51 protein-coding genes, 2 tRNA genes and 1 pseudogene (1 of these 54 cut by a window edge) are annotated in these 57,013 nt (G+C 71.1%); 15 read left to right on the top strand and 39 right to left on the bottom strand.

From position 1 onward, the window contains the following. The 4 genes from IE195_RS18000 to IE195_RS17985 all read right to left on the bottom strand — a co-directional run. Nucleotides 1-659: the 5' portion of an energy-coupling factor transporter transmembrane component T family protein gene (locus IE195_RS18000; RefSeq protein WP_191272981.1), read on the bottom strand. 172 nt of this gene lie to the left of the window's left edge; the window shows 659 of its 831 coding nt (coding positions 1-659); its start codon is at nt 657-659; its stop codon lies beyond the left edge, outside the window. Further along, nucleotides 652-2,403: an ABC transporter ATP-binding protein gene (locus tag IE195_RS17995; RefSeq protein ID WP_191272980.1), complete on the bottom strand. Its 1,752-nt coding sequence runs from the start codon at nt 2,401-2,403 to the stop codon at nt 652-654. Before IE195_RS17995 ends, IE195_RS18000 begins: the two co-directional genes overlap by 8 nt. Then, nucleotides 2,400-3,356, bottom strand: a complete 957-nt coding sequence (locus IE195_RS17990; RefSeq protein ID WP_191272978.1) for a DUF8171 family membrane protein — start codon at nt 3,354-3,356, stop codon at nt 2,400-2,402. The genes IE195_RS17995 and IE195_RS17990 overlap by 4 nt, the downstream gene beginning before the upstream one ends. Nucleotides 3,357-3,443: 87 nt before the next feature. Continuing rightward, complete coding sequence (locus tag IE195_RS17985; RefSeq protein ID WP_191272976.1) at nt 3,444-5,150, bottom strand: HAD family hydrolase; 1,707 nt, start codon at nt 5,148-5,150, stop codon at nt 3,444-3,446. A 154-nt stretch (nt 5,151-5,304) separates the two neighbouring features. Between IE195_RS17985 and IE195_RS17980 the strand changes: the two genes are divergently transcribed. The 4 genes from IE195_RS17980 (at nt 5,305) to IE195_RS17965 (ending at nt 9,056) form a co-directional block, all read left to right on the top strand. Beyond that, nucleotides 5,305-6,336, top strand: coding sequence for a LacI family DNA-binding transcriptional regulator (locus IE195_RS17980; protein WP_229826282.1), 1,032 nt, complete (start codon nt 5,305-5,307; stop codon nt 6,334-6,336). Nucleotides 6,337-6,488: 152 nt separating this feature from the next. After that, on the top strand, nt 6,489-8,033 hold the full coding sequence (locus IE195_RS17975) for an endonuclease/exonuclease/phosphatase family protein (protein ID WP_191272974.1): 1,545 nt from the start codon (nt 6,489-6,491) through the stop codon (nt 8,031-8,033). A 78-nt stretch (nt 8,034-8,111) separates the two neighbouring features. Next, nucleotides 8,112-8,339, top strand: a complete 228-nt coding sequence (locus IE195_RS17970; protein WP_191272972.1) for a hypothetical protein — start codon at nt 8,112-8,114, stop codon at nt 8,337-8,339. 114 nt (nt 8,340-8,453) lie between these two features. Next, nucleotides 8,454-9,056, top strand: coding sequence for a DUF998 domain-containing protein (locus IE195_RS17965; RefSeq protein ID WP_191272970.1), 603 nt, complete (start codon nt 8,454-8,456; stop codon nt 9,054-9,056). Between the two features lie 300 nt (nt 9,057-9,356). On the opposite strand, the gene IE195_RS17960 is transcribed toward IE195_RS17965, so the two are convergent. After that, nucleotides 9,357-9,429: transfer RNA gene (locus IE195_RS17960), tRNA-Ala, on the bottom strand. A 168-nt stretch (nt 9,430-9,597) separates the two neighbouring features. Between IE195_RS17960 and IE195_RS17955 the strand changes: the two genes are divergently transcribed. Continuing rightward, nucleotides 9,598-9,918 (top strand): GroES family chaperonin, encoded by a 321-nt coding sequence (locus tag IE195_RS17955; RefSeq protein ID WP_505819740.1) that lies wholly within the window; start codon nt 9,598-9,600, stop codon nt 9,916-9,918. Between the two features lie 84 nt (nt 9,919-10,002). Here IE195_RS17955 and IE195_RS17950 read toward each other — a convergent pair whose 3' ends face one another. Then, the gene (locus IE195_RS17950; RefSeq protein ID WP_191272968.1) at nt 10,003-10,590 is read right to left on the bottom strand and encodes a TetR/AcrR family transcriptional regulator; all 588 of its coding nucleotides are present in this window, start codon (nt 10,588-10,590) and stop codon (nt 10,003-10,005) included. A gap of 159 nt (nt 10,591-10,749) precedes the next feature. Between IE195_RS17950 and IE195_RS17945 the strand changes: the two genes are divergently transcribed. Next, the gene (locus tag IE195_RS17945) at nt 10,750-12,531 is read left to right on the top strand and encodes an ABC transporter ATP-binding protein (protein WP_191273704.1); all 1,782 of its coding nucleotides are present in this window, start codon (nt 10,750-10,752) and stop codon (nt 12,529-12,531) included. Between the two features lie 25 nt (nt 12,532-12,556). On the opposite strand, the gene IE195_RS17940 is transcribed toward IE195_RS17945, so the two are convergent. Further along, nucleotides 12,557-14,326 (bottom strand): oleate hydratase, encoded by a 1,770-nt coding sequence (locus IE195_RS17940; protein WP_191272966.1) that lies wholly within the window; start codon nt 14,324-14,326, stop codon nt 12,557-12,559. A gap of 127 nt (nt 14,327-14,453) precedes the next feature. Beyond that, the gene (locus IE195_RS17935) at nt 14,454-15,446 is read right to left on the bottom strand and encodes a helix-turn-helix transcriptional regulator (RefSeq protein ID WP_191272964.1); all 993 of its coding nucleotides are present in this window, start codon (nt 15,444-15,446) and stop codon (nt 14,454-14,456) included. A gap of 62 nt (nt 15,447-15,508) precedes the next feature. Between IE195_RS17935 and IE195_RS17930 the strand changes: the two genes are divergently transcribed. After that, nucleotides 15,509-16,732, top strand: a complete 1,224-nt coding sequence (locus IE195_RS17930; RefSeq protein ID WP_191272962.1) for an epoxide hydrolase family protein — start codon at nt 15,509-15,511, stop codon at nt 16,730-16,732. A gap of 264 nt (nt 16,733-16,996) precedes the next feature. Here IE195_RS17930 and IE195_RS17925 read toward each other — a convergent pair. From IE195_RS17925 to nadD, 4 genes are all read right to left on the bottom strand, one after another. Further along, nucleotides 16,997-17,069: transfer RNA gene (locus IE195_RS17925), tRNA-Ala, on the bottom strand. Nucleotides 17,070-17,146: 77 nt separating this feature from the next. Next, nucleotides 17,147-17,770: a histidine phosphatase family protein gene (locus IE195_RS17920; RefSeq protein ID WP_191272960.1), complete on the bottom strand. Its 624-nt coding sequence runs from the start codon at nt 17,768-17,770 to the stop codon at nt 17,147-17,149. 45 nt (nt 17,771-17,815) lie between these two features. Then, nucleotides 17,816-18,214 carry a ribosome silencing factor gene (gene rsfS / locus IE195_RS17915; protein ID WP_191272958.1) on the bottom strand — a complete coding sequence of 133 codons (399 nt, stop codon included), beginning with the start codon at nt 18,212-18,214 and terminating at the stop codon, nt 17,816-17,818. Between the two features lie 70 nt (nt 18,215-18,284). Next, nucleotides 18,285-18,938, bottom strand: a complete 654-nt coding sequence (gene nadD / locus IE195_RS17910) for a nicotinate-nucleotide adenylyltransferase (protein WP_268249181.1) — start codon at nt 18,936-18,938, stop codon at nt 18,285-18,287. 253 nt (nt 18,939-19,191) lie between these two features. On the opposite strand from nadD, the gene IE195_RS17905 reads away from it, so the two are divergent. After that, nucleotides 19,192-20,283, top strand: coding sequence for a M48 family metallopeptidase (locus IE195_RS17905; protein WP_191272956.1), 1,092 nt, complete (start codon nt 19,192-19,194; stop codon nt 20,281-20,283). Nucleotides 20,284-20,416: 133 nt separating this feature from the next. Here the strand turns inward: IE195_RS17905 and IE195_RS17900 are convergent, their stop codons facing one another. The 5 genes from IE195_RS17900 to IE195_RS17880 all read right to left on the bottom strand — a co-directional run bounded on the left by IE195_RS17900 (nt 20,417) and on the right by IE195_RS17880 (nt 25,833). Beyond that, nucleotides 20,417-21,145 (bottom strand): alpha/beta hydrolase family protein, encoded by a 729-nt coding sequence (locus IE195_RS17900; protein ID WP_191272954.1) that lies wholly within the window; start codon nt 21,143-21,145, stop codon nt 20,417-20,419. A gap of 193 nt (nt 21,146-21,338) precedes the next feature. Further along, on the bottom strand, nt 21,339-22,103 hold the full coding sequence (locus IE195_RS17895; protein WP_191272952.1) for an SDR family NAD(P)-dependent oxidoreductase: 765 nt from the start codon (nt 22,101-22,103) through the stop codon (nt 21,339-21,341). Between the two features lie 210 nt (nt 22,104-22,313). Next, a complete protein-coding gene (locus tag IE195_RS17890; RefSeq protein ID WP_191272950.1) occupies nt 22,314-23,285 on the bottom strand; it encodes a hypothetical protein in 972 nt (323 codons plus the stop codon). 276 nt (nt 23,286-23,561) lie between these two features. Further along, complete coding sequence (locus IE195_RS17885; RefSeq protein WP_191272948.1) at nt 23,562-24,836, bottom strand: glutamate-5-semialdehyde dehydrogenase; 1,275 nt, start codon at nt 24,834-24,836, stop codon at nt 23,562-23,564. A gap of 169 nt (nt 24,837-25,005) precedes the next feature. Further along, nucleotides 25,006-25,833, bottom strand: coding sequence for a helix-turn-helix transcriptional regulator (locus IE195_RS17880; protein ID WP_191272946.1), 828 nt, complete (start codon nt 25,831-25,833; stop codon nt 25,006-25,008). A gap of 123 nt (nt 25,834-25,956) precedes the next feature. On the opposite strand from IE195_RS17880, the gene IE195_RS17875 reads away from it, so the two are divergent. Continuing rightward, nucleotides 25,957-27,012: an aldo/keto reductase gene (locus IE195_RS17875; protein WP_191272944.1), complete on the top strand. Its 1,056-nt coding sequence runs from the start codon at nt 25,957-25,959 to the stop codon at nt 27,010-27,012. Here IE195_RS17875 and IE195_RS17870 read toward each other — a convergent pair. Then, nucleotides 26,997-27,452, bottom strand: a complete 456-nt coding sequence (locus IE195_RS17870) for a type II toxin-antitoxin system PemK/MazF family toxin (RefSeq protein ID WP_191272942.1) — start codon at nt 27,450-27,452, stop codon at nt 26,997-26,999. The two genes, IE195_RS17875 and IE195_RS17870, sit on opposite strands and share 16 nt — an antisense overlap. A 60-nt stretch (nt 27,453-27,512) precedes the next feature. Continuing rightward, nucleotides 27,513-28,097: a TetR/AcrR family transcriptional regulator gene (locus IE195_RS17865; protein ID WP_229826281.1), complete on the bottom strand. Its 585-nt coding sequence runs from the start codon at nt 28,095-28,097 to the stop codon at nt 27,513-27,515. Between the two features lie 40 nt (nt 28,098-28,137). Here IE195_RS17865 and IE195_RS17860 point away from each other — a divergent pair, with 40 nt between their 5' ends. From IE195_RS17860 to IE195_RS17845, 4 genes are read left to right on the top strand one after another with little or no spacing between them, the layout of a single operon-like run. Then, a complete protein-coding gene (locus IE195_RS17860) occupies nt 28,138-29,394 on the top strand; it encodes an acyl-CoA dehydrogenase family protein (RefSeq protein WP_191272940.1) in 1,257 nt (418 codons plus the stop codon). Then, nucleotides 29,391-30,227 carry an SDR family NAD(P)-dependent oxidoreductase gene (locus tag IE195_RS17855; RefSeq protein WP_191272938.1) on the top strand — a complete coding sequence of 279 codons (837 nt, stop codon included), beginning with the start codon at nt 29,391-29,393 and terminating at the stop codon, nt 30,225-30,227. The genes IE195_RS17860 and IE195_RS17855 overlap by 4 nt, the downstream gene beginning before the upstream one ends. Next, nucleotides 30,224-30,973, top strand: a complete 750-nt coding sequence (locus IE195_RS17850; RefSeq protein ID WP_191272936.1) for an SDR family oxidoreductase — start codon at nt 30,224-30,226, stop codon at nt 30,971-30,973. Before IE195_RS17855 ends, IE195_RS17850 begins: the two co-directional genes overlap by 4 nt. Then, complete coding sequence (locus tag IE195_RS17845; protein ID WP_191272934.1) at nt 30,970-32,079, top strand: phosphotransferase family protein; 1,110 nt, start codon at nt 30,970-30,972, stop codon at nt 32,077-32,079. The genes IE195_RS17850 and IE195_RS17845 overlap by 4 nt, the downstream gene beginning before the upstream one ends. Before the next feature lie 37 nt (nt 32,080-32,116). Here the strand turns inward: IE195_RS17845 and IE195_RS17840 are convergent, their stop codons facing one another. From IE195_RS17840 to IE195_RS17830, 3 genes and pseudogenes are all read right to left on the bottom strand, one after another. Then, nucleotides 32,117-33,001: an alpha/beta hydrolase fold domain-containing protein gene (locus IE195_RS17840; RefSeq protein ID WP_229826280.1), complete on the bottom strand. Its 885-nt coding sequence runs from the start codon at nt 32,999-33,001 to the stop codon at nt 32,117-32,119. Between the two features lie 91 nt (nt 33,002-33,092). After that, nucleotides 33,093-33,272 carry a DUF397 domain-containing protein gene (locus tag IE195_RS17835; protein WP_191272932.1) on the bottom strand — a complete coding sequence of 60 codons (180 nt, stop codon included), beginning with the start codon at nt 33,270-33,272 and terminating at the stop codon, nt 33,093-33,095. 2 nt (nt 33,273-33,274) lie between these two features. Next, nucleotides 33,275-33,889: pseudogene (locus IE195_RS17830) on the bottom strand (DUF5753 domain-containing protein); the annotation flags it as partial. A 17-nt stretch (nt 33,890-33,906) separates the two neighbouring features. Between IE195_RS17830 and IE195_RS17825 the strand changes: the two are divergent. Then, nucleotides 33,907-34,317 carry a DUF4276 family protein gene (locus IE195_RS17825; RefSeq protein ID WP_225942358.1) on the top strand — a complete coding sequence of 137 codons (411 nt, stop codon included), beginning with the start codon at nt 33,907-33,909 and terminating at the stop codon, nt 34,315-34,317. A gap of 9 nt (nt 34,318-34,326) precedes the next feature. On the opposite strand, the gene proB is transcribed toward IE195_RS17825, so the two are convergent. The 15 genes from proB to IE195_RS17750 form a co-directional block, all read right to left on the bottom strand. Further along, nucleotides 34,327-35,490 (bottom strand): glutamate 5-kinase, encoded by a 1,164-nt coding sequence (gene proB, locus IE195_RS17820; protein WP_191273696.1) that lies wholly within the window; start codon nt 35,488-35,490, stop codon nt 34,327-34,329. Nucleotides 35,491-35,589: 99 nt separating this feature from the next. Continuing rightward, entirely contained in the window at nt 35,590-36,954 is a 1,365-nt protein-coding gene (gene obgE, locus IE195_RS17815; RefSeq protein ID WP_191272928.1) for a GTPase ObgE, read from the bottom strand. A gap of 130 nt (nt 36,955-37,084) precedes the next feature. Continuing rightward, on the bottom strand, nt 37,085-37,345 hold the full coding sequence (gene rpmA / locus IE195_RS17810; protein WP_191272926.1) for a 50S ribosomal protein L27: 261 nt from the start codon (nt 37,343-37,345) through the stop codon (nt 37,085-37,087). 13 nt (nt 37,346-37,358) lie between these two features. Next, a complete protein-coding gene (gene rplU, locus IE195_RS17805) occupies nt 37,359-37,670 on the bottom strand; it encodes a 50S ribosomal protein L21 (RefSeq protein WP_191273694.1) in 312 nt (103 codons plus the stop codon). A gap of 279 nt (nt 37,671-37,949) precedes the next feature. Continuing rightward, complete coding sequence (locus IE195_RS17800; RefSeq protein WP_191272924.1) at nt 37,950-41,081, bottom strand: Rne/Rng family ribonuclease; 3,132 nt, start codon at nt 41,079-41,081, stop codon at nt 37,950-37,952. A gap of 158 nt (nt 41,082-41,239) precedes the next feature. Further along, nucleotides 41,240-42,022, bottom strand: a complete 783-nt coding sequence (locus IE195_RS17795) for a TIGR03936 family radical SAM-associated protein (RefSeq protein ID WP_229826279.1) — start codon at nt 42,020-42,022, stop codon at nt 41,240-41,242. A 681-nt stretch (nt 42,023-42,703) separates the two neighbouring features. Beyond that, a complete protein-coding gene (locus tag IE195_RS17790; protein ID WP_191272922.1) occupies nt 42,704-44,644 on the bottom strand; it encodes a TIGR03960 family B12-binding radical SAM protein in 1,941 nt (646 codons plus the stop codon). A gap of 211 nt (nt 44,645-44,855) precedes the next feature. After that, complete coding sequence (rodA, locus tag IE195_RS17785) at nt 44,856-46,040, bottom strand: rod shape-determining protein RodA (protein ID WP_191272920.1); 1,185 nt, start codon at nt 46,038-46,040, stop codon at nt 44,856-44,858. Then, a complete protein-coding gene (gene mrdA / locus IE195_RS17780; protein WP_191272918.1) occupies nt 46,040-48,172 on the bottom strand; it encodes a penicillin-binding protein 2 in 2,133 nt (710 codons plus the stop codon). The genes rodA and mrdA overlap by 1 nt, the downstream gene beginning before the upstream one ends. Nucleotides 48,173-48,175: 3 nt before the next feature. Then, nucleotides 48,176-48,736 carry a rod shape-determining protein MreD gene (mreD, locus tag IE195_RS17775; protein ID WP_191272916.1) on the bottom strand — a complete coding sequence of 187 codons (561 nt, stop codon included), beginning with the start codon at nt 48,734-48,736 and terminating at the stop codon, nt 48,176-48,178. Further along, nucleotides 48,733-49,632: a rod shape-determining protein MreC gene (gene mreC, locus IE195_RS17770; RefSeq protein WP_191272914.1), complete on the bottom strand. Its 900-nt coding sequence runs from the start codon at nt 49,630-49,632 to the stop codon at nt 48,733-48,735. The genes mreD and mreC overlap by 4 nt, the downstream gene beginning before the upstream one ends. 1 nt (nt 49,633) lies before the next feature. Continuing rightward, entirely contained in the window at nt 49,634-50,668 is a 1,035-nt protein-coding gene (locus tag IE195_RS17765) for a rod shape-determining protein (RefSeq protein WP_191272912.1), read from the bottom strand. 230 nt (nt 50,669-50,898) lie between these two features. Beyond that, entirely contained in the window at nt 50,899-51,303 is a 405-nt protein-coding gene (ndk, locus tag IE195_RS17760) for a nucleoside-diphosphate kinase (protein ID WP_191272910.1), read from the bottom strand. A gap of 236 nt (nt 51,304-51,539) precedes the next feature. Beyond that, nucleotides 51,540-51,962: a DUF4233 domain-containing protein gene (locus tag IE195_RS17755; RefSeq protein ID WP_191272908.1), complete on the bottom strand. Its 423-nt coding sequence runs from the start codon at nt 51,960-51,962 to the stop codon at nt 51,540-51,542. A gap of 35 nt (nt 51,963-51,997) precedes the next feature. After that, nucleotides 51,998-53,347 (bottom strand): bifunctional folylpolyglutamate synthase/dihydrofolate synthase, encoded by a 1,350-nt coding sequence (locus IE195_RS17750; RefSeq protein WP_191272906.1) that lies wholly within the window; start codon nt 53,345-53,347, stop codon nt 51,998-52,000. Nucleotides 53,348-53,458: 111 nt separating this feature from the next. Between IE195_RS17750 and IE195_RS17745 the strand changes: the two genes are divergently transcribed. Further along, entirely contained in the window at nt 53,459-54,718 is a 1,260-nt protein-coding gene (locus IE195_RS17745) for a folylpolyglutamate synthase family protein (RefSeq protein ID WP_191272904.1), read from the top strand. Between the two features lie 161 nt (nt 54,719-54,879). Here the strand turns inward: IE195_RS17745 and IE195_RS17740 are convergent, their stop codons facing one another. Then, on the bottom strand, nt 54,880-56,274 hold the full coding sequence (locus IE195_RS17740) for an LVIVD repeat-containing protein (RefSeq protein ID WP_191272902.1): 1,395 nt from the start codon (nt 56,272-56,274) through the stop codon (nt 54,880-54,882). A 138-nt stretch (nt 56,275-56,412) separates the two neighbouring features. Then, nucleotides 56,413-57,013 (bottom strand): LVIVD repeat-containing protein (locus IE195_RS26285; RefSeq protein WP_373295667.1); only part of this gene is annotated, 601 nt, incomplete at its 5' end.

Below are 57,013 nucleotides of genomic sequence, written 5' to 3'. Positions count from 1 at the left end.
AGGGCCTCGACGGTGGTGCGGGTGCGTTTGGCGGTGTTGAGCATGAGCGGGTAGAAGGCCTGGACCAGGGTTGTGGCGGTGCGGACGACCACGCGCCAGCCGAGGAACCCCTTGGCGGCCAGGGGCGCGGAGCGCAGACGGTGGCCGTCGACGACGGTGTGGAACTCCTCCATCAGGACGGGCAGCATCCGGTAGCCGTAGCTCACGCCGAAACTGAGCATGGCGGGGGCGTGCATGCTGAGAAGGCCGTCGGAGAGCTTCTCGGGGTCCAGGGACACGAAGGCCGCCATGCTGGCGAGGCTGATGGTGGCGAGCTTGAGGGTGAGGACGACCAGGGCGAGGACGGTACTCATGTCGCCGCCGAAGAGCCAGGCGGCGAACAGGACGTAGAGGCTCTCCAGGACGAACCCGATGACGAACAGGCCGAGGACGAGCGGGCCGACCCGGCTGAGGAAGACTGCGGCGGCGCAGACGGTGAACAGCGCGGCCAGCACGGTGATGTTGTGGGTGAACCAGGGCACGACCGCGAAGATCAGGTACCAGCCGATCACGAACCGCGGATCGCGGGCGGCCAGCAGCCCGCCCCGGGTGGCGTAGGCGGTACGGAGCAGTTCGAGCTTGACCCACTCCACGGAGATTCCGTCTCGTTCCTTACGCACGAATCCTCCCGGTGGTCTGGTGCCGGTCGAGCATCTCCCCGACGGACAGGGGCGGCGGGTTCAGTCCCAGGCTCAGTCCGAGGCGGGTGATCTGGGGTGCGACAAGGCCGACGGAGGCCATCAGCGCCTGGTCGGCGAAGAGCGCGGCGGGTGTCGTGTCGGCGATGATCCTCCCGTGGTCGAGGACGAGGACGCGGTGGGCCCACTCGGCGACCAGGTGCATGTCGTGGGTGGCGACCACGGTGCAGCGGATGGTGTCGGCGAGGGCGTCGAGCATGGCGATGACGGCGTCGCGGCTGGCGGTGTCCAGGCTCGAGGTGGGTTCGTCGAGCAGGAGCAGCGCTGGGCGCATGGCCAGACCGATGGCGAGGGTGGCCCGGCGCTGCTGGCCTCCGGAGAGGAGTCGGCCGTCGCGGTCGGCGAGACCGGTGAGGTCGACCCGGTCCAGGACGTCGGCGACCAGGGCGTCGGTGTCGGAACGGCCCCTGCCCCGGGGGAACATGGCGACGTCCTCGCGCACGTTGTCCTTGAGGAACATCTGTTCGGGGCGCTGGTAGAGGTAGCAGACCCGGTCGGCCAGGGCCGCCGGCCGCACCGTCCGGGTGTCGGTGCCGCCCACCCGGACGGTGCCCTCACGGGGCACCTTGAGTCCGGTGAACAGGCGCATCAGCGTGGACTTGCCCGCGCCGTTGCCACCCACGAGGGCGACGCGCTCTCCGTCGCGCAGGGTCAGGTCCAACTCGTGCAGGACGACGGCGAGGCCGCCGCCGACCTCCCGGTAACCGTGCCGGACCCCGACCATCTCGGCGACCGGTTCCCCCGAGGGCCGACGGGGTCCGGGAGAGTCCGCCGTTCCGGGCGGGGCGGCGGGCGGCAGGGGCCCGGGGCCACCGCCGGGGTCGGAGAAGTGCTCGCGCAGGTGCCCGGCGGCCTCCTCGACGGTGAGCGGGACCGGTGCCCACGGCGCCAGGCTCCGGGTGGCCCGGACGACCTGGGGCGCGGGGATACCGTGCCGTTCGAGTTCGGCGACGCGTTCCATCGCCTCCCGGGCCGGCAGGTGCCACACGGGCGCCCCGTCGGCCATCAGCACGACGGAGCGGGCGTGGCGGGCGACGTACTCGGCGTGGTGCTCGATGACGACGACCGTGGTCCCGAGCCGGGCGTTGAGGTCGGCGAGGGCCTCGTAGATCCCGTCCGCGTGGGCGGGGTCGAGTTCGGCCACGGGTTCGTCCACGACCACCACGTCGGGGCGCAGGGCCATGATCGCGGCGAGGGCGACCAGGTGCTGCTGGCCGCCGGACAGCTGCCAGGTGAACCGGTCGGCGAGATGGGTGACGCCGAGCAGTTCCAGGGCCTCCTCGGTGCGTTCGCGGTGGTCGGCCAGGCCGAAGTTGACCGGGGCGAAGGAGACCTCGTCCCGGGCGGTGGGGCGCACCAGCTGGTTGCCGAAATCCTGGTAGACGTATCCGACCAGGTGGGACAGGGCGCCCACGGACAGGTCGCGGGTGTCGTGTCCCATCACCCGGACGGCCCCGTCGAAGGTCCCCGACCAGTAGTGCGGGACCAGCCCGTTGAAGGTCTTGCACAGGGTGGTCTTGCCGGAGCCGTTGCCGCCTACCACGGCGGTGAAGTCGCCGCGTTCGATCCGAAGGTCCACCCCGGTGAGCGAGTCGCGGTCGGCACCCGGGTAGCGGAAGGAGAGCCCCGACACCTCGATCGCCGGGGTGTTGTCGATACCGGTCATCGCCGCTCCCCCGTGTTCTGCGCGTCCGGGCCGTGCGACCCCTGCGCGGCCCGGGCCCGCCGCGAGGCGAGCACGAACCGGACGGCGACGGCCAGGGCGACGAGCACGATGAGCGCCGCCGACGCCCCGATCCACAGGAAGCGGTCGCCGTACTGCTCGATGAAGTCCGGCTCCCACACCCCGAAGTTGTCGAAGATCTCCGAGGTGAACGCGGCGATCATCGACACGAAGGAGAGGAAGAGGGCGAGCAGCATGAAGGCGGCGGTGCCGCGCTGGGCGAGCGGCATCGGGTGGCCGGGGTCGCGCGGCGCCAGGCCGAGGAGGGGCTCGATCTTGCCGTACAGGCGCGGGGCGAGGGCCATCGCGGGGAGGGCGCCGAAGAGGATTCCGCTGACCAGCAGGGCGACCACGAAGTCGATGCCCTCCAGCAGCAGGATGGACTGGGGCAGACCCGGAACGAACTCGGCGTCGTCCACGCCCACCGACACCTTGGCGATGTCGACGACGGCGGAGAGCATCTTGTCGACGATGACGACGACCGCGCCCGCCGCGAAGAGCTGGCGCGGACTGCGCGGGTCGCGGACCAGGCAGCCCGCGATGTACAGGCCCAGGAACATCTGGAGGTAGCCCTCCAGTTCACCGATGCCGGAGAAGTCGCCCATCAGCAGGTCGACGAAGACGACCTCGCCGAGCGGGGCGCCCAGGGCCGCGTAGAGCGGGTTGAACAGGGCGACCATGATGACCGGGACGAAGGCCAGGTAGGAGACCCCCACCTCGACCGGTCCGACCCGGACTTCGGGGATGACCTCGGTGACGATGTTCGCGAGGCCGAAGAGGGTCATCGACAGGACGAAGACCATGAGTTTCTGGGCGGAGCTGAGTTCGGGTGGGCCGGGGCGTCGGGGCGCGTCGGAGCGGGTGGGCGGGGTGGTGGGACGGGAGGACTCGGCCATGGGGGTGCCTTTCGCCGTAACGGGGGAGGGTGGGGTCGGTCGGGGAACGGTTGCGGGGAGCGGGCGGAGCCGGTGGGTCGGCCGGGTTCAGGTGCCGGAGGGCACGGGGGCTTCGGTCCACAGGCCGAGCAGTTCGCCCATCTCGTCGATGACGTGGGCGGGGCGCAGCTCGGCGGGGCCGTCCTGGGCGGAGCTGATCTGGTCGTCGGCGGCGGAACCGCCGCGGACGATCACCGGGACCCCGACCCCGGCGCGGCGGGCCGCGGCCGTGTCGCGCCAGGGTTTGTCACCGACGAACCAGCAGTCCGCGGCGGCTACGCCCAGGGCGGTGGTGGCGGCGCGGACCGTGGCGGGGTCGGGTTTGCGCAGCCCCAGTTCGTCGGAGTACACGTGCGCGCTGACCAGGTGCAGGATGCCGAAACGGTCGAGCTCCTCCCGGACGGCCCGTCCGCACACGGTGTTGGACACGATCCCGACGGGGATGCCGCGTTCGGCGCAGAACTCCAGAACCTCGCGCACCCCGGAGCGCATGACGGCGTGGCTCTTGGAGCGGGCGTACTCCAGGGTGAGTTCGGACGACTCGGCGAGCAGGAAGGAGCGGGCGCGGGAGGGCAGGTCGCGGCCGACCATGTCGGACCAGAACCGGCGCGGGGTGATCTCGGGGATCGGGCCGCCGGAGGGGTGGGCGGCCTTCCAGGAACGGTAGCGGTCGCGGCCGGCCAGGACGAGGGAGAGGACGGTGTCGGTGGTGGCCGCGTACCCGACGCGGTCCAGGCGGGCCGCCAGGCTCCGGGCGAAGTCGCGCTGGGCGTCGGGGGTGGCGGTGGAGTGCGCGATCACGCCGCCCTGGTCGAGGAGGAGCGCCCCGGGCACCCGTCGGGCGGCCGCGGGCCCCGGTTCTGCGGGGTCGCCGGAGAGCGGAGTGGCGGGCTCCACGGCCTCCGGTGCCTGCCGGGCGGCCTGCGCGGGCACGGCGCCCGGGGCGGCGGGGGCGTCGCCTCGGTGTGCGGGCTCGTCGGGGAGGCTGTGCAGCAGCGGGGTGACCAGGCCCTCGGGGGTGTCCAGGACCGCGTCGGCGTGCTCGCGTACGGGGTAGGGCGGGTGGTCGGTGTGGTGGTGGCGGGTGAGGACCACGGCGCCGGCACCGGCCCGGCGCCCGGCGACGACGTCCCGGTCCTGGGTGTCGCCCACGTACCAGCAGCGGGCGGGCACGGTGCCGAGCGCGCGGGCTGCGAGGGCGATCATCTCGGGGTGCGGCTTGCGAATACCGACCTCGTCGGAGTAGACCTGCACGCCGAACCGGTGCTCCAGCCCGGCCTCGTGGAGGATGCGGCGGTGGGAGCGCCCCGAGTGCGCGTTGGAGACGATGCCGACGCGCACGCCGAGGGTCTGCGCGGCGGCCAGGAGGTCGCGGACGCCGGGACGGACCTCGTGCTCGGAGATCAGCGGTGACATGTCGGCGAGGAGGTCCGCGGCGCTGCCGGCGAGGAGTTCCCGGGCGCGGTCGTCCAGGTCGGAGGCGAGGAAGTCCGTCCAGATGGTGCGGTGGTCGAGTTCGGCCGGGGCGCGGCGGCGGCCCGCGGCGTTCTTCCAGTCCTTCAGCGCGGCCAGGCCGGCGTCCAGGGAGCCGCGCAGCAGGGCCGGGTCGACGTGGTGGCCGGCGCGGGCCAGGAACTCGTGCAGGTGGCGGGCGGCGTCCGAGCGCCCCTCGGGTCGTTTGCGGGTCTGGAAGACGACGCCGCCGAAGTCCAGGAGGAGGGCGTCGGGGCGGTGCCGGAGCGGGTCCGTGTCCAAGGAGTGTCTCCTACCGGTGGGATCTGTGTTCACCAGTGACGTTAGAGACGGGCCCCGGACTCCGGGCGACCCCCGGGTGGACCTTCGGGAAACGCGTCTGGAACGTTCCAGATCCGGATGTGCCCCACTGCCCGGACCGGGCCAGAATGTACGTGTGACAAAAGGAGAGGAACGGCGCGCACCGCGCCCGACGATCGTGGACGTGGCGGCCGCCGCCGGGGTGTCCAAGTCCCTGGTGTCGTTGGCCCTGCGCGGCGAACACGGGGTGAGCGAGGCGACCAGCGCGCGGATCCTCGCCGCCGCCGAGCGGCTCGGCTACCGGTCCAACATGCTGGCGCGCGGGCTCGTGCAGGGCCGCACCATGCTGTTGGGGGTGCTCCTGACCGACCTGGCCAACCCGTACCACACCGAGGTCGTGTCGGGGGTGGAGGAATCGGCCGAGGAACGCGGGTTCACGGTGCTGCTGGCGCACGGGCGCCGGGACCGCTCCCGGCTGACCCGCCAGCTGGACGCCCTGCTCCAGTTGAACGTGGACGGGGTCGTGGTGGTCAGTTCCTGGCTGGAGCCGGAGGTACTGGCCGCCGCCGCGCGACGGGTTCCGGTGGTGATGGTGGGACGCCCGGAGGCCTTCGCACCGGGGGTGGACACCGTCGCCAACGACGACCGGGCCGGGGCCGAGGCGGCCGTGCGGCACCTGGCGGACCTGGGGCACGAACGGATCGCACACCTGGCGGGGACCGGGCGTCCGGCCTCGCGGGCCCGTGCGGCCGGGTACCGGGAGACCATGCGCGCCCTGGGCCTGGCCGGGCGGACGGCCGTGCACGGGGTCGGGGACCCCGTCCGGGGCCGGGACCGGGCCGCCGCCGCACTGCTCGGCGAGGGGCACACCGCGGTGTTCGCCGTCAACGACCTGGCCGCCCTGGCCGTGCTGGACCGGGCGCACGAGGCGGGACGGGCCGCCCCGGGAGGGGTTTCGGTGGTGGGCTACGACAACACGTCGCTGGCGGAGACCGTGCGGCCCCGGCTGACCAGCGTGGACCAGCCGCGCCTGGTGATGGGGCGGCTGGCCACCGGGCTGCTGCTGGAGCGGATGGGCGGGCGCACCGGGGAACGCCACGAGGTACTCACCCCGAGCCTGGTCGTCCGCGGCTCCACGGCCGCGCCGCCCCGCGGGACGACGGGTTGAGGAAGGGGCGCCTCGCGCGCCGGGTCCTCCGGACGCACCGGGCCTGTTCACCGCCCCTTAAACCGTGCTCCTCACAGGTTGGGGACGCCCGTTTCCGGGGTACCGGATGGTGGTTGACCATCCATCCCCCGTAACGAGAGGCCCTCCCCCGGATGCGTGTCCGTTTCCTGATCCCGACGGTCCTCACCGCCCTCCTGCTGGCGCTGGGCGCCCACCCCGTGTCCGCCGCCCCGCAGGGCACCCTGTCCCTGACCGACGGCGAGGAACTCACCTTCGCCTACTCCACACCCGACCCGCACCCCACCAACTGGGTCGGCCTGTACCGCGCCTCCGGGGGCGGCCCCGTGGACGAGGAGTACGTCGCCCCCTCCCTGGTCTGGGAGTACGCACCCGGGGCGGAGGGGACCGTGCGACTGTCCGCCGACTCCCTGGAGCCCGGCTCCTACACCGCCTTCTACCTGGCCCGGGACGGCTACGGGTGGCTGGCCGAGCCCATCGGGGTGGAACTGTTCTCGCAGGACCCGGTCTCCTTCCCGGTCCCGGAGGCCACCCTGCACAACGCCCGTCAGGGCCAGCCCTACGAGGCGAGACTGGGCGGCCTGGTCACGGGCGGCGGCCCGGGGACGGAGTTCGACAAGGTCGAGGGGGACGACTGGGTCCAGGTGTCCTCGGACGGCACCCTCTCGGGTACTCCGCGGTCCTCGGCCCAGCGTGAGACCCCGCCCGGGGTGTCCCGCCCCGACCACTCCTCGGCCCGGGTGACGGTCGAGGCCACCGGGGCCGACGGGTCCACCGCACGCCTGGACGTGACCGTCCCGGTACGCCGTTACGACCAGCCGCTCGTCGACGAGCTCGGCGTGATGAGCCTCAACACCTGGCACGGCGGCACCCAGGTCAACGGCCACCACGAGAAGCAGGTCCGGTTCCTGCTGGAGAGCGGGGCCGACGTCGTCGGCCTCCAGGAGACGCAGGGCGTGCACGCCGCCCGGCTGGCCGAGGCCCTGGGCTGGCACCACTGGCAGGGTTCCAACAGCCTCGGAGTGATCAGCCGTTACCCGATCGTGGAGGAGTACGGGCAGGTCAACGCCTCGGGCGGGGTGCGGATCGCGCTCGACGGCGAGGAGTCGCAGGTCAACCTGTGGAACGTGCACCTGGGCTACACCCCGTACGGGCCCTATGACTTCTGCTTCGACGGGATGGGGGTGGAGGAGGTCCTGGCACGGGAGGCCCAGTCGGGCCGTACCCCCCAGATCACCGACGCCCTCGACGCGATGTCCGACCAGCTGGACGCGGCCGGGGAGGTCCCGGTCCTGCTCCTGGGCGACTTCAACGCCCCCTCGCACCTGGACTGGACCGAGGAGACGCGGGAGAGGAACTGCGGGTACGCCGACGTGCCCTGGCCGACCTCGGTGCTGCCGACCGAGGCCGGGCTGACGGACTCCTACCGGGTGGCCCACCCCGACCCGGTGACCGCCCCGGGCACCACCTGGTCGCCCCTGTACCCGTTCCACGGGGGTTCGACCGGCCGTGAGGAGCCGCAGGACCGGATCGACTTCGTCTACCACGCGGGCGACCTCGGGGTCCTGGACTCGCAGGACCTGGTCGTCGGGGACCCGGCCCCGGCCCCGGGACACGAGGACAACGAGTGGACCACCGACCACGCGGCGGTGCTGACCTCCTACTCGCTCCCGTCCTGAGCCGTCGGCCCCCTCCGGGACCCGGAGGGGGCCGCAGCCCTCTCGTATCCTGGGCCTCCCGTACGGAGGGAGGCTGCCGTGAGCGCGTCCGAGGAGAACCCGCCGAACCCGCACGTCGCCGCCCTGTCGCGTTGGGAGGAGCACGGCGCGCCGTGGCGGGTGGTGGCGCGCACGGACACCGCGGTGACGGTGTCGATGCTCACCTGTGACGGCGGCACCGAGGTGGACCGGTTGACCTCCGACGACCCGGAACTGCTGGCCTTCGTCGACGGGCGGCCCGGCCCCGACCCGGAACGGTCGGACTGAGGGGCCCGGATAACGCCACGGCCCGTGATCCGGGACGGATCGGGGATTGCCGCGGTCGGCCCGACCGGCCTAGGGTCGTCGCATGCGGACAGCAGATGACGCGGAGTTCCCCCTGTGACGGCGCTGTTGTGGGCGGGCGCGGCCGGGGCCCTGCTGTTCAACGCCGTCTTCCTGGCGGACGGCCTCACCCGGCCCGGCTACGACCCGGTGCGGCAACCGGTCAGTGCCCTGGCGCTCGGCTCCCGCGGGTGGTTGCAGACCACGAACTTCATCGTGTGCGGGCTGCTGGTCACGGCGGGCGCGGGCGCCGTCCCCGCCGTGTTCGACAGCCTGTTGCTCGCCGGCGCGGTCGGGGCTCTCGGCCTCGCGCTGGTGGCGTCCGGGGGGTTCGCCATGGACCCGATGCGGGGCTACCCGCCCGGCACCCCGGACCGAGCCCCGGAGGAGCTGTCCCGTTCCCACCGGATCCACGACGCGGCCGGGGCGGTCGTCTTCACCCTGCTGCCCGGGACGGCGCTGGTCGCCGCGTTCGTACTGGCGGATCCGGCCTGGAAGTGGGCTTCGGGGATCGTCTGCGCGGCGGCCGCCGTGGGCGCCGGTGTCTTCGGGCAGGCCTGGGAGAACGACTCCCGGTACGCCGGTCTGGTGCAGCGCGCGACGATCCTTCTCGGCCTGGTCTGGCTCGGGGTGCTGTTCACGCACGGCGCCGTCCGGTGACGAACCGGACCGGTGAACGCGCCAGCAGGTGCGCACCAGGGCGGGGAGCGCCCCCTGGACAGCAGTCGGGCCCGCACGGAAGGTCGCGGAGCGACTGACCGTACGGGCCTGCTTGTGGCCCCTGGGCAAGCCGACTACAACCCACGAGGCGCAGCCTCGCGTCGTGAGAGAGGGCCTCACTCACCCCACCGATCTGCGCGACCTCAGCCGCAGGGGGCACCTCGGGGGTCTCCCCCGGGCAAAACGACGAACGACCCTGCCGAGCGGAGAAATCCGTCGTGCAGGGTCGTCCTGAGTCCGTGGAGCTATGGGGATTCGAACCCCAGACCTCCTCCATGCCATGGAGGCGCGCTACCAACTGCGCCATAGCCCCTGGTGGGCCGGGCGGTTTCCCCGCTCGGCACGTGAATACTCTACAGGAAGTCAAGGCTGGGTCGAACCAGGGTGAAACCACGGGTGGCCCCCGGATGGCACCGAGGGGCTTACTGCGCGCCCCGGGAGCGTGGAACCGAGGCCGGCCGGGGCCGAATATCCTGGGTTGGTGCCCGAAACCAAGCTTGAAATCCAGATGCTCCACGACCGCCTGTTGGTGAAGGCGGTCCCGGACAAGAGTGAACGGCGCAGCAGCGCGGGTCTGGTCATCCCGGACACGGTGAAGTTGGCGACCCGGCTGGCGTGGGGTGAGGTCTGCGGCGCCGGGACCGGTGCCCGGCACGTGAAGACCGGTGACCGCGTGCTCTTCGACCCCGAGGAGCAGGGCGAGGTCGAGTTGAACGGCGAGCGGTACGTGATCCTGCGGGAGCGGGACGTGCACGCGATCGCGAACGAGGCGCCGGAGCGGGGCACGGGCCTGTACCTGTGAGGCCGGCCCCCTCCGGGGGTCCGGCACAGGCCCGGGCCGGAGCCCGGGCCGTTTCCGGGCCCCGGCGGCCCGAGGGATCGCCGTTCATCCCCTCCTGTCCCTGGCCAGGGCCTTGACCAGGGACATCAGGCACATGTTGTGGGCCTCGAAGGCGGGGACCCTGGCGACGTTCACGTAGAGCCACCCCGCGTAGAGCGAGGACCACAGGAGTTGCTGGGCCCAGAGCGGGGTGACCCTGGGGTCGATGGTGCCGTCCTCGTGTCCGCGTTCGACGAGTTCGTAGAGGGCGAGGTCACTGGGCCCGCACGCCTCCTCGTCGTACTCCTGCACCTGCTCCTCGCCGCCGAGGGCGATCATGGCGACCCTGCGCAGCTCGAAGTACTCGGACACCAGGCGGGAGAAGGCGTCGATGGCGGGACCCTCGGTGGTGCGGGCCCGTTCGGTGGCCTCCTGGGCCAGTTCGTCGGAGTACTCACCCAGCGCCGTGATGAGGTCGGCGCGTTCGGGGAAGTAGCGCTGCAGCGTGCTGCGGGCCACCCCGGCGTGTGCGGCCACCTGGGACAGCGGTGCCGCCCTGTTCTCACCGAGCACGTCCACCGCCGCGTCGAGGATCACTCGGCGGGTCCGTGCGCGGGTCCTCGTCTCTTCCTCCGAGGAGGCACTCTTCACCATGTCCTCATCCTAGAGGCGTAGGTACTTCATTGACAATAATCGGTCACATGTGACCTAATTTAGAGCATGGATGATCATTCAAAGGTAGACAACGCTTCGATCGTGCCCCCGGGAGAAACCGGAGCGAGTACACCGGAGCCGCGCTTCGCCCAACTGAAGGTGCTCTGGTCCTTCGTCCGCCCGCACTGGCGCAAACTCCTGCTGGGCCTGGTCCTCGCCCTGTTCGGCTCCGCCCTGGAACTGGCCAACCCGATGGTGGTCAAGCTCGTACTGGACACCATCTCCGAGGCGGGCAGCCTCGCCATGCCGATCGCGGTCCTGCTCTGCCTCTTCGGCGTGGGCACGGTGACCGGCCTGTGGCACTGGATCGTGCTCGGCACCGTCGCGGAGAAGGTCGTCCTGGACGCACGCACCTCACTCGTGCGCCGCTACTTCCGAGCGGCCCTGATCCCGCTCTCCAGACGACCCTCGGGTGAGCTCGTCACCAGGGCCACCTCCGACACCGTGCTACTGCGCGAGGCGGCTTCCAGCAGCGTCATCAGCCTGATCAACGGCGGTGTCCTCCTGGTCGGAACACTGGTCATGATGGGGGTCCTGGACCTGGTCCTGCTGGGTGTGACCGCTAGTGCGGTGACCGTCGTCACGGTCCTCTTCCTCACCCTGATGCCCGCCATCGCCAGGACCCAGGAGAAGGCGCAGAACTCCCTCGGACTCATGGGCGGAGTCCTCGACGGGTCCCTGCGCGCGATCCGCACGGTCAAGGTCAGCCGGGCCGAGGAGCGCCTGGGTTCGCAGATCCTCACACACGCGCGGGAGTCGGCCCGGCACGGCGTCCGCTCGGTCCGCCGCGAGGCCGTGGCCTGGACGGTCGCCTTCGGCGGCATCCAACTGGCGATCATCGCCATCCTCGGCGTGGGCGCGGTCCGGGTCTCCTCCGGCGAGATCCCGGTCTCCACCCTGGTCGCGTTCCTGCTGTACGCGTTCACCCTGATGACCCCGGTCATGGAGCTCTCCCGGAGCGTGACCACCCTCCAGTCGGGTATCGCCGCCGCCAGGCGCATCCGCGAGGTGGAGGCGATCCCCCTCGAACCCACGGCCCAGGACCCGGACAGCGCCCCGGCGCCCGTCCCGGACACCGTCGGCGCTTCCGCAGGAGGACACGGCACCGGGGAGGGGAGCCCGCTGCTGGAACTGCACGGGGTCACCGCCCGGTACGCGCCGGGCGCCGCCGCGGCCCTGGACAACGTGGACCTGACCGTTCCCAGACGCGGCCACACCGCGATCGTGGGCCCCTCCGGCGCGGGCAAGACCACCGTGCTCTCCCTGCTCCTGCGTTTCCTGGAGCCCGAGCACGGCCGGATCACCCTCGACGGGACGCCCTACCGGGAGCTGTCCCCGCAGCAGGTGCGGGCGCACTTCTGCTACGTCGAGCAGGACACCCCGGTGGTGCCCGGGACCGTCCGCGAGAACCTGCTGTTCACCCGGCCCGGGGCCGGGGAGGAGGAGGTCCGGCGGGTGCTGGAGGAGGTACTCCTGACCGAGAAGGTGGACTCCTTGGCGGAGGGGCTGGACACACCCCTGGACGCCACCTCGTTCTCCGGCGGCCAGCGTCAGCGCATCGCCCTGGCACGCGCCCTGCTCGGCTCCCCGGACGTACTGCTGCTCGACGAGGCCACCTCGCAGGTGGACGCGATCACCGAGGCCGCCATCACCCGGAGCGTGCGCCGACAGGCCGAGCGGGCCGCCGTGGTGACCGTCGCGCACCGCCTGTCCACGATCATCCACGCGGACCGCATCCTGCTGATGGAGGACGGCGGGATCCGCGCCCGGGGCACCCACGAGGAGCTCCTGGAGCAGGACGCCCTGTACCGGAACCTCGTCGCGGCGCTGCACATCTCCGAGACCGGGAGCCGGGGCGAGGAGGTGCCCGCCGGGGCCTGACCGCCGCCCCGGGCCTCGGGCCCCTTCAGTCCTCGGGGAGCAGGTGGTACTCCTTCAGGAGCGCGCCCACCTCGGTGGGGTCGAGCCTGCGCTCCAGGAGTCTGCGGGCGATCGGGCCCAGCGGCAGCCTCAGCTCCTCGCCGTCGCGCAGGCGGCTGGTCGCGGCCAGGAGCGAGCGCACGTCATAGGTGGAGTTGAACACCTCGGGCACCCCGCGTTCGAGGTCGAGGAGCTGGTAGACCGCCTCCATCGGGGTGCGCACGGAGTACTCGGTGGTGAAGATGCAGTCCCGGGTGCCGCTCTCCGCGAACTGTCCGATGAAGGCGAAGTTGACCGAACCCTCGGGGACCACGTCGGGACGGTCGCCGGCCTGGCGCGGCATGAAGAACGAGGTGACGTAGGGCATCATCACCGGCACGCACTTGGCCCCGGTCTCCGCCATCTCCGGGATCTCCGCCACGGGGACACCGAGGTGGTACAACCACTCCTGGGTGATCTCCTCACCGGTGCACTCCTGCATGGTCTTCCTCACGAAGTCGCCCGGCCGGTCCACGAACAGGGAGTACACCCAGGCCACGATCTGGTCCTCCGGCTGCTGTTTGAAGTGCGGCTGCCGGTTGACCGTCCAGCTCAGCAGCCAGGCGGAGTCCTTGGCGGTGACGATTCCGCCGGTGACGACCCCGCCGCTGAACGGGTCGCGTTTGCACACCTTCTGGATGTACTCCGGGATGCGCCGGTCGAGGGTGGTGACGGTGGCCGACTCCCACTTGGTCTCGGGGATGTGCGAGCCGAACACGTCGGGGCGGCCGAAGGCGGGGTCCTTGGCCGCGATGCGGCGCCACAGCTCCCAGGCGGGGGCGGGCCCCTCGTCCAGCTTCGCGGGGGTGTGGTGGTCGCCGTTGTCGGAGTTCTCGGTGAGCGAGCCGATGGTCATGAACAGCAGGTCCTCGGAGCCCAGGTCGACACCGCCCGTGGCGCCTTCCCGGACCCAGTGGAGGCGGGTGGCCTGTTTGCGGTCGGGGGTGACCTCGAAGTCGACGTCGGTGACCTCGGTGTCGAAACGGAAGACCACGCCCTGGTCCAGCAGCCACCTGTACAGCGGCAGGACGAGCGACTCGTACTGGTTGTACCGGGTGAACTTGAGGGCGCTGAAGTCGGGCAGGCCGCCGATGTGGTGGATGAAGCGGTGCAGGTAGAGCTTCATCTCCAGGGCGCCGTGCCACTCCTCGAAGGCGAACATGGTGCGCCAGTACAGCCAGAAGTTGCTCCTGAGGAAGTCCTCGCCGAACACCTCGTTGATGCGTTTGTTCTCCATCTCCTCGCGGGTGGCGAGGAAGACCCTGACGACGTCCTTCTGTGCCCTGTCGTTGAGCGTGAAGAGACCGTCGGTGCGGGCGGCCTCACCCCGGTTCACCGTGGCGCGCTGGAGGGAGTGGTTGGGGTCGTCCTTGTTCAGCCAGTAGAACTCGTCCAGGACGCTGGCGCCCTCGACCTCGATGGAGGGGACGGAGCGGAACAGGTCCCACAGGCACTCGAAGTGGTTCTCCATCTCGCGGCCGCCGCGGACCACGAACCCCTTCTTCGGCTCCTTGATGCCGTCGAGGGCGCCGCCGGGCAGTTTGAGCCGTTCCAGGACCGTGATCCGTTCCGCGGGCATCTGGCCGTCACGGATGAGGAAGGCCGCACCGGAGAGGGAGGCGAGCCCGGCACCGACGAACCAGGCGGTCCTGTCCTCGATCCCCTCCGGTTTGCGCGGCCGCGCGAACGCCTCGTAGTTACCGCTGGTGTACTCCATACCCGCTCCCCCTCCGGCGCGGGTCCGGCCCCGCCCGTGATCGGCTGCAACAGTCCCCACCAGTGTTTCCGTGAGTCGGCAAACCGGGCCGCCCGACAGGCCCAAGTCAGGGTCAGGGCAGCACAGGTCAGCGCACGGGGCCCTCCGTCCCCGGGACCTCCCCGTCAGGCAGGGCGGCGGCACACCTCCTGGCCTGGTCCCGGAGGGCCCCGACGAGTTCGGGCGGGCCGCTGACCAGGGTGAAGTCAACATTGACCGAGGTGATCATCCAGACCAGCTGGTAGGGGCTCTCCGCTCCCAGGTGGAACAGGCAGGACCGCTCGTCCACGGCCTCCAGCACCCCCATGCCCGGCCACACCCGGTCGGCGACCGCCTCGACGGGTTCGTGCAGCCGGACGACGGCCCGGTGGGGCCAGACGCCCGAGGACAGCTGGTGGGAGACGTAGAGGGCCGCGTCGCCGTACGGTGGGCGGCTCGGCTCGAACCGGGGCCCGGTGGGGGTACGCGGGACCAGCCGGTCCACGCGGAAGGTCCGCCAGTCGCGGCGGTCGGTGTCGAGGGCCACCAGGTACCAGCGGCGGCCGAAACTGACCAGGCTGTGCGGCTCGACGGTGCGGACCGACTCCCCTCCGTGCGGACCGGTGTAGTCGAAGCGCAGCCTCTCCCTGCGCCGACAGGCCTCGGCGACCGCCATCAGCGTTCCGTGGGACACCGTCGGACCGGGTTCGGCTCCCGCACGCACGGTGGCGCCGTGCAGGGTGCTCACCCGCTGCCGCAGACGGGAGGGCAGTACCTGTTCGAGTTTGCCGAGCGCGCGCAGCGAGGCCTCCTCGATGCCGCTGACCGAACCGTCAGCGGCGGTGCGCAGGCCCACGACCACGGCCACGGCCTCCTCGTCGTCGAGCAGGAGTGGCGGCATGGCGGCTCCTCTCCCCAACCGGTACCCGGCGGTGCCCCGAGCGGCGAGCACCGGGTAACCGAGTTCGCGTAGGCGGTCCACGTCCCGGCGTACGGTGCGGGCGGTGACGCCGAGGCGCCGGGCCAGGTCCGTCCCGGACCGCTCCCCGTGGGTCTGGAGCAGCGACAGCAGCGCGAGCAGTCGTGCGGAGGTCTCAGCCATGGATCCCATTCTGTCCTCCTCCTAGGAAGGTACCTGTCCTAACCGGCTCCTAGCGTGAGGCCATGACGAACACACAGCAGGAACCACAGGCCGTCCGCCCCTTCCGTATCGACGTCCCCGAGGAGCACCTGGCCGACCTGGGGACACGGTTGGCCCGTACCCGGTGGCCGGACGAGCTGCCCGGTACGGGGTGGAGCCGGGGCGTCCCGGTGGACTATCTCCGCGGCCTCGCCGAGTACTGGCGCACCTCCTACGACTGGCGGGCCCACGAGGCGGAGCTCAACGCGTATCCGCAGTTCACCACCGAGATCGACGGACAGAACGTGCACTTCCTGCACGTGCGGTCACCGGAGCCGGACGCCACACCGCTGATCCTCCTGCACGGCTGGCCGGGGGCGGTCACGGACTTCCTGGACGTCATCGGCCCCCTCACCGACCCCCGTGCCCGCGGCGGCGACCCGGCGGACGCGTTCCACCTGGTCATCCCGTCCCTGCCGGGGTTCGGGTTCTCCACTCCCCTGGCCGGCCCTGGGATGGGGGCGCCCCGGATGGCCGGGGTGTTCGTGGAGCTGATGTCCCGACTGGGCTACGGGCGCTACGGCGTCCAGGGCTACGACGTCGGTTCGTGGGTCGCCCCAGAGATGGCGAAGCAGGCCCCGGACCGCTTGGTCGGGTTGCACCTCAACGCCATGCTCACCTTCCCCTACAGCGAAGAGGAGGAGAAGGCTCTTGAGGGCGCGGACCGCCGCCGCTGGGAGTCCGTGCAGGACTTCAACGACGGCTACCTCCAGTGCAACGGCAAACGCCCGCAGACCGTCGCCTACGGGCTGACCGACTCACCGGTGGGCCAGCTCGCCTGGGTGGTGGAGAAGTTCAAGGAGCTGTCCATGCCGGAGGAGGGACTGCCCGAGGACAGCCTGGACCGGGACCGGATGCTCACGTGTGTGTCGTTGTACTGGCTGACCGGAACCGCGGGTTCGGCCGCGCAGATCTACTACGAGGAGATCTCCGCGAACGGCTGGAGCGGCGCGGGCGAGGGGGACGGGGGTTCGGACGGCTCCGGTGCGGCCCACGACGAGGAGTCGGGCTCCTGGTCACCGGGGCGCGTGACGGTGCCGACGGGTGTGCTGCTGTCCGCGCACGACGTGACCGTCCGCGCCTGGGCCGAGCGGGACCACGACGTGGTGCGGTGGACCGAGCTCGGCGAGGGCGGCCACTTCCTGGCCATGGAGAGGCCCGCCCTGCTGGTCGGTGACGTGCGCGCGTTCTTCCGCGCCCTCCGGTAGGACCCCCGGAAAGCAGTCGGGCCCGCACGGGGGCTGCGCAGCAGCCAACCGTACGGGCCCAGGTGTGGAGCTATGGGGAACGTGACCCCAACCCCCGAGACGCGGCCTCGCGTCGCAAGGAAGTACCCCGTCCGCCCCACCGGTCGGCGCGACCCGGGCCACAGGGGGCTACCTCGGGGGGTTCGGGGGGTCTCACCCCGGGAAACACGAAGGACGACCCGGCGAGGCGGCCGAAAGCCACCGAGCAGGGTCGTCCTGAGTCCGTGGAGCTATGGGGATTCGAACCCCAGACCTCCTCCATGCCATGGAGGCGCGCTACCAACTGCGCCATAGCCCCTTGTGGGAGCCGTCGGGGCGTGTGCCCTTCCGACTCCCTGAACCTTAGCGGAAAGTTGGCGGTCCGTCGAAACGGATTCAGGCGTCGTCGCTGAGCACCACGGGCTCGGGGAGGCTGGCGGCGTTGTGTTCCATGAGCCGCCAGGCGTCCCCGCGGGCCTGGAGGACGGACCAGCAGCAGTTGCTGAGCGGCCCGAGGATCTCGCGGCGTTCGTCGGGGATACCGAGCATGCGGGAGATCCCCATTCTGAGGGCGGCACCGTGGCTGACGATGACGAGGAGGCCGCCGGCAGGGGTCCTGGCCAGGCCCCGGTCGACGGCGGCGCGCATGCGGTCGCCGACCTCGGCGACGTCCTCCCCGTCGGGGATGCTCATGGTGGGGTGTTCGGCGGGCCAGCGTTCGGCGAGCTGGGCGGCGGTGAAGCCCTCCCATGAGCCGCCGAAGCGTTCACGGAGCGCCTTGTCGTACTCCACCGGGACCCCGGAGGCGCGACCGAGGTACCCGGCGGTGTCTGCCGCGCGTTTGAGGTCGGACGCGACGATGACGTCGGGATTCAGGGTGGCGAGGAGCCGACCGGCCCGTTCGGCCTGGGCGTGGCCGACCGGGTCGAGGTCGATGTCGGTCTGTCCCTGGAAGCGTTTCTCGACGTTCCAGGCGGTGCGTCCGTGCCGCCAGAACAGCACACGAGGGGTCTCACTCACGCGGTGTGTCTCTCTTGTTCTGCGACCTGGACGGCCGCGCGGAGGTTACTGCTCGTCCAGCGGGGTGCGTTCGGCACCGCGGGCGCCTTCGGGGAGCTCGATCTCCGGGCAGTCCTTCCAGAGGCGTTCGAGGCCGTAGTAGCCCCGCTCCTCCTCGTGCTGGATGTGGACGACGATGTCGGCGTAGTCCAGGAGGACCCAGCGGCCGTCGCGTTCGCCCTCGCGGCGGACGGGCTTGGCACCGGACTTGATGCGCAGCTGGTCCTCGACCTCGTCGACGATGGCGCGGACCTGGCGGTCGTTGGGCGCCGAGCACAGCACGAAGGCCTCGGTGATGACGAGCTGGTCGCTGACGTCGTAGGCGATGATCTCCTGGGCGAGCTTGTCGGAGGCGGCCTCTGCGGCGACCTTGACGAGTTCCACGGCCCTGTCGGTGGCTGTCACGTTGTGCTTGCTGCCTTACTTGTTCGGTGTTCGGCTGGTGCCGCGCGGACCGGATGGTGCGCGGCGCGGTTCAGGACTCCAGGTAGAGCCCGGTCTTGTTGATGTAGCGGACGATGCCGTCGGGCACGAGGTACCAGATGGGTTCGCCCTTGCGGACGCGTTCGCGGCACTCGGATGAGGAGATGGCGAGCGCGGGGACCTCCACCAGGGAGACCTTGCCTTCGGGCAGGCCGGTGTCGCTGAGGTGGTGGCCGGGCCGGTTACAGCCTACGAAATGTGCGAGGTCGAAGAGTTCGTCAACGTTGTGCCAGCTCAGAATGGCGCCGAGGGCGTCGGCTCCGGTGATGAAGTACAGATCCACCTCGGGGCCGTAGGTGGCGCGCATCTGACGGAGGGTGTCGAGGGTGTAGGTGGGCCCGGAGCGGTCGATCTCGATGCGGTCGACCCTGAACTGGGGGTTCTCGGCGGTGGCGATGACCGTCATGAGGTAGCGGTCCTCGGAGGGGGTGACCTTGTCGAGGTCCTTCTGCCAGGGTTGGCCGGTGGGGACGAAGACGACCTCGTCGAGACCGAAGAGGTGTGCGACCTCACTGGCGGCGACGAGGTGTCCGTGGTGGACGGGGTCGAAGGTACCGCCCATGATCCCGACCTTGGTCGGCGCGGAACCGTCCCGTCGCGCGGGGGAGCTCCCCCCGTGGGAGACGCCGGTGGCCTGCTCTGTCACTGTGCGCTCCGTTTCGCAGTGGCGCTGCCGTGTTGCCGGTTTCGGCCAACCGAGGTTAGCCGACCCCGGGTACCGTCGACGGTTCGCGGGTCCGCCCGTTTCGGCGCCGCGGGTGTGTCACTCCCTGGAACTGGTCAAACAAGGACCGTGTCGCGTTGCTTCCCCGGGGCTTCGTGAAACACCGGGGAATCACGTCATATCTCGTTCGCCGCAAACCGTGGCCAAGCGGCATCGTGCCGCATAGCATGCCGATATGGCCAACTCACCAGACCGCGTACGTGTCCGGCTCACAGACATCTCCCCTCGTGCCTACGAGCACCCCGCGGACCGTGGCGCCCTGGTCGCGCTGCGTTCGCTGACGGGGTTCGACACCCTCGTCAAGTCCCTCTTCGGGCGGATCAACGAGCGCTCGCTGCGCCTGATGTTCCTCTCCAGCGCCGTGCGGGTGAGCCCCACGCAGTTCCCGGAGCTGCACGACTACCTCCGCGACGCCGCCTACGTCCTGGACCTGGACGAGGTGCCCGAGCTCTACGTCAAGATGGACCCCCAGCCCAACGCCATGGCGATCGGCCGCAAGAAGCCGTTCATCGTCATGACGACCGGCCTGTTCGACCTGTTCAACGCCGAGGAGAAGCGTTTCGTCATCGGCCACGAGGTCGGTCACGTGCTGAGCGGCCACGCCGTGTACCGCACCATTCTCCTCCTGCTGGTGTGGCTGTCCACCAAGATCATGTGGATCCCGCTCGGCGCCATCGCCATCCAGGCGATCCTCGCGGGGCTGCGCGAGTGGCAGCGCAAGTCGGAGCTCTCCAGCGACCGTGCCGGTCTGCTGACCTGTCAGAACCCCGAGGCCGCCAAGCGCGCCCTGATGAAGCTGGCCGGTGGCTCGAACCTGTCCCAGATGAACCCCGACGCGTTCATGGAACAGGCCCGCGAGTACGAGAGCGGCGGTGACGCCGTGGACAGCGTCCTCAAGCTGATGACCACCGTTCCGCAGAGCCACCCGTTCGCGGTGGTCCGGGTTGCCGAGCTGCACCGGTGGGTCGAGAGCGGTGACTACCAGCGGATCGTCGACGGGGAGTACCCGCGCCGTGCCACGGACCGGGACGCCAGTGTCTCCGAGGAGACCGCCAACGCGGCCAGGTCCTACCGGGAGGGCTGGAACCGCAGCTCGGATCCGCTGGTCAAGACCATCCGGGACGTGGCGGGCGGTGCCGGGCGCGCCGGGGGCCAGTTCTTCGACACGGTGGCCGACCGTTGGCGGGGAGGCCAGGGCGGCGGTACCGAAAGCGACCGGAACGGCGGGGGCGGCAACGACAGCAGCGGTGGCGGCAACAGCAACTGACCTGCTCCGGCCCGGTACGGGAGCAGGACCGGGGCTGAGGGGAACGAGGGGTTGAGACAGACACAGGGGTGGCCGCCGCCGACGCGGAGGAACCGCCCCTGTGGTGTGTCCGGGACGCCCGGGAGCGACCGGGTCAGCCCCAGCCGGTGGCGAGTGTCTCACGCACCGCGCGCCAGGCGGCGCGTGCGGGGTCGATGACGGCGAAGTGGTCGGTCCCGGGGACCTCCAGGTACTGGACGGGGTCGCCCGCGGCCCGGGCGGCGGACGCGTAGCCGCGGCTGTGCCCGACCGGGACGCGCTGGTCGTCGGCGCCGTGCACCAGCAGTTGGGGCACGCCGAACGGCAGCCGGTGCAGCGGGGAGGACTCGGCGTACAGCTCCGGTGAGGGGTCGGGGCCCAGGAACGGGCCGACCGCCCCCTCCCCCAGCCCCGCCTCGGCGCAGCGGCGCAGGTCGGTGATGGGGGCTAGCGGGACCACGGAGGTGACCGGGGAGTCCGCGGCGGTCAGCAGGGCGAGGTGGCCTCCGGCGGAGTGGCCGACCGAGACCACACGCGAGGTGTCGAGGCGTTCGTCCCCGGCGGCGGTGGCGGCGAGCAGGTCCAGGGCGCGGGCGACGTCGTCGCGGGTCTGCGGCCAGCCCCCGCCGTCCGCCCCGGTCCGCCGGTACTCGACGTTCCACACCGCCCAGCCGGCGGCGGACAGGTCACGGGCGAGCGGGTCCATCAGGCGGGCGTCGTGCAGGTCCCGCCACCAGCCGCCGTGCAGGAGGACGGCGACGGGGGCGGGGGCGGGGGCGCCGGTCCCCTGCGGCGCCCAGCGGTGGACGATCTGGCTGGGGTGCTCACCGTAGGCGGTTGCCACCGTGCTCTCCCTGGGTCGGGGTGGGTCGGGACGCCGCCGGTACCGGGTGGCGTCTGTCTCGCTGGAGGAACCCAGCAGGCCTCGGAGGGCGTGGGGCCGACCGGGCCGGTCCGGGGCCACGGCGGCCGCACTGACCTCCTGGTACAGGGCGAAACGGCGCCGCTGTCCGGTCGGGGCGCACGCCCGGACGGGCTCACCGCTGGGTGCCGCCTCCGTCGATGGTCAGGGACTGTCCGTTGACCGCTCGGGCCAGGGGGCTGGCCAGGTAGGAGATCGCGGCGGCCACCTCCTCTGGCTCGATGAGGCGACCCAACGGGCTGGTCCTGGCCAGAGCGGCCTCGGCCTGTTCGGGCTCGCGACCGGTGCGTTGGGCAAGGCGCGACACCGACCGCTCCGTCAGTGGGGTGCGGACGAACGCGGGACACACGGTGTTGCTGGTGACGCCGGTACCCACGACCTCGGCGGCCACGGAGCGGGCCAGGCCGAGCATCGCGTGTTTGGAGGCGGTGTAGGCGGCGGCGTAACGGGAGCCGGTGTGCGCGGCGGTGGAGGCGACGAAGACCACGCGCCCCTCGTCGCGTTCGAGCATGCCCGGCAGGAGGGCCCTGGTCAGCAGGAACGCGAATGTGGTGTTGGTGCTCAGGTGGCGTTCCCACAGTTCGAGGCTGGTGCCGGGCAGGGGCGCGCCCTGCGCCGTCCCCGCGTTGTTGACCAGTACCGAGATCTCGCCCAGGTCGTCCGCCAGTGCCTGGACCGCGCTCTCGTCGGTGAGGTCGCAGACCCGGGAGGTGACGTTGAGCCCGTGGGCGCGGGCTCTGCGTTCCAGGGCGGCGAGACGCCCGGAGTCCCTCCCGAGGGCGATCACCTCGTCCCCCTCCTTCGCCAGGGTGAACACGGTGGCCCTGCCGATACCGCTGGAACCACCGGAGACCACGACACGCCGTTCGGAGTCAGCCATGCCCGGAACGTATCACCGGTGCATGACCATCGTCACCGCCACGGTATACGTACGGGGCGGATGGGGTGATTGGGGTTTCCGTGGAGGTTCGGGATTTCCGTGGGCCTTCCGGGCGCGCACGCGCACAGCGCCGACGGCGCGGGGCCGTCGGCGCTGTGCGGTGCTGGGAGGGCGGCCGCCCCTGCCGGGTCGTGCCGCTCGGGAGAGCGCCTAGAAGGCGGGGCCGGCCTCCATGGCCTCCTCGACCGTCTCGGAGCGCATCTCCTCGACCGTCTCCTCCAGCTCGTCCTCGTGCTCCTCGAACTCGGCGGTCACCTCGGCGGCCATCGTGCGCATGGCCACCTCCTCGGTGATGATGCCGCCGCGGACGCGGTTGTTGTCGCCGACCTGCGCGGTCGGGCTGTTCTGGGCGGTGGTCAGGTCGCCGCCGACGATGTTGTTGTCGATGTAGACGCCGCCGGAGACACCGGTGACGGACAGGTCGCCGTCGACGTAGTTGACGGAGGAGCAGAAGCCGTCCTGCTCACCCGCGCCGACCGCGACCGGGCCGCTGGCGTCGGCGTAGGTCGCGTCGCCCAGGACCTCGCTGTCGCACAGGATGGCGCCGGAGGAGGTACCGGAGACCGACAGGTCGCCGCGGACCACGCTGTCGAAGATGTCGGCGTACTCCGTGCCGTCAGCGGACACACCGCCGAGGCGGGCACCGGAGACGTAGAGTTCGCCCACCTGGGCGTCGATGGAGGACGCGGAGGCGTCGACCACGAAGACGAAGCCGTCGTTGTCGGCGCCCTCGGCGGCCGTGGCGCTCAGGCCAGCGACCGAGGTGCCCTCCTCCAGGTAGGTCCCGTAGGAGCCGGAGTTGACCACGTTGCCCTCGACGGAGGTGTCGGAGGCGTCGAAGTAACCGTTGCTGGAGACGGTGACCTCTCCGTCGATCTGGCCACCGAGAACGTGCAGGTTGGCGTCGCCCTCGACGGTGACGTCGCCCTGGATGACGGTGCCGTCCAGGAAGCAGCTCGCACCGGCCGGGACCTTCAGGTCCGTGGGCAGGGTGACCGCGCCGCCGTGTCCGGAGCACACGGTGACCAGGTCTGCCTGGGCGGGTGCGGCCATGAGGGTGACGCCGCCGATGGCCAGGGCAGCGGTGGCGGTGGACGCCGCGATCTTACTCCCGAGCTTCATGCGGGGGATTTCCTTTCGTCGTGACCGGTGGGGGCCGACGCTCTGGTGGGGTGCGGGAAGAGCGCCGTGTGACACCACAGTGAAAGTACCGAGAGCCGAGCGCTTTGGGAATACTTGTCCGGAGAAGATTCGCTTCTGTCCAGGTTTCCAGAAGGAAAACGGTCGTTGTGGCACAAGCTACCCCTGGAGCACGGGATCGCCTCCGGGGTAGCCGGAAACGGCGACGGCCGCCCGGTTCTCCGGGCGGCCGTTCAAGGTCGAAGCAACGGTGGGTGATTACCTCAGGTGACCGTCTCCGGTGACCACGTACTTGGTGGACGTCATTTCGGGGAGCCCCATCGGTCCTCTGGCGTGCAGTTTCTGGGTGGAAATACCGATTTCCGCACCAAAACCGAACTCGCCACCATCGGTGAAACGCGTGGAGGCGTTCACCATCACCGCTGCCGAGTCCACCCGGGAGACGAAGTACCGGGAGGTGCTGAGCGAGTCGGTGATGATCGCCTCGGTGTGCTGGGTGGAGTACTTCCTGATGTGCGCGAGCGCGGCGTCCACGTCCGGCACCACCCGCACGGCCAGGTCCATGGACAGGTACTCGGCCGCCCAGTCCTCCTCGGTGGCCTCGACCACCGTGGCACCGGTCGGGTTGGCGGCGGCGGCCTCCAGGACGCGGGGGTCGCCGTGCACGGTCACCCCGGCCTCGGCGAGGGAGGCCAGCACCCGCGGCAGGAAGGCCTCGGCCACGGCCTCGTGCACCAGGAGGGTCTCGGCGGAGTTGCACACCGAGCAGCGCTGGGCCTTGGCGTTGGTCGTGATGGCCACCGCCTTGTCCAGGTCGGCGTCGGCGTCCACGTACACGTGGCACAGGCCCTCGCCGGTCTCGATGACCGGAACGGTGGAGTCGCGGACCACGGCCTGGATGAGCGAGCCGCCGCCGCGCGGGATGAGCACGTCGACGAGTCCGCGGGCCCGCATCAGCGCATTGGAGGACTCCCGGGTGCGTCCCGGGACCATCTGGACGGCGTCGACCGGGACCCCGGTTCCGGCCAGGGCGTCGCGGAGCACCCCGATGATGGCGGTGTTGGAGCTGTAGGCGGAGGAGGAGCCGCGCAGCAGGGCGGCGTTACCGCTCTTGAGGCACAGGGCCGCGGCGTCCGCGGTGACGTTGGGGCGGCCCTCGTAGATGATGCCGACGACCCCGAGCGGGACCCGGATCTGGCGCAGGTCGAGGCCGTTGGGCAGGATCCCGCCGCGCACGGACTCACCGACCGGGTCCGGAAGCTCGACGATCTCGCGCACGGCGTCGGCGATGGCCTCGATCCGCTGCGGGTCGAGGGTGAGCCGGTCGACCATGGCCGGACCGGTACCGGCCTCGCGGGCCCGCTCCACGTCCTCGGCGTTGGCGGCGGTGATCTCGTCCGCCCGCTTGACCAGGGCGTCCGCCATGGCCAGCAGGGCCTCGTCCTTCACCGCACGGCTGAGCGGGGCGAGGTCGGCCGCCGCGTCCCTGGCACGTTCGGCTACCGCGTGGACCTCGCGCTCGATGTCACTCATGGTTTCTTCCTTGGTCGGAGGCCGCCCGGTCCGGTGGGCCCTGCCGCGTCGAAGGGCACCGGGTCAGGGGGATCACCCACAGCGTATAGCGCGCCGCCGCCGGACACACGGAGTTATCCACAGTGTGGGACGCCCGGTCCCTTCCGGAGCCGCCCCGGGCCGTGGCCGGTCAGCCGGACTCGGCCCGCAGTTTGGCCAGCGCCCGCTCGGACCCGCTCCCCGGATCGGCGGTGTGGAAGACCAGGACCTGGTCGGGGTCGTCGGGCAGGCGCAGGGTCTCGTAGGCGAGGTCGAGGTCCCCGACCGCGGGGTGGCGCAACCGGTAGCGGCCACGGGTCTTGTCGCGCACCCCGTGGGCGCCCCAGTGGCGCCGGAACTCGGGGCTGCGCTCGGTCAGCTCGGCGAGGAGGGCCTCCGTCACCGGGTCGCCCGGATGGCGCCCGGCGTCCAGGCGCAGGTAGGCCACCAGGTCCTCGGCCTTGCGGTCCCGGTCCCGGTAGACCCTCCCGTAGTCCTCGTCGAGGAACAGCAGGCGAGCCAGGTTGCGGTGGTTCGGAGGCAACGCGTCGAAGTCGGCGAACAGGGCACCGGCGAGGCGGTTCCAGGCCAGAACGTCGGCGCGGCGGCCCACCACGTAGGCGGGCACCCCCTCGGCGGCCGCCAACAGCCGGACCAGGCCCGGGCGGACCCGCTGTCCCGCGCCCCCGCCCCGTCCGGCCTCCGGGACGGCGAGGTTGTACAGGTGCTCGCGCTCGCTCGGGTCGAGACGGAGAACACGGGCGACCGCGTCGAGCACCTCCGGGGAGAAACGCAGGGCACGGCCCTGTTCGAGGCGCACGTAGTGGTCGACGCTGAGGCCGGCGACCTGGGCGAGTTCCTCCCGGCGCAGACCGGGGACCCTCCTTCGGCCCCCGTAGTCGCGCAGGCCCACGTCCTCCGGGCTCAGGCGGGCCCGGCGGGAGCGCAGGAAGTCGGAGAGTTCGGATCGTCTGTCCACGTTCCCAGTATCACCGGCCGGGCCCGGCCCGTGGTGGTCACCGCGAGACCAGGATCGGCCCGCCCTGGTACCGGCCCCCGGCAGGAACGAACCTGGGCGCAGTCGACAAGGACGGAGCGTTCGATGACGCTGGCCACACGCACCCTCGCCGGGCTGGAGATCTCCACCGTGGGATTCGGAGCCTGGGCGATCAGCGGCACCGGGTGGAAGTTCGCCTGGGGTCCGCAGGACGACCTGGAGTCGATCGCCGCCATTCGGCACGCGGTCGAGTCCGGGGTGAACTGGATCGACACCGCGCCGGTCTACGGCCTGGGCCACTCCGAGGAGGTCGTGGGCGCCGCCCTGCGCGCCCTCCCCGAGGCCGACCGGCCCTTCGTGTTCACCAAGGCCGGGCTGGTCTGGGACGACGCGGACCCCCTCGCCCCGCCACGCAAGATCCTCGACCCCAAGAGCGTCCGCCGCGAGTTGGAGGACTCCCTGCGCCGCCTCGGGGTGGAGCGAATCGACCTGTACCAGGCGCACTGGCCCGGTGACGGCCTCCCCCTCGACTTCGAGACGCCGCCGGGCGCACCCTCACCGGACGCCGTGCCCCTGGCCGAGTACTGGGCGACCTTCGCCGAACTGCGGCAGGAGGGCAAGGTCGGCGCGATCGCGCTGTCCAACCACGGTGCGGACCGGTTGGCCGAAGCCGACACCATCGCGCACGTGGACGCGATCCAGCCCCAGTTCTCCCTGTTGTCCCGCGGGGCCGCCCCCGACCTGGCCTGGGCGGCGCGCAACGGCAGTGGAGCGATCGTTTACCAGCCCATGCACTCGGGCCTGCTCAGCGGGGAGTTCTCCGCCGACCGGGTGGCCACCCTGCCGGACACCGACTGGCGCAGGACCGCCCCGGACTTCACCACTGGTCTGGAGAGGAACCTGTCCGTGGCACGCGCCCTCGGACCCGTGGCCGAGCGGCACGGGGTGCCGGTCGCCGCCGTCGCCGTGGCCTGGACCCTGGCCTGGGAGGGTGTGACCGGGGCGATCGTGGGTGCGCGTCGGCCCGAGCAGGTCGACGGGTGGCTGCCCGCCGCCTCCCTGGAACTCACCGGGGAGGACCTGGACGAGATCGCCGCGGCCCTCACCCGCACGGGGGCAGGTGAGGGCCCGGTGCATCCGCGGGATCAGCGCCAGCCGTAGCGTTCGCGCAGGACCGCGGCGATCCTCCAGAACAGCTCCTCGTCCATGACCGCGGCCTCGCGTCGGACGGCCGACTCGTCGAGCTCGAAGAGCCGGTCCACCCGAACGTGGGAGTCGCGGCCCTCCCGGTCCCAGGCGCCCGCGCCGATCGGCAGCCAGTCCTGGTGCTCGTGTTCGCCGGGGGTCCGCGAGGAGAGCATGAGGCCGTGCAGGCGGTCGCCCCTGCGGCCCACCACCAGGAGGGGGCGGTCCTTGCCCCGGGTGGCGTCCTCCTCGTAGGGCACCCAGGTCCACACGATCTCGCCCGCGTCGGCGAGCCCGTCCCGCTCCGGTGCGTACACGAGTTCCGTGGCGTTGCTCCCGGTGGGGACCTCGCGGACCGCGCCCTCGTGGGGGTGGTGCTGGCCGGGGTTGCTGTGCTGCGTCGTCTGTTGGCTCACGAGCGCATCCTAGAACGCCCCGTGTCCCCGCGGGGACGGCTTCCCTGGACCGGCCCGGGATCAGCCGAGGTCGAGCAGGGCCCTCAGGGCGCGGACGCAGTGGTCCGCCTCCGCCGCCAGGTCCGTGACCCGCTCCGCGGCTGGGACGGCCGTCCACTGGAGGGCGCGCGCCTCCACGTAGGCGGTCCAGGCACGGGCGACCGGGCCCGAGGACCCGGTGAGGCCGAGCAGGGCGCACACGCGGGTACCCATGGAGTCCCGCAGGCCCTCCACCAGCCCGCCGTCCAGGGTCACCGGCCCTCCGCCGAACACCAGCGCCAGGTAGGACTCCCGCCGCCGGTCCACCTGCTCGTGGTAGCGCTCGACGAACTGGGCGACCGCGTCCCAGCCGGTCAGTGCCTCGTCGGGGGCGGTGTTGCGCACCACCCGGCGCCCGGCGGCCGCCACGACCGCCTCGTGGAAGGCGGTCTTGTTCGGGAAGTAGTGGAACAGCAGCCCCCGGGAGATCCCGGCCTCCCTGGCGACCTCGTCGACCGCCACTTCCTGGATGGGCCGTTCCACCAGCATTCTCAGGCCGATCCCGACCAGTTGGCGCCTGCGTTCGTCCTGGGTCATCCGCGTCCGGCGCGGCTCTCCTGCGCTCACACTATTGAGCATTGCTCAATAAGGACGTAGTGTCAACGGCATGGACTTCGCACCCTCCCCCCGCGCCACCGACCTCGTCGAGCGGGTCCGCGCCTTCACGGAGACCGAGATCGACCCCGTCGAGGAGGCCTACCACCGCGACCTGGCCGCCCTCAGGGCCGACGGCGACCCCTGGCAGCCCCTCCCCGTCATCGGGGAGCTCCGCGCCAGGGCCCGCGCCCGGGGCCTGTGGAACCTCTTCCTGCCCGCGGGGCACGAGGGCCCCTACGCCGAACGCTTCGGCACCCTCGGCGGGGCCGGGCTCAGCAACACCGACTACGCCCCCGTCGCCGAGCTCACCGGCCGGTCACACCTGGCCCCGGCGGTGTTCAACTGCGACGCCCCCGACACCGGCAACATGGAGGTGCTCCTGCGCTACGGCTCCGAGCAGCAGAAGGAGCAGTGGCTGGAACCGCTCCTGGACGCACGCATCCGCAGCGCGTTCTGTATGACAGAACCCGGCGTCGCCTCCTCCGACGCCACCAACATGGAACTGCGCGCCGAGGTCGTGGGCGAGGAGGTCGTGGTCAACGGCCGCAAGTGGTGGGCCACCGGCATCGGCCACCCCGACTGCGAGATGCTCATCGTCATGGGCCTCACCGACCCCGGGGCCGACCGCCACCACCGGCACACCATGGTCATCGTCCCCCGCAGCGCCCCCGGTGTGCGCGTCGAGCGCCAACTGGACACCATGGGCTTCCAGGACGAACCCGGCGGCCACGGCGAGGTCACCTTCACCGACGTCCGGGTGCCCCTGGCCAACGTCATCGCCGGCCCCGGCCGCGCCTTCGAGATCGCCCAGGGCCGTCTGGGCCCGGGCCGCGTCCACCACTGCATGCGCCTGATCGGCCTGGCCGAGCGGGCCCTCGAACTGGCCTGCCAGCGCGGCCTGTCACGGACCGCCTTCGGCAAGCCGATCGCCAACCTGGGCGGCAACCGCGAGCGGATCGCCGACGCCCGTATCGCCATCGACTCCACCCGCCTGCTGGTACTCAACGCGGCCTGGAAACTCGACCAGGGCGGCCCCGGCAACGCCCTCAGCGAGGTCAGCCAGATCAAGGTGGCCGTGCCGAACATGGCCCAACAGGTCATCGACTTCGCCATCCAGCTGCACGGCGGGGCGGGCATGTCCAACGACTTCCCGCTGGCCGGGGCCTGGACCAGCGCGCGGGCCCTGCGCCTGGCCGACGGTCCCGACGAGGTCCACCGCGGGGTCGTCGCCCGCCTCGAACTCATGAAGCACGGAGCCAGGAGATGACCCGCCCCACCGGCACCGCACGCCGCGTCCTGGTCACCGGCGGCGCCTCCGGCCTGGGCGCCGCCCTCGTCCGGGCCCTCGCCGCACGCGGCGACCGGGTGATCGCCACCGACCTCGCCGAACACGCCCCCGACACCCTCCCCGAGGGCGTCGGGTACCTGCGCCTGGACGTGACCCGTGACGAGGACTGGGCCACCGCCCTCGACCGCGTCGAACACACCTGGGGCGGCCTGGACGTCCTGGTCAACAACGCCGGGGTGGCGGCGGGCGGACGGATCGACGTCCTCACCGTCGAGGACTGGCGCTGGATCACCGAGATCAACCTGTTCGGCGTGGTCCGCGGCTGCCGCACCTTCACCCCGCTGTTCAAACGGCAGGGCTCGGGGCACATCGTCAACACGGCCTCGGCCGCCGGGCTCGTCCACCCGCCGGTGATGAGCTCCTACAACGCGGTCAAGGCCGCGGTGGTGGCGCTCAGCGAGACCCTCACCCACGAACTGGGCCCCTACGGCATCACCACCTCCGTGGTGTGCCCGACGTTCTTCCGCACCAACCTCGCCTCCTCCCTCAGCGGCCGGGACCCCGAGGTGGAGGCCTTCGCCGCACGGCTGATCAACAGATCGAAGCTGACCGCGGACGACATCGCCGCCGAGGTGCTGAAGGGCGTCGACCGGGGCAGGCCGGTCATCCTCACCGACCGGGCGGGACGTCTCGCGCTGCGCACCAAACGCCTGATGCGTCCCCTGTACGACCGCACGATGCGCCGGATGGCCGAAGGCGTCCGCCGCCGTGTCGAGCGGGACCAGAAGAACACCACGGAGAAGCAGTCATGAGCAAGGGAACGATCATCGTCACCGGGGCCTCCGCGGGCCTGGGGGCCGAGATGGCACGGCAGTTCGCCGCCCTCGGCTACGACCTGGGCCTGTGCGCCCGGCGCACCGAGAAGATGGCCGCCCTGAAGGACGAGATCAGCGCCGCCCACCCCGACCGCCGGGTGGTGCTCAGGGCGCTGGACGTCACCGACGACGAGGCCGTCTTCCGCGTCTTCGGGGAGATCGCCGCCGAGTTCGGCACCGTGGACCGTGTCGTCGTCAACGCGGGCCTGGGCAAGGGCGCCGCACTCGGCAAGGGCCGTTTCGACGCCAACCGGCAGACCGCCATGACCAACTTCGTGGGCGCCCTCGCCCAGTCCGAGGCGGCCATGGGGATCTTCCGCGAGCAGGGCCGCGGCCACCTGGTGATGATCTCCTCGATGTCGGCCCTGCGCGGCATGCGCAAGGCCATGACCGTCTACGCCGCCACCAAGGCGGGGGTGGCCGCCATCGCCGAGGGGCTGCGCTCCGAACGCGTCCCCGGCCTGGACGTGTCCGTGGTCTACCCGGGCTACATCCGCTCGGAGATGAACGAGCACGTCGCCCAGAAGACCCGGTTCATGGTGGACACCGAGACCGGTGTGCGCGCCATGGTCGCCGCCATCGAGAAGCGCAGGGTGAGGGCCTACGTCCCGGCCTGGCCCTGGGCGCCGATCGGCTTCCTGATGAAGCGCCTGCCGCTGTCCGTGGTCAGGAAGCTGGCATGAGCGGATCCCCCGGCACCGGTTCCCCCGACGACCGTGTCGCGGGCGCCCGCGAGGTGCGCGCGGAGGACGCCTTCGACGCCGCCGCCGTGGCCGACTGGCTGCGCGGGCAGGCCGAGGACACCGCCGGGTTGGAGGGCGTCCCCGAGGTACGCCAGTTCTCCGGCGGCGCCTCCAACCTCACCTACCTGCTGCGCTACCCGGGGCAGGACCTCATCCTGCGCCGCCCGCCCGCCGGGAGGAAGGCCAGGAGCGCCCACGACATGGGGCGCGAGTACCGGGTCCAGTCCCGGCTGGCCCCGGTCTTCCCGTACGTTCCGGCGATGGTGGCGTTCTGCGGGGACGAGTCGGTGATCGGCTCGGAGTTCTACGTGATGGAACGCCTCACCGGGCCGATCCCCCGCAAGGAGCTCCCCCGCGGGGTCGACCTGTCCCCCGGGGAGGTCCGGAAGCTGTGCGTGAACGTGCTGGACCTGCTCGCGGACCTGCACGCGGTGGACACCGGGGCCGCGGGACTGGACGGGTTCGGCCGCGGCGAGGGATACGTGGCACGCCAGGTGGCCGGATGGACCAGGCGGTACCGGGCCGCCAGGACCTGGAACGTGGGTTCGTTCGGGAGGGTGACGGACTGGCTGGACGCCAACCAGCCCCCGGACCGCCGTACCTGCCTCGTGCACAACGACTTCCGGTTCGACAACGTCGTCCTGGACGCCGGGGACCCCACCCGCCCGGTCGGTCTCCTGGACTGGGAGATGGCCACCCTGGGCGACCCCCTGATGGACCTGGGAGGGGCGCTGGCGTACTGGGTGGAGGCCGATGACGACCCGCTGTTCCGGCTGTTCCGCCGCCAGCCCACCCACCTGGACGGGATGCTGACCAGAGCCGAGGCCGTGGCGTACTACCTGAGGCGCTCGGGGATCTCGCTCACCGACCGCGAGTGGGCGTTCTACGAGGTGTTCGGACTGTTCCGCCTCGCGGTGATCTGCCAGCAGATCTACTACCGGTACCACCACCGGCAGACCACCAACCCGGCCTTCCGGTTCTTCTGGCTGGCCTGCCGGCTGCTGGAACGGCGCTGCGGGAGGATCATCCGCGCCGTCGAACGCTGATTCCGCCTCCCCGGGCGCGGCCGGTGCCCGGGGAGGCTCACAGCTCCTGGACGGTCCGCAGGATCTCGGCGCGCGCCCGGCTGCCCTCGGGAACGGGGACCAGGGGGTAGACGTGGAAGGCGCCCTCCTCCTCGCTCAGGTTCACCGTGCCCCCGACCTCGGCCACCAGGTCCCGCAGGCGTCGGGTGTCGGGCAGGAAGACGTCGTGCGTACCGATGTAGAGGTCCATCGGCGGCAGGCCCGCCAGTTCCCCGTTGACCGGGCTCAGCCTGGGCAGGGACAGGTCGTCGCCGCCCGCCCAGGAGCGTGCGGCCTCCAGCAGGCCCACCGGGCTCAGCCAGGGGTCGACCGGGTCGACCTGTGAGATGTCGGGGTTGGACATGGTCAGGTCCACCCAGGGGGAGACCAGGACGAGCCGTGCGGGCCCGGGCAGGCCCGCCCCGGGCAGGGTCTGCGCCAGGGCGAGGGCGAGTCCGGCCCCGGCCGAGTCACCGGCGAACACGGTCCGCCCCGGGTCGACGCGTCCCAGCAGCTCCCGGTACACGGCCTGCAGGAAACCGAAGGCCTCCCGGTAGGTGTGCTCGGGCGCCAGCCCGTAGAGCGGCACCTCCACCCGGCACCCCGTGTCGGCCATCCGGGAGATCAGCACCCAGTGCCAGGGCGAGATCTCACTGACGTAGGTCCCGCCGTGCACGTACAGCACCGCCCTGTCGCAGGCGCCGCCCCGGGGCTCGACCGTGTACACGCCGAACCCCCCGGTCCTGCGTTCGGTGACCTCGTGGCGCAGCGCCACCCACCTGGGCGGGTCCGGATCGTCCTTGGGTTCGTAGAGCCACTCCCGGGCGCCCTCCACGGACGCCATGGGACGTTTGCGCACCACCCGGAGTGCCAGGGAGAGCACGCGCGCCACCAGACTCGTCACACCATCGCCCCCTCGTCCGGAAGTCCTCCCACGGACCCTTTCACGGACCGGCGACAGCCCGCCGTGGAGAGCCGGTGTGGCGCGGGGTGTTTCAGCCCCGCGGAAGCGAAGCGGCACGGGCGAAGGCGACCCACTCGGCCGCGCCGACCGGCAGGTACCCGGCGTCGGGGTTCTGCGAATCGCGAACGGCCGCCCCGGTGGGCAGGTCGGCCACCTCCACACAGTTGTCACCACCGGACGAGTACGAGGACTTACGGAACTCCAGCAGCATGGTCAGGCCTTCTTGTCGTGCTCGGCGGCAATGGAACCGATGAGGTCGAGGGAACCCTGCGGATCCAGCGCCAGGTTCTGTACGGCGTCGAAGACCAGCGTATGCCTATCGAAATAGGCCGGGTCCTCCACGTAGAGGGCTTCCACGACGGTGGGGATGGAGACGATGCCCGGTTCCGGGCGAGGGAAGTCGAACAGGGTGAAGGCACCGTCAGCGGCGGGGTGGGCTCCGGCCTCATCGGGCAGTACCAGCACGGTCACCTTGTAGTGCGCGGCCATCCCGACCAGAAAGCGCACCTGCTCGGCCATCACCGCGTGCGAACCGACGGCCTTCCGCAGTGCGGGCTCGTCGATGACCGCGGTCAGCAGTGGCCCGTTCGGGGCGTCGAGCACCCCGCGACGAGCCATACGAAAAGCGACCTTGCGCTCGATCTGCTCGGGAGGGATCACCCGCCCGGCCCTGAAGATGGCCTCGGCGTAGTCCGGCGTCTGCAGTACCCCAGGAATGAGGACCGTCTCATACGTCCTGATCCGAACGGCTTCCGCTTCCAGGTCAGGTAGGGGTCCGGTGAAAAGATCGGCGTATTCGTGCCAGTCGCTACGCCCGCACGCCTCCTCCTCATGACACCCCGGGCATGAGCACGCGGCTTCAGAGAGATCCTTATAGCGACGTCATTCACGTGGAGAAGACCCTGAACGAGCATGTGGGAGACCTGCGTTTTCTTCCGCATCTCGTTCTCCACGAAGCCGAGGCATGGGTTCTCGCCTGCCCCGAGGCTTTGGAAATCGTTACCGGGAAATCCGGCCTGGCAGCAGACGTGAACAACCTGACGCGCACGGCGGGCGGACCGGAACAGGTCAACGACGGCTACGACACGGCGCCTGCCAGACGCTTGGCGAAACTCTACCCGGGTTATCGCAGAACCACGGACGGCCCGGAGGCCATCCATCTGACTGGTCTCGACGAAATCCGTCGTCAGTGCCCGCACGCGGACGCGTGGTTCCGGACCCTGGAGGAGCACCTCGGAACCGGGCGGACCCGCTGAGGACAGGGGTCACAGCACCACGAGGTCGTCGCGGTGGACCAGTTCCCGTTCGTAGGAGGGCCCCATCTCGCGGGCCAGCCAGCGGGTGGAACGCCCCATCAGGTCGGGGACCTCGGCGGCGTCGTAGTTGACCAGGCCCCGGGCGACCACCACGCCCTCCTCGTCGCGCAGGTCCACCGGGTCCCCCGCGCTGAACTCGCCCCGCACCCTGATCACCCCGGCGGGCAGCAGCGACGCCTTCTCGGTGACCACCGCGTTGACCGCGCCCGGGTCCAGGACGAGGCTGCCCCGCCCCGCGGTGGCGTGCGCCAGCCACAGCTGGCGGGCGGAGGGGCGGCGGCCGTCGGCGGGGGCGAAGAACGTGCCCACCCGTTCCCCGGCCAGCGCGGCGCGGGCGTTGGCGGCCGAGGTCAGCACGGTGTGCACGCCCGCTTCGGTGGCGATGCGCGCCGAGTCCACCTTGGTGACCATGCCCCCGGTCCCCACACCGCGTTTGCCCGTGCTGCCGATGTCGATGCCGTCCAGATCGGTCCGGCCGCGCACCAGGTGCACCACCGAGGTGCCCGGATCGGCCGGGTTGCCGTCGTAGAGGGCGTCCACGTCCGAGAGCAGCACGAGGGCGTCGGCGCGCATCAGGTGTGCCACCAGTGCGGCCAGGCGGTCGTTGTCACCGAACCGGATCTCGTGGGTGGCGACGGTGTCGTTCTCGTTGACGATCGGCAGGGCGCCGATGTCCAACAGGCGGCGCAGGGTGCGCTGGGCGTTGCGGTGCTGCACCCGGCGCATCATGTCCTCGACGGTGAGCAGGACCTGGGCAGCGGTCAGGCCGTGCCCGGCCAGTTCGGCCGCGTAGGAGGACACCAGCAACCCCTGGCCGACACTGGCCGCGGCCTGCTGGGAGGCGAGGTCGTGCGGGCGGCGTGTCATCCCCAGCGGCGACATCCCGGCGGCCACCGCGCCGGAGGAGACCAGGATCACCTCCTGGCCGACGGCTCGGCGGGCGGCCAGCACCTCGACCAGGCCGCGGATCCGGCCCGAGTCGATCAGGCCGTCCGGGGTGGTCAGTGAGGAGGACCCCACCTTGACCACGACCCTGCGGGCCTCGGCGACCGCCGCGCGACCGGCGAGCTCCAGGGGGTCGATGTGCTGCTTCTCAATGTCTGCGCTGTGCACCACGAGGGGCTTTCCATCCGTGGCACGGCGCCCGCTCGGGGCGCCGTGCGCGTACCTGTGTGGGTCCGGCTGGTGTGGAGCTGCGGGTCCCCGCGCGGGTCAGCCCAGCCGGGCGTCGGTTCCGCGCGGGCCGGACGGGACGGCCTCGGCGTCCATGGAGTTGTCCCAGTCGAAGACCACCGAGTCCTCCTCGGTGCCGATGTGCACCTCGGCGCCCTGGGTGGCACCGGCCTTGGCCAGTGCCTCCTCGATGCCGAGGCGGTTCAGGCGCTCGGCGAGGTAGCCGACGGCCTCGTCGTTGGAGAAGTCGGTCTGGCGCACCCAGCGGGCGGGCTTGTCACCGCGCACCTGGAAGGCGTTGTCGCCGAGCGGCACGACCTCGAAGGGGGTGTCCCCGATCATCTTGGGCCGGATCACGATACGGGTGGGTTCGGCGGCCGGGGCGGCCGCGCGGGCGGCGGAGACCTGCTCGCCCAGGGCGAAGGAGAGTTCGCGCAGGCCCTCGCGGGAGGCCGCGGAGACCTCCATCACCCGGTAGCCGCGCTCCTGGAGCATGGGGGTGACCATGTCGGCGAGCTCGCGGGCGTCGGGCACGTCCACCTTGTTCAGGGCGACGATGCGCGGACGGTCGGACAGGTCGACCCCGGCCTGTTCCCCGTAGGCGGCCAGTTCGGCCTCCAGGGCGTCCAGGTCGCTGACCGGGTCGCGGCCCGGTTCGTAGGTGGCGCAGTCCAGCACGTGCAGGAGGGTGGAGCAGCGCTCGATGTGGCGCAGGAACTCCAGCCCCAGCCCCTTGCCCGCGCTCGCGCCCGGGATCAGGCCGGGGACGTCGGCGATGACGTACTGGGTGGCGCCCGCCTCCACCACGCCCAGGTTCGGGACCAGGGTGGTGAACGGGTAGTCGGCGATCTTGGGCCGGGCCGCGGACATCGCGGCGATCAGCGACGACTTCCCGGCGCTGGGGAAACCCACCAGGCCGACGTCGGCGATGGTCTTCATCTCCAGGCGCACGTCGAAGGCCTCGCCCTCCTCGCCCTTGAGGGCGAAGCCGGGGGCCTTGCGTTTCTTGGAGGCCAGTGCGGCGTTGCCCAGGCCGCCGCTGCCGCCCTGGGCCAGCACCAGGCGGGTTCCGTGGCCGACCAGGTCGGCGATGACCTCACCGTCGTCCCTGGTGACCACGGTGCCGTCGGGCACGGTCAGCACCAGGTCCCGGCCGTTGGCCCCGGCCCGGTGGCCGCCCTGCCCGGGGGTGCCGTTCGGGGCGTTGCGGTGCGGGCGCCGCTGGTAGTCGAGCAGCGTCGCGGACTGGGTGTCGACCTCCAGGACGACGTCGCCGCCGCGGCCGCCGTTGCCGCCGTCCGGCCCGCCCAGCGGTTTGAACTTCTCCCGGTGCACGGAGGCGCAACCATGCCCGCCGTTCCCGGCCTTGACGTGCAAGACCGCCTCGTCGACGAAGTCAGGCATAGTTCTCCCCGTTGCTCAAGGCCCCCACCGCGCGGCGGGGACCGGTACTGCACGCGTGTCACCTGTGACAACGCGAGGGGCGGGCCAGTGTTCCCTGGCCCGCCCCCGAAAAACGCTGTTACGGCGCAGCCTACTCGGCGGCGACCGGAACGATGTTGACGGCCTTGCGGCCGCGGAAGCTGCCGAACTTGACCTCGCCCTCGACCAGCGCGAACAGCGTGTCGTCGCCACCGCGGCCGACGTTGGCGCCGGGGTGGAACTTGGTGCCGCGCTGACGGATCAGGATCTCACCGGCCGAAACGGACTGACCGCCGAAACGCTTCACGCCGAGGCGCTTGGCGTTCGAGTCACGACCGTTACGGCTGGACGAAGCGCCCTTCTTATGTGCCATTTCTCCAGGCCTCCTACTTCGCCGCGATACCGGTGACGCGCACCTGGGTGTGCTTCTGGCGGTGCCCCTGGCGCTTCTTGTAACCGGTCTTGTTCTTGTACTTCATGATGTTGATCTTGGGGCCCTTGGTCTCGCCGAGGACCTCGGCGGTGACCGTGTAGCCGCTCAGCTTGCTGGCCTCGCTGATGACGTTGTCACCGTCGACCACAAGGATGGGCTGCCACGTGAGGGTGGCGCCGGTCTCGTCGGAGACCCTGTCGATGTTCAGGACGTCATCGACAGACACCTTCTCCTGTCGGCCGCCCGCTCGCACGATCGCGTACACCGGGGAACTCTCTTCCTGCTCGCTCAACGAATAATGCGCTCACTCATGACCGTGATGCCACGATCCACGAATCGCCTGTAGCGGGGCGCGGGGATCTGAGGGAAACAAACCCACCTTGGTGGAGAGCACTGCGGTCTCGGGGCGCGCGAACATTTGGGGCGCGCCGACGCACCGTCCATCAGATTACCATCGACCCGACACAGGACCGCACACATGCCCCGGTCCGGACCCGTTCGTTACGGGGTCCGGACCGGGCTGCTGTCCCGCCTCTACCGCCGGTCAGCCGGCGTCGACAGCGGTGGAACCACCGGTCGGTGAGGTCACCGCCGTCTTGGTCCGCCGCGTACGGCGGCGCTTGGGCCGCTCGGTGGCGCCGTCGGCGTCACCGTCGGCGGGTACCTCTGCGGCGTCGGTGTCCGAGGCCTGCTCGGTACCGCGCGCCTGCGCCTGCTCACCCTCACCGCTGTCGGCCGTCGCGGCCTTGCGGGTGCTGGTGCGCCTGCGGGTCCTCTTGGCCGGGGCGGGCTCCTCGGCCGCGGGGGCCTCGGGCTGCTCCGGGGTCTGCTCCTCCTGCTGCGGCGCGGACTCCTCCGCCTCCGGGGCGGGCTCGGCGGCCTTCTTGGCGCGGGAGGAGCGCTTGCGCGTCTTCCTGACGGGAGCGGCCTGCTCCGCCTCGGGGGCCTCGGCGGGCTCGCTCCCCGCCGTGTCGGCCTCAACGGGCTCGGACTCGGCGGCGGGTTCGGGGGCCGCCGCGGCCTTGCGGCTCCGGCTCTTCCTCGTGCCCTTCTCCGGCTTGTCGGCCCGGCCCGCCCTGTCGGCGGTCCGCTCGCCCTGGTCGGCGCTCTCGTCGCCGTCCGCGGGCTTGTCCGCGGCCTCCTTCTCGGCCTTCTCCTGCTTCTCGGCCTTCTCCTGCTTGTCGGCCCTGTCACCGGAGGGCTCGGCGTCGGCCTTGCCCTTCTTCTTCTTGCGACCGCCGTTGCCGCCGCCCTTGCCCTCCGCCGGGTCGGCGGAGAGGATCAGGCCGCGGCCGCTGCAGTGGTCGCAGGTGTGCGAGAAGGCTTCGAGCAGGCCCTGGCCGACCCGCTTGCGGGTCATCTGGACCAGGCCGAGCGAGGTGACCTCGGCCACCTGGTGCTTGGTCCGGTCCCGGGAGAGGCATTCGAGCATCCGGCGCAGCACCAGGTCCCGGTTGGACTCCAGCACCATGTCGATGAAGTCGATGACGATGATGCCGCCGATGTCGCGCAGGCGGAGCTGGCGGACGATCTCCTCGGCCGCCTCGAGGTTGTTCTTGGTGACCGTCTCCTCGAGGTTGCCGCCCTGTCCGGTGAACTTGCCGGTGTTGACGTCGACCACGGTCATGGCCTCGGTGCGGTCGATGACCAGCGAACCGCCGCTGGGCAGCCACACCTTGCGTTCGAGGGCCTTGTTGATCTGCTCGTCGATCCGGTAGGCGGAGAAGACGTCGCGGTCCTCGTCCCAGTGCGAGAGCCGCTCGGCGAGGTTGGGAGCCACGTAGTCCACGTACTCGTGGACGGTGGTCCAGGCCTCGTCACCGGAGACGACCAGGCTGGAGAAGTCCTCGTTGAACACGTCGCGCACGACCCGCACCGTCAGGTCGGGCTCGCTGTTGAGCAGGGCGGGGGCGTTGGCCGACTTCGACTTGCGCTTGATCGAGTCCCACTGCTTGGCCAGGCGCATGATGTCGCGCTCCAGCTCCTCCTCACTGGCACCCTCGGCGGCCGTGCGCACGATCACACCGGCGCCGGAGGGCATCACCTTCTTGAGGATCTGCTTGAGGCGCGCGCGTTCCTTGTCGGGGAGCTTGCGGCTGATACCGGTCATCGAACCGGCGGGCACGTACACCAGGTAGCGGCCGGGCAGGCTGATCTGGCTGGTCAGGCGGGCACCCTTGTGCCCGACCGGGTCCTTGGTGACCTGCACCAGGACCGACTGGCCGGACTTGAGCACCGACTCGATGCGCTTGGGCTGGCCGTCCAGGCCGAAGGAGTCCCAGTTGACCTCGCCCGCGTACAGCACGGCGTTGCGGCCCTTGCCGATGTCGACGAAGGCCGCCTCCATCGACGGCAGCACGTTCTGTACCCGGCCCAGGTACACGTTGCCCACGTAGGAGCGGTGCGTGGCCCGGTCGACGTAGTGCTCGACCAGGACGTCGTCCTCCAGGACGGCGATCTGGGTGCGGTCGCCGGTCCGGCGGACGACCAGGTCGCGCTTGACCGCCTCGCGGCGGGCCAGGAACTCCGACTCGGTGACGATGGGTGCCCGGCGCCGACCCTGCTCGCGCCCCTCGCGGCGGCGCTGCTTCTTGGCCTCCAGGCGCGTGGACCCGCGGACCGCCTGGACCTCGTCCTCGATGGGCCGCTCCTGGCGCGGCTCGCGCACCTTGACCACGGTGTTGGGCGGGTCGTCGTTGGTGGTGTCGCCACCCGAGCCCGACCGGCGGCGGCGACGGCGGCGACGGCGGCTGCCGCGCTCGTCGTCGGCGGAGTCGTCGCCGGACTCGCCTCCCGAGGAGCCGTGCTCCTCGGCGGCGGGCCGGTCGTCCTGCCTCCGCTCCTTTTCCTTGACGGCGGTCTGCTCGGGAGCGGAGTCGGTCTGGCCGTTGTCGTTCTCGTCGTCCTCGGCACCGCGGGAGCGACCGCGGCCGCGTCCACCGCGGCGGCGGCGACGACGGCTGGGGCGCTCGTCCGAACCCGTCTCCTCGGCGGGGCCCTCGGCGGTCTCCTCCTCCGCTTCGTCCGGGGTCTCGGCCTCGGACTCGACCTGCTGGTCCTTCCTGGACCGGGTCGGGGCGGGGGCGCTGGCGACCGGGGGCTGGAAGAGCATGCCGCCGGGCGGCTGGAAGACGCTGCCGCCGGACTCGGAGCCCTCACCGGTCTCCTCGGTCTCCTGCTCGGTCACCGGAGCGGGCGCCTGGGCCGCCTTGGCTGCGCGGGTGCGCGTCCTGCCGCGGGTACGGCTCCTGGTTCCGGTGCCCTCCTCGGGTCCGTTTCCGGACTCCTCGGCCCCGGCCGGTTCGGTGGCGGCCCCCTCCGTTTCCTGCGCGGCGGCCCGGGCGCGGCTGCGGCGCGGAGGAGCCGCGGGCGCGTCTTCGGGACGGCCCGCGGCGCGGACCGTGCGCCTGCGCGAGCTGGGGGCGGACACCGAGGTCTTGACCGTGCCGCCCTCACCGGAGCCGGCCAGGGTGGTGACCGGCATGGTGGGAGCGGAGAAGACGTCGTCGGGCTCTGGGGGCGGCCCTGCCGCGCGGCGAGCGCCCTTGGCGGGCGCGGGTGTGGTCACCCGTACCCCGCCGTCCCCCGGAGGGGGCGTCGCCGCCCTGTTCTCGGTTGTTTCGGTTGTACCCTCGGTGCCTTCTTCGGCACCGCTGTTGGGCTCGTTGTCGAGCATCCGGGCGGTCTCCCGTCAAAGCCCTCGGGCGCGCCGCGACCTCTCGGTCGGCGGCGCGGCTCACGAGAGCTGTCGTCGCTGTGTCGGCGCCGGAGACACCGGGGTGCCTCCGGGGCAAAGTCCTGTGGTTTCGCCCATGTTCCCCGCGTTGGGGCCGCTCATTGCGACGGCCCCGTCATGGGCGATGACGGCCGTGGTGCGCGGGTGCGTCGATCGTTCGTCTGGTCGTGCGCGGAACCGTTGCCCCCTGTGGCGGGAGCTTCGGGTCGGTCCGCGTCGAACGGATCGGCGATCGCACCTGTCGCCTCGTCCAGTGGCCCCTGCGCCAGCCTGGTCATCTTCGGTGATGACGGCGGCGCGAGGTCGGCCAGTTGGCGAAGGCCGGTCAGCACGTCGTCTGGTCGTACAGCAGGTGTCGTGTGCCGTATGACCATTTGAAGTATGGCATATGTCGCGTGTCGGTCCTCTGGGGCGCGCCCGTGGGAACCGCTACACACTTCGATGCCGAGGACAGCCGGGCGGGTGTCGAAGCGGCGTCGGCCCTTCTTCGTCATCCGTTCCACCTCGACACTCTCGGCGGCCAGATAGGTGGCCACCGCCTCGGCGGCGTCGTCGGGGCCGACGTCCGCCATCTCCACCCGCCATAGGGAGGCCTGAAGCCGGTCGGCCAGGCCCTGGGTGCGGGCCTCGACGACCTCGACCACGTCGACGCCGTCGGGCATGGCCGCGTCGATCGCGTCCCTGACCTGATCGGGCCGGCAGTCCTGGGCCAGGGTGAGCTCAAGATACTCCGCCTCGCTGGCGACCCCGGTCGGGGCCGCACCGGTGTAGGAGATCTTGGGATGTGGTGAGAAGCCAGCGGAGAACGCCACGGGTACCGAGGCCCTACGCAGGGCTCTCTCCAGTGCCCGGGCGATGTCGCGATGGCTCGCGAAGCGCATGCGTCCGCGTTTGGCGTAGCGGACGCGGAGCCGTTGGCCGGGTTTGGCGGTGGAGGGTGAGGTGGTGCCCTCGTGTGCGGGGGGCAGCTCAACTCCTTTCCTCAGTGCCCCCTGAATCCGGGCCGGTTGTGGCGGCCCGCAGGGGCTGTTCCTCGTCCTGTTCAGCGTACGGTGCGCCGCGGTGCACATGCGCCAACAGGACTACGCATACCGGTATCTCCCCCGATGACCTGCGATCGAAAAGTCCCGCCCGGATCCGGGCGGATACCGAACCGGCATTCACCAACAGAACACGGGGTTCCGGGAAAAAAATCCAAAGAAAATCCTGGATCGATGGCAACCCCCCGTGCACCCCGCGAGTCTTACTTCACGTACGGCCCGGCGCGAGCGGGGCGCCGGGCCGTACACCTTCTTCTCCGGAGGCACCGCGCGACCACTCCCCTCAACAGAGGGTCGAGGCAGGCGGCACAGAGCGTCCGGCGCGCGAATCATACTCCGCTTCCCCCCAGGACGCACTGCCCACAGAACACACTGTTCGCCCGGTTTCACCGTGCGCGTTCGCGGCCCGACCCGTGCGCACGGAGGCTCCCGGCTCCGCACCGACTCCGTCGCACCCGACCCGCACGCGAACGGGCGCGCGGAGCTTCGGCCCCACGCGCCCGTCTGAGCCGTCGCGGTCCCTCAGAGCACCGTCAGCGGCAGCATCGGCCGTCCCTGCGCCTGGTCGTCGTTGATCTGGATCTCCGTGCCCATGGAGGGGCACACACCACAGTCGTAACAGGGGTTCCAACGGCAGTCGTCGACCTCCAGGGACTCCTCACCGTGCAGGGAGTCCTGCCAGTCCTGCCAGAGCCAGGAGCGGTCCAGCCCGGCGTCCAGGTGGTCCCAGGGCAGGACCTCGTCCTCGTCGCGCTCACGTGTGGTGAACCAGTCCACGTCCACTCCGGTTCCGGCCAGACCGGCCTCGGCCGCCGCCATCCAGCGGTCGTAGGAGAAGTGCTCGCTCCAGCCGTCGAACCGGCCCCCCGAACGCCACATCTCCTCCACGATCCGGCCGACCCGCCGGTCACCGCGGGAGAGCAGTCCCTCCACGATGGAGGGACGGCCCTCGTGGTAGCGCAGGCCGATGGACTTGCCGTACCTGCGGTCGCCGCGGAGCCGGTCGCGCAGCTTGCGCAGGCGGGCGTCCACGTCCTCGTGCGAGGTCTGCGCCGCCCACTGGAACGGGGTCTGCGGTTTGGGGACGAAACCGCCGATGGAGACCGTGCAGCGGATGTCCTTGCGGCCGGTCACCTCGCGGCCGGTCCGGATCACCTCGGTGGCCAGGTCGGCGATGGCCAGAACGTCCTCCTCCTCCTCGGTGGGCAGACCGCACATGAAGTACAGCTTCACCTGGCGCCAACCCGCCGCGTAGGCGGCGGTGACGGTGCGGATGAGGTCCTCCTCGGTGACCATCTTGTTGATCACCCGGCGCATCCGCTCACTGCCGCCCTCGGGGGCGAAGGTCAGACCGGAACGACGGCCGTTGCGGGTCAGTTCGTTGGCCAGGTCGATGTTGAAGGCGTCCACCCGGGTGGAGGGCAGGGACAGGCCGGTGTTGGTGCCCTCGTAGTGGTCGGCGAGGTTCTTGGCGATGCCGCCGATCTCGCTGTGGTCGGCGCTGGACAGCGAGAGCAGGCCCACCTCCTGGAAACCGGAGGCCTTCACCCCCTTCTCCACCATCTTCTGGACGGTCTGCTGGTTGCGCTCGCGCACCGGCCGGGTGATCATCCCGGCCTGACAGAACCGGCAGCCGCGGGTGCAGCCCCGGAAGATCTCCACGCTGTAGCGCTCGTGCACGGACTCGGCCGTGGGCACGATCGGCTTCTTCGGGTACGGCCACTGGTCCAGGTCCATCACGGTGTGCTTGAGCACCGTGTTCGGCACCCCCGGACGGTTCGGCGTGTACGCGGCGATCCTGCCGTCCTCGTGGTAGCTCACGTCGTAGAAGCGGGGCACGTACACACCGCCGGTGGCGGCCAGACGCAGCAGCAGGCCGTCGCGCCCCCCGGGCTCCCCCTCCTCCTTGAACTCGCGGATGATCTCGGTGATGGCGAGGGTGATCTCCTCACCGTCGCCGAGGACCACGGCGTCCAGGAAGTCGGCGATCGGCTCCGGGTTGAAGGCCGAGTGCCCGCCTGCGAGGACGATCGGGTCCTGACCGGTCCGGTCGGCGGAGCGGCGCGGGATCCCGGCCAGGTCCAGCGCGGTGAGCATGTTGGTGTAGCCCATCTCGCTGGCGAAGCTCAGCCCGAGCACGTCGAAGGCGCGGACCGGGCGGTGGGAGTCGACGGTGAAGTGCGGGAGGCCGTGCTCGCGCATCAGCTTCTCCATGTCCGGCCAGACCGCGTAGGCGCGCTCGGCCAGGACCCCCTCGCGTTCGTTGAGGACCTCGTAGAGGATCTGCACACCCTGGTTGGGCACGCCCACCTCGTAGGCGTCCGGGTACATGAGCGCCCAGCGCACCTGCGTTTCGTCCCAGTCCTTGACCACGGAGTTGAGCTCACCGCCCACGTACTGGATCGGCTTGCTCACCTGGGGAAGCAGGGCTTCGAGGCGCGGGAAGAGGCTTTCGACGGACATGGTGCGGGCCTTCGATCGGCGGACATCGTGTCTGGCTGGATGCTGTGCCCCCGAAGGGGCGTGCGGGCCGGGCGGTGCTGTCGGAACCACCGGTCCGGTGTTCCACCAGGCTACCGGCGTCAGCCGAACACCGCCGGTCGTCCACAGCCCCGATCCGGTCCGCCTGACCGTCCCACCGGCCCGGCCGGCTCCCGACGCGCCCGGTCCGAGGTCAGAACTCGAAGCCCCGGTCCCGGGAGTTGACGCCCAGGACCAGGCCGACGGCGAGCATGTTGGCGAGGATGGCGGTGCCGCCGTAGGACACGAACGGCAGCGGCAGCCCGGTCACCGGCAGCATCCCCAGGCCCATCCCGATGTTGACGAAGGTCTGGAAGCCGAACCAGGAGGCCACGCCCACGCACAGCAGCCGCGGATACGGCTGGTCGCACCCCCGGGCGATGCGCAGGATCCGCCAGAGCACCACGGTGAACAGGGCGATGACCGAGACGGCCCCGATGAACCCGAGCTCCTCCCCCGCGACGGTGAAGATGAAGTCGGTGTGCTGCTCGGGCACGAAGCGGCCGTGGGTCTGTTCACCGTGGAAGAGCCCGGTGCCCTCGAAGCCGCCCGAACCCACGGCGATCAGTGCCTGTGCGGAGTTGTAGCCCGCACCCTGGGGGTCGGCCGCCGGGTCCACGAGGGTGGCGATCCGGTCCACCTGGTAGGGCTCCAACAGGTCGAACCACCACACGCAGAACACGCCGGCGGCCCCGGCCACCGCCATGCCCGCCACCCACACGAGAGGGGCACCGGACAGGGTGAGCATGCCGAGGAAGATCACGCACAGGATCAGGCCGGTGCCGAGGTCGGGCTGGAACATCACGAGCCCGAGCGGAACCGCCGTCACCAGCAGGCAGAACAGGACGTCCCGGGTCATCGGCCTGGTCTCGCCGTCCCGGGGTTCGCCGAGCAGCGTCGCCAGCACCAGGATCAGGCCGACCTTGGCCAGCTCGCTGGGCTGGAACTGGAAGCCGCCGAGCACGATCCACCCGCGCGAACCGTTGATCACCGCGCCCAGCGGGGTGAGCACCAGGACCAGTGCGACGAGGGTGGCCACGTAGGCGATCGGTGCGTAGGCGCGCACCGTCCGGTAGTCCAGGGCGGCCACGAGCAGGCACACCGTCCAGGCCACACCGAGGTGCGCCAGGTGCCGGAGCAGATGGTCGACGGACTCCAGGGGGTCGCCCCCGTCACCCGGCAGCGTCGCCGACCAGACCAGCAGGGACCCGATCACCCCGAGCGCCAGCACGGAGGAGATCAGTACCCAGTCGAGGCGTCGGGCTCCCCCCGCCGCCGTGGTGAGGGCCCGTCCGAGGTCGTGCCGCCGTCGTGGCGGTCCCCCCATGTTCGTGATCATCAGGGCTCCAGCGTCTCGATGGAACCGTCCGGGCGCACGACCGGAAGTTCGCTGTGCGGTCTGCCGTCGGGCAGCAGCGGTTCCCCCTGCTCGACGTCCTCGGCGTTCCCGGAGGAGGAGAACCCGTAGATGCCCTCGTAGATCTCGCGGGCGATGGGCGCGGAGGTCGCACCGCCGGTACCGCCCTGGGAGACCAGGACGACGATGGCGTACTGCGGGTCGTCGGCCGGGGCGTAGGAGGCGAACCAGGACGAGACCTGGCGCCCCTGCGCGTCGGCGCTGCCGGTCTTGCCCGCGATGGACACCCTGTCCTGCGGGAAACCGCCGAAGGCACCGCCGGCGGTACCGGTCTTGGGCACCTCGGTCAGGGCCTCCTGGAGGTAGCTGATGGTCTTGTCACTGACCGGCAGCTCCCCCTTGACCGAGGGCTCGACGGGCTCCACCCGGGAACCGTCGGCGGCGACCATCGCCTTGGCCACACGGGGCTCGTACAGTGTGCCGCCGTTGGCGATGGCCGCGTAGGCGCTGGCCAACTGCAACGGGCTCACCAGGACGTCCCCCTGGCCGATGGCGAAGCTGACGGCCTCGTTGGCCCGCCACTCGAAGCCCTGCACGCAGTGCTCGTGGGCGAGCCGCTTGAGGTAGGCCGCCCGGGACGGGTCCGTCTCGGCGACCTCCGGGTAGCCCTTCTCCGCCCGCGAGCAGTTGGTCTCCCGGGTCTCCTCCCAGAAGGTGCGCTTCCACTCGCGGTCGGGGATGCGGCCGCCGGTCTCGTAGGGCAGGTCCACGCCGGTGGGCGAGCCGAAGCCGTAGCCGCGGGCCATCTCGGCCATCGCCTCCTCCGGTTCGCCGTCGGGGTGGAGCCCGCCGTCCTGCTTCCACATCTGGTAGCCGAAGTTGTAGAAGACGGTGTTGCAGGAGGCGATGATGGCCTGCTTCAGGGTGATGCTGCCCTGGCCCGCGCCCGCGTAGTTCTCGTAGCTCTGGCCGGCCAGGGAGACCGATCCCGGGCAGGCGTAGGTGCTGCGCAGCGAGTACCCGTTCTCGACCGCGGCGGACAGCGACGACACCTTGAAGGTGGAGCCGGGCGGGTAGGTGCCCTGGACGGCCCGGGAGAGCAGGGGTTCGCCCGCCTCCTCGCTGAGCATGGAGTCGAAGGTCTCCTGGTCGATCCCACCCTCCCAGATGGCGGGGTCGTAGGTGGGCAGGCTCGCCATGGCCACGACCCCGCCGTTGGTGACGTCCAGGACGACGGCGGCGCCGGAGTCGGCCCGGTACCTGGGCCGGGCCCTCTCCATACCCTTGGCCAGGGCCCGCTCGGCGACCTTCTGGACGTTCATGTCCATGTGGGTGACCAGGTGCGTCCCCGCTTCGGGCAGTCGCTCGGAGATGACGTCCATGATCTCGCCGTGGTTGTTCACGCCCAGGGTCCGCAGTCCGGCCCTGCCGCGCAGTTCCTTGTCGTAGACGGCTTCGAGGCCGTCCCTGCCCACCTGGTCGATCCCGGTGAACTGGGTGCGCAGCTCCTCCCGTGCCTCCAGCTCCTCCTGGGTGACGGGCTGGAGGTAGCCGAGCATCTGGCCGGCGTGCTCCCCGTAGGGGTACTCGCGTACGGCCTGGGCCTGCGCGGTGATGCCCGGGAACTCTTCGGCGCGCTCCATGACCTGGAGGGCGACCGGCCCCGCCACGTCCTCGGCGAGCGTGACGGGCTGGTAGGGCGAGCCGGGCCAGCAGGGCCGCTGCACCTCGGGGCCGCAGAGCCGCATGCGCTGCTGGAGCTCCTCCAGGGGGACCTCGAGGACCTCGGAGAGGTCGCTCAGGACCGCCTCTCCCCCGTCCGGCATGCCCTGGAGCTCGTGGTAGTCGGCGGAGACCATCAGTTCGGTCTTGTTGCTGACCACGGTGCGGCCGCTGGAGTCGAGGATCTGCCCCCGGGTGGCGGGGACCACCAGTTCCTGGTGGTGGTTGGAGACGGCGAGCTCACGGTAGTGCTCGGCCATGGGTACCTGGAGGTACCAGAGGCGGGCGGCCAGGGCCGCGAACAGGACCAGGACCATGAACTGGGCGAGGAAGAGGCCGAACCGGCCGAGCCTGCGCCCCGGCAGCGCGGGGTCCACGGGAGGCTTGTGCACCGGTCACCACCCCCCCGGCGAGGTCGGGCCCTGGATGGTGGCGAAGTCGCTCTCGGTGAGCGCTGACCGCACCCACAGGACCGGCAGGGTGACCAGCACGGAGGCCAGGGTGGTGAGCAGGGCGCCGACCCCGGTGTGCAGGGCGACCGCGGCCGGGGTGATGTTGGCGTCGCCCATCACGAAACCGACGAACGCGTACCCCAGGCCCACGCCCGCCGCCGTGACGGCGGTGGCGCCGACCGCGGCCCAGGCCGAGACGCCGGAACCCGTCGGGCCGCCGAAACCGGTGTTGGTGCGCAGCAGGGCGAGCACGTAGGCGGCCAGGCACAGCACCAGGGCGTAGCGGCCCATCGGGTGTTCGGCCGGGGGGAGCACGTCCACGGCCAGCCCCGCCGCGAACCCGCAGCCGGCGGCCGCGGCCGGACTGGTGGTCAGGGCGACGGCGACGACCGCCGCGAGCACGAGGTCGGGGCCCGGGCCCCACTCGAAGGGCAGGCGGTTGACGACGGTGGCCTGGGCGAGCACCGCGACGGTCACCATGAGCAGGGTCACTGCGGCCCTCATCGGTCCCCCTCCGGTTCGGGTTTGGGCGGAAGCACGGAGTCGCGCGGGTCCTCCTCGGGGCCGCCGACGACCACGCCCACCACGTCCAGGGACGAGAAGTCCACGGCCGGGGTGATGCGGGCGATCCGGCTGAGCGCGCCGGGCGCGACCTGGACCTCGTCAACGGTGCCGACGGGGACACCGGGGACGAAGGGCGCACCGTCGTGCGAGCCGAGCGTGACCACGCGGTCCCCCGACTCGATGGGTGCCTCCATGTCGAACAGCTCCAGGGTCATGTCGGCCTCGGGGCCGCCCGGGACGGTGCCTCCGGTGACGGCGCCGATCTTGCGGGTCTGCTCCAGTCGGGCGCCCACCGTGGAGTTGACGTCGGTGGCGAGCCTGACCGTGGAGGTGCGGGGCCCGGCCTCGATGACCCGGCCGACCAGACCCGAACCGTTGACGACGGTCATGTCGGGACGGATCCCGGATCCGGTGCCCGCGTCGATCGTGACCGTGTGCGCGTATCCCCGCGCGGTGGTCCGGGTGACGGCCTGGGCCGGAACGACCTCGTAGGAGCCGAGGCCGGACAGGTGCAGGAGTTCGTCGAGCTGGTCCGCGCGGCCGTCGTCGAGGCGGGCCGCCGCGAGCTGCGACTCCAGCTCGGCGTTGGCCTCCTCCAGTTCGGCGATGCGGTCGGCGGCCTCCGGCCCCTGGCGCACGGCCTCGTAGAGCTCGGCCGCGGGCCCGGTGACCAGACCGACCCCCGCCGCGGTGGGCGCGAAGACGAGTTCGCCGCCGCCGCGGGCGAGTGCGGTCACCGGGTTGCTTCCGGGGCGCGCGTCCACGGCGATCAGGACCACGGCCGCGACGACGAGCACGGCGAGGAAGAGCCGGGACTGCGGGGAGTCGCGGAACATGTCAGCGCCGCCGTTCCGGGACGAGGACCTGGTGCAGGCGCTCGTAGTTCTCCACGCAGGTGCCGGAGCCGACGGCGACCGAGTCGAGCGCGTTCTCGGCGATGTGGATGGGCATCCCGGTCTCGTGCAGAAGGCGGTCGTCGAGGCCGCGCAGCAGGGCTCCGCCGCCGGTGACCGCGACCCCCCGGTCCATGATGTCGCCGGACAGTTCGGGCGGGCACTTGTCGAGGCTGGTGCGGACCGCGTCGATGATGGCGGTGACCGGCTCCTCGATGGCCTGGCGCACGTCCGACTCGGACATGACGATGGTCTTGGGCAGGCCGCTGATGAGGTCGCGTCCGCGCACCTCCGCGTGGAGCTCCTCGGTGCCTGTCGGGTAGGCGGAGCCGATGGCCAGCTTGAGCTCCTCGGCGGTGCGCTCCCCGACCATCAGGGAGTACTCCTTCTTGACGAAGGTCATGATGGCCTGGTCGATCTCGTCGCCGCCCACCCGGATGGACTGGGAGGTGACGATGCCGCCCATGGAGATGACGGCCACCTCGGTGGTGCCGCCGCCGATGTCGACCACCATGTTGCCGGTGGGCTCGTGGACGGGCAGCCCGGCGCCGATGGCGGCGGCCATGGGCTCCTCGATGATGTACACCCGGCGCGCCCCCGCCTGGTAGCCCGCCTCCTTGACCGCGCGGTGCTCGACCGAGGTGATACCGCTGGGGACCGCGACGATGATGCGGGGTTTGGCGAAGTGGCGGCGGCGGTGGATCTTCTGGATGAAGTACCGCAGCATCCGCTCGGTGACCTCGAAGTCGGCGATGACGCCGTCCTTGAGGGGGCGGATGGCGGTGATGTTGGTCGGCGTGCGGCCGATCATCTGCTTGGCCTCGATACCGACCGCCACGATCTTGCCGGTCGAGGTGTTGAGCGCGACCACCGACGGCTCGTTCAGGACGATGCCGCGTCCGCGTACGTACACGAGTGTGTTGGCGGTACCAAGGTCTACGGCCATGTCCCGGCCGAGAAATGCAAGGTTGTTCGGCATGTAACGTCCTCAGAGGCGCCGTGTCGGGCGTGGAGATGCGGCACGACCACGCGTAGTCGCTCCAACACGTTAGGTGTCTAGTTCCCCGCATCGTAACGGTCGGCACTTGGATAGTTACGCAAACACACCGAATTGTTGCCTCGTCACCGGACGAATGGTGAGAAAAGCACGGTGCCCCGGGGCAGACGCCCCGGGGCACCGGTTGCAGTAGGGCTCTCAGGCCCGAACCCCTACAGGTTGGGGAAGAACAGCTTGATCTCGCGCTCGGCGGAGTAGGTGGAGTCCGAACCGTGCACGATGTTCTGCTGGACCTCCAGCGCGAGGTCGCCGCGGATCGTGCCGGGAGCGGCGGTGACCGGGTCGGTGGCACCGGCCAGGGCGCGGAAGGCCTCGATGGCGCGCTCTCCCTCGACCACCATGGCGACCAGCGGTCCGCCGGTGATGAACTCCACCAGCGAGCCGAAGAACGGACGCGAGGCGTGCTCCTCGTAGTGCGTCTTGGCGGTGTCGGCGTCGAGCGTGCGCAGCTCCATCGCGACCAGGTTCAGGCCCTTGCGCTCGATGCGCGAGATGACCTCACCGACGATGCTGCGGCGGACGCCGTCGGGCTTGATGAGAACGAGAGTGCGCTCCACGTGCGTTTCAACTCCTCACTGGGACCCCCCGCGCGGAGCGCGCGGACCTGCGCCCGCGGTGGCAGTCGCACGCGGTGGGGTGTACGGGTGTGCGCCCGGGGGTCGGAGGCGAGGGAAGGGGTGTGGTCCGCCATCCGCGGGACCGGCCGTTCGCCTGCCCGGACGTGCGTCACACTATCGCGTTTGGCGCTGGGGCGCGGTGGGCAAGGCGTTCTCGCCGTTACCGACCGCTCGGCTCAGGCCCGTCCGGCGCCTCCGGCCGCCCCTGCGGTCTCCGCGGGCCCGGCGCCCTCGGCCGCACCGTGGGTTCCGGTCGCTTCCTCGGCCTCGGCCCGCGAGGCGTGCATCGCACGGACCTCGTCGACCCTGCGGCCCAGGATCACCCCGGTGATCCACAGGGACACGAACACGACCGCGACCAGGAGCGCCCCGGTGACCATGAAGGAGCTGAACAGGAACGCGGCCTGCAGGCCCCAGGCGGCGTAGTACGCCCAGGTGTGCTTCTGGAGCCCGGAGAGCACCAGCGCGGCCAGGGCCATCCCGCCCCAGACGCCCCCGGCCAGGGCCGGGTCGGTGCCCTCCAGGTTGATGGCGATGGGGATCGCCAGACCGATCACGACGACCTCGAACACGAGGACTACGGCACAGAGTGTGCGCACGGCGGTTTCCCTTCGTAGGTGGCTGGTCTGTTCCGCTACTCCCCCGAGCCCCGCAGCAGGTGGACGGCGTCACCCGAGGTGACGACCGATCCGGTGACCAGCACACCGACCCCGCCGAACTCGCCGCCCTCCTCGGCCAGGCCCACGGCCCGGTCGATGGCGTCGTCGAGTCTGGGGGCCAGGTGTACGCGGTCCTCACCGAAGATCTGCTGGGCGAGGGCGGACAGCTGTTCCGGATCGAGGGAGCGCGGTGAGGAGTTACGGGTGACGACGATCTCGTCGAGCAGTGGCTCCAGGGGGTCCAGGATCCCCTCGACGTCCTTGTCGGCCATGACGGCGACCACGCCGACCAGCCGCGAGAAGGAGAAGGCCTCCTCCACGGCGGCGACGGTGGCGATCATCCCCGCCGGGTTGTGTGCGGCGTCGGCGATGACGGTCGGGCTGGTCCGCACGACCTCCATCCGCCCCGGGGACTCCAGTCCCGTCAGGGCCTCACCGACGATCTCGGGGTCGAGTCCGGCGGCGTCCTCGGCCGCGGAGAAGGCCTCCACCGCGGCCACGGCGACCGCGGCGTTGCTGGCCTGGTGCTCACCGAACAGGGGGAGGAACAGGTTCTCGTAGTTACCGGTGAGGCCCTTGACGGCGATCTGCTGACCGCCGACCGCCACCTCACGGGAGGTCACCCCGAACTCCAGGCCCTCCCGGGCCACCGTGGACCCGACCTCGGCGGCGTGCCGGACCAGGACCTCCGCGGCGGGCAGCGGCTGCTGCGCCATGACCGTGACGGAGTGGGGTTTGATGATGCCCGCCTTCTCCTCGGCGATTCCGTCGAGGGTGTCGGGCAGGTACTCGGTGTGGTCGATGCCGATGGGCGTGATGACCGCGACGTCGCCGTCGACGACGTTGGTGGCGTCCCAGCTGCCGCCCATGCCGACCTCCACCACGGCGACGTCCACGGGGGCGTCGGCGAAGACGGCGTAGGCCATGACGGTGAGGATCTCGAAGAACGACAACCGCACGTCGCTCATCGAGTCGGCCATCTCCAGGTACGGCCGGATGTCGTCGTAGGCCTCGACGAACTGTTCCTGGGAGACCGGCTCACCGTCGACGACGATGCGCTCGCGCACCGTCCGCAGGTGGGGACTGGTGTATCGGCCCACGCGCAGGCCGCGGCCGCGCATGAGCGCGTCGATCATTCGGGCTGTGGACGTTTTGCCGTTGGTCCCGGTGACATGGATGACCCGGAAGTTGCGGTGCGGGTCGCCCAGGAGGTCGAGGACCGTGCGGACACGGTCCAGACGAGGGTCGATGTCGGACTCGGGTGCGCGGGAGAGGATCTCCGCGGTGACCGCGGCGTAGCGCTCGTCGGCGCTCACGCCGCTCACGGCGTCTCGGTGGTCGGGGTGTACACCCGCGCCAGTGTACGCGGCCTCACCTGGACACCGGTGCCGGTCCGGGTGTGCGAAGCCCGATATCACCCGGACCATACTGTGGGTATGCCCAACCTTGACCCTGACCCCTTCTTCTCCGAGTGGACGCACCGCCGTCCCGGCCAGGTGCGGAGCCTGGACCGCGCGGCCGCGCTGCTCCACGGGCTCGGCCTGGACTCCGCGCGGGCGCCGGTTCTGGGGGTTGTCGGTTCCAAGGGCAAGGGGAGCACGGCCACGTACGCGGCCGCGGCGCTGTCCGCGGCCGGGCTTCGGACCGTCCTGGTGACGGGCCCGAGCTTCCGGAGCTACCGGGAGCGGGTCCGGGTGGACGGAGTGTCCGTGAGCGACGGGGAGCTCCGACGACTGGGTGAGGAGGTCGAGTCCGCTCGGCGGGAGCTCGTGCCTGCGGAGCGGGAGGGCGGATACCTGGCGCCGAGCGGCCTGTTCCTGGTGGCCGGGCTGCTGCACGCCCGGGCGGTGGGCGCCGACGTGTGCGTCCTGGAGGCCGGGATGGGCGGCCACCGCGACGAGTTGCAGCTGCTCGGCCCGGAGGTCGTGGCCCTTGGCATGGTCTTTGCCGAGCATCTCGGTGTCCTTGGTGACACCGTGACCGAGATCGCCCGGGAGAAGACCCGGGTGGCGAGCGCCGAACGGACCCGGGCCCTGGTGACGCTGCCGCAGACCACCGAGGTGGCACCCGTGGTGGAGCAGGCCCTGGCCGAGGCCACCGGGGGCCGGCTGGCCCCTGAGGTCGTGGACCCCGGTACCGAGGGCGCCGAGCCCCCGGTGGAGCTGCGCCCTGCGGGGCTGTCGGCGGCTTCGGGGGTGCTGGGGACGGCCGCCGCTGCCCGGATGCTGGAGGTTCTGGGCAGGCCGCCGGCCGAAGCCGGTCGGCTGCGCTCCGTCCTGGCGACCGTGGGCCTGCCCGCCCGGTTGTCCGGGCACACCGTGCCGGGGGGCGCGGCCGAGGTGGTGGTGGACTCGGCCATCGACCGCGTCGGTGTGGCCGCCGCCCTGTCCCACGCCAGGAGTCTGTGGGGCGGCGTGGACCACGTCCTGCTGTGCCTGCCCGACCACAAGGACGTGTCCGGGGCGGTGGCCGTCCTGGCGGATCTGCCGGTGACGGCGGTCCGGCTGCCCGAGGCCCACCTGCGCTTCGACCACGGCCTGCCCGCCCACTGGGGGCGGATGGAGGCCGAGGAGCTGTCACCCGCTGCCGTCGCCGCCCTGGGCGCACGGGTGCTCGCCCTGGGCACGGTCTACTTCACCGGCAGGGTGCTGGAGGTCCTGGACGCCCCCACCGACCGGCTCTTCGACGCGGGCTGAGAGCTGTCCGCACGCCCGCGGCGCCCGAAAACCGCGGTGATCTTGCTACCAGGGGCGATTTCGGCGCCGAAGTTGCCCCTGGTAGCAAGATCACCGTGAAAAAGGGGGCCGGACGCGCCGGGGCCTCCCTGCCGGGCAGACCCGGCAGGGAGGCCACACCCCTACCGGTTGCCCGGCCGGTAGCTGGCCTGGGTCTGCGGGTTGAACTCGTCGTAGGTGACGCGCTCCGCCACGCGCATCCGCGGGTCGGTCAGCCTCAGCACGTCCAGACCCCGCACGATGTCGGAGGAGTACACGTAGCCGTTGTAGTAGTACGTCGACCAGGTGTCGTTGTCCTGGACGTCCGGGTCGATCCGGGAGTCGGCGTCGAAGTAGCCGATCTCGCGCGGGTTCTTCGGGTCGTTGAAGTCGATCACCGAGATACCGCCCTGGTACCAGGACTGCACGAAGTAGTTCCGGCCCGGGACCGGGATCAGCGAACCGTTGTGCGCCACGCACACCTGGTCGCCCTGGTGGCGGTCGATCTTGAAGTAGCTGGCGAACTCCAGGCTGTGGCCGTCCGCGGTCTCCTCAAGCGTGTAGACGGCGTTGGCGCCGCGCTCGGGGCCGATCTCCTCGGTGCAGGTGGGGGCGCCACCGCCGCCGAGCTCGTCGGTGAAGATGACCGTGTCGGCGTCGTTGGTGAAGGTGGCGGAGTGCCAGAAGGCGAAGTTCTCGTCCCGGACCACCTCGGTCACGACCGGGGCCGCCGGGTCGGAGATGTCCATCATGATGCCGTCGCCCATGCAGGCGCCCGCGGCGATGTCCTTCTCCGGGTAGGCGGTGATGTCGTGGCACCCGCTGGTGCTGCGGTTCCCGCCCTCGGGGAAGAGCACCGGTGCGTCGATGACCTCGGCGGAGGCCGGGTCGTCCAACGGGACCTCGATGACGGAGATCTTGTCGTGCGGCGGCTGGCAGTTCGGGAACCGCGACGAGGGCGAGTACGAGGACACGTACACGTAGTCGTGCTCGCCGTCCTTGCCCGGTACCGGGGTCAGGGTGTGGGAACCGCAGTCGGTACGCACGGCGGCCACGTACTGCGGGTTGGCCTTGTCCGAGATGTCGAAGACCCGGATGCCCTCGAACCCGTCGGGATCGGTGGTGGGCACGGAGGGCGCGCCGCACTCGTCGCCCGCCCGGGGGTAGTCCACCGCGAAGTACAGCAGGTCCCCGCTGACCGAGACGTCTCCCTGACCACCGGGGCACAGCACCTCGGAGACGACCCGGGGGTCCTCGGGTTCGGAGATGTCGTAGACGACGAAGCCGTCGTAGTTGCCGCCGATGGCGTAGTCACCCGTGAACGCCAGGTCCGAGTTGGTGTTGCTGATCGCCTCGGGTTTGGGGACGTTCGCGACGTGCTCGACGTTGTCGCTGCTGACACTGTCGGAGGGGGGCGTGTCGGCGTGGGCCGTAGCCGAGCCGAGGAGCCCGGCGAGCAGGGTGGCCGACGCGGTCAGCGCGATCGTGGTCGCTCCGCGCAGGCGGCGTCTGGCCCGTGTGGGGGGAGCTTCGGGCATGGTCTCTCCTGATCGTGTTCGGGTGGGGGACGGGAGTCCGGGGGTGGTGGACGGCGGGGCCGCGGCTGTGTGGCCGCGGCCCCGGTCTCTCCCGTTTGCCCTGACTCCCCAGGAGGAGCCACCGGGAGGGATTCGTGGTCAGCGTCCGTGTCCGCGTCCGGGTCGGTAGCTGGGCTGGGACTGCGGGTTGAACTCGTCGTAGGTGACGCGCTCCGCCACGCGCATCCGCGGGTCGGTCAGCCTCAGCACGTCCAGGCCGCGGCTGATGTCGGAGGAGTAGACGTGGCCGTTGTAGTAGTAGGCCGACCAGGATCCGCCGAGGACCAGCCTGTCCTCGTTGATCGGGGCCCGGTCGAAGTAGCCGATCTCGCGGGGGTTCTCCGGGTCGTTGAAGTCGATCACCGAGACGCCGCCCTGGTACCAGGACTGCACGAAGTAGTTCCGGCCCGGGACCGGGATCAGCGAACCGTTGTGCGCCACGCAGTTCTCGGTCTCGCTCTGCGGGCGCGGGATCTTGTAGTAGCTCTCGAAGGCGAGCCCGGGGTCGTCCTTGGAGCCGTCGATGCTGTAGAGGGCGTTGGCGCCGCGCTCGGGTCCGTACTCCTCGGTGCAGATGGCGCCGCCACCGCCGCCGAGCTCGTCGGTGAAGATGACCGTGTCGGCGTTGTTGGTGAAGGTGGCGGAGTGCCAGAAGGCGAAGTTCTCGTCCCGGACCACGTCGGTGACGACGGGGTGCGCG

This window comes from Nocardiopsis terrae (assembly GCF_014651695.1).
GTDB lineage: Bacteria > Actinomycetota > Actinomycetes > Streptosporangiales > Streptosporangiaceae > Nocardiopsis > Nocardiopsis terrae.
The sequence above is the reverse complement of the archived record's forward strand: the minus strand, read 5'-3'. Positions and strand labels throughout refer to the sequence as shown.

What these genes read in the sequence shown, in the direction of transcription:
- IE195_RS17995 (WP_191272980.1), bottom strand. Translation starts at nt 2,403, where the DNA reads ATGACCGGTATCGACAACACCCCGGCGATCGAGGTGTCGGGGCTCTCC.
- IE195_RS17990 (WP_191272978.1), bottom strand. Translation starts at nt 3,356, where the DNA reads ATGGCCGAGTCCTCCCGTCCCACCACCCCGCCCACCCGCTCCGACGCG.
- IE195_RS17975 (WP_191272974.1), top strand. Translation starts at nt 6,489, where the DNA reads ATGCGTGTCCGTTTCCTGATCCCGACGGTCCTCACCGCCCTCCTGCTG.
- IE195_RS17950 (WP_191272968.1), bottom strand. Translation starts at nt 10,590, where the DNA reads ATGGTGAAGAGTGCCTCCTCGGAGGAAGAGACGAGGACCCGCGCACGG.
- IE195_RS17940 (WP_191272966.1), bottom strand. Translation starts at nt 14,326, where the DNA reads ATGGAGTACACCAGCGGTAACTACGAGGCGTTCGCGCGGCCGCGCAAA.
- IE195_RS17935 (WP_191272964.1), bottom strand. Translation starts at nt 15,446, where the DNA reads ATGGCTGAGACCTCCGCACGACTGCTCGCGCTGCTGTCGCTGCTCCAG.
- IE195_RS17930 (WP_191272962.1), top strand. Translation starts at nt 15,509, where the DNA reads ATGACGAACACACAGCAGGAACCACAGGCCGTCCGCCCCTTCCGTATC.
- IE195_RS17905 (WP_191272956.1), top strand. Translation starts at nt 19,192, where the DNA reads ATGGCCAACTCACCAGACCGCGTACGTGTCCGGCTCACAGACATCTCC.
- IE195_RS17895 (WP_191272952.1), bottom strand. Translation starts at nt 22,103, where the DNA reads ATGGCTGACTCCGAACGGCGTGTCGTGGTCTCCGGTGGTTCCAGCGGT.
- IE195_RS17890 (WP_191272950.1), bottom strand. Translation starts at nt 23,285, where the DNA reads ATGAAGCTCGGGAGTAAGATCGCGGCGTCCACCGCCACCGCTGCCCTG.
- IE195_RS17885 (WP_191272948.1), bottom strand. Translation starts at nt 24,836, where the DNA reads ATGAGTGACATCGAGCGCGAGGTCCACGCGGTAGCCGAACGTGCCAGG.
- IE195_RS17875 (WP_191272944.1), top strand. Translation starts at nt 25,957, where the DNA reads ATGACGCTGGCCACACGCACCCTCGCCGGGCTGGAGATCTCCACCGTG.
- IE195_RS17860 (WP_191272940.1), top strand. Translation starts at nt 28,138, where the DNA reads ATGGACTTCGCACCCTCCCCCCGCGCCACCGACCTCGTCGAGCGGGTC.
- IE195_RS17855 (WP_191272938.1), top strand. Translation starts at nt 29,391, where the DNA reads ATGACCCGCCCCACCGGCACCGCACGCCGCGTCCTGGTCACCGGCGGC.
- IE195_RS17850 (WP_191272936.1), top strand. Translation starts at nt 30,224, where the DNA reads ATGAGCAAGGGAACGATCATCGTCACCGGGGCCTCCGCGGGCCTGGGG.
- IE195_RS17845 (WP_191272934.1), top strand. Translation starts at nt 30,970, where the DNA reads ATGAGCGGATCCCCCGGCACCGGTTCCCCCGACGACCGTGTCGCGGGC.
- IE195_RS17835 (WP_191272932.1), bottom strand. Translation starts at nt 33,272, where the DNA reads ATGCTGCTGGAGTTCCGTAAGTCCTCGTACTCGTCCGGTGGTGACAAC.
- IE195_RS17825 (WP_225942358.1), top strand. Translation starts at nt 33,907, where the DNA reads ATGAGCACGCGGCTTCAGAGAGATCCTTATAGCGACGTCATTCACGTG.
- obgE (WP_191272928.1), bottom strand. Translation starts at nt 36,954, where the DNA reads ATGCCTGACTTCGTCGACGAGGCGGTCTTGCACGTCAAGGCCGGGAAC.
- rpmA (WP_191272926.1), bottom strand. Translation starts at nt 37,345, where the DNA reads ATGGCACATAAGAAGGGCGCTTCGTCCAGCCGTAACGGTCGTGACTCG.
- IE195_RS17800 (WP_191272924.1), bottom strand. Translation starts at nt 41,081, where the DNA reads ATGCTCGACAACGAGCCCAACAGCGGTGCCGAAGAAGGCACCGAGGGT.
- IE195_RS17795 (WP_229826279.1), bottom strand. Translation starts at nt 42,022, where the DNA reads ATGCGCTTCGCGAGCCATCGCGACATCGCCCGGGCACTGGAGAGAGCC.
- IE195_RS17790 (WP_191272922.1), bottom strand. Translation starts at nt 44,644, where the DNA reads ATGTCCGTCGAAAGCCTCTTCCCGCGCCTCGAAGCCCTGCTTCCCCAG.
- rodA (WP_191272920.1), bottom strand. Translation starts at nt 46,040, where the DNA reads ATGATCACGAACATGGGGGGACCGCCACGACGGCGGCACGACCTCGGA.
- mreD (WP_191272916.1), bottom strand. Translation starts at nt 48,736, where the DNA reads ATGAGGGCCGCAGTGACCCTGCTCATGGTGACCGTCGCGGTGCTCGCC.
- mreC (WP_191272914.1), bottom strand. Translation starts at nt 49,632, where the DNA reads ATGTTCCGCGACTCCCCGCAGTCCCGGCTCTTCCTCGCCGTGCTCGTC.
- IE195_RS17765 (WP_191272912.1), bottom strand. Translation starts at nt 50,668, where the DNA reads ATGCCGAACAACCTTGCATTTCTCGGCCGGGACATGGCCGTAGACCTT.
- IE195_RS17745 (WP_191272904.1), top strand. Translation starts at nt 53,459, where the DNA reads ATGCCCAACCTTGACCCTGACCCCTTCTTCTCCGAGTGGACGCACCGC.
- IE195_RS17740 (WP_191272902.1), bottom strand. Translation starts at nt 56,274, where the DNA reads ATGCCCGAAGCTCCCCCCACACGGGCCAGACGCCGCCTGCGCGGAGCG.